Here is a 57,671-nt window from a genome sequence, read left to right as displayed (position 1 = left end):
GTTTATGCAAGACGAGGAGCTTGACGAGGAAGAAAATACAGATGTAATAGACAGCGAAGAACCCGACGTTGAAGCTGACGAGGACGAGCAAGCCGAGACAGTAAAGAAAGCTTCTCCGATAGAGCAAATCAAAAAGATTTGGAATGAGGACGGCAGCTACGCAGACGAGCAGGACGAACAGTCTGATGAGGACGAGGAAGACACAATTGACGCAGATTATGCCGACGAGGAGGAAAAGCCTGTTGTGTCAAGACCTGTGTTAAAGGTGATTGACCCGTCGAAGCCGCAGGAAGAGCCGGAAGAGGAAGAAGCTGAGGTTGACAATGAAGAAACCCAGACAGAAGCAGACACAGAAACCAAGCCTGAGCAAAGCCTTGATGAGAATATTGTCACCGAGGGTCCGGATACGCCGGTTGATGTTGTAATATCGGCAAAGCACAGTAAAAAGAGCCTGCTCGGAAAATTCAAGAGCTTTTGGAATGGCGAAAGCATCAAAGGCAAGAAGGGTAAGCATAGCGATAAGGATAAAAAGGCTGAGGATACGGAAGAAATAAAACCCGAAAGCAAAGAGGCACAAGAAGAATTTGTTGATATATCTGCCGCTGAGCCGATAATTGAAAATAAGCCTGCTAAGACAGAGCCTGTTGTCAATGACAGCATAGCTGAGCCGGTTGCCGAACAAACAACAGCACAGGAGGCGGCGGAAGAGCTTAAGGCTGAGCCTGCAACCTTTGAAGAGGTTGCGCAGGAGGTTAAGATAGACAGCGTTGATGGCAGACAGGTTGTAAACGGTAAGGTTGTTCCAAAATACATACACGAGGATTTAGTTGAAAAAATCAGCCTTACAAATGAAAACATTCCGCTTGTTGTTCGCCGTGAGTATGAGGAATATATAAGACAAGCGAAATACAGACCCAATATGTACAGCGAAGGACCTGAGCTTAATTCGGAGGTTTCAAGGGCTGTCAAAGAGGAAATGAACAACCCCGAAAAATCGGCTGAAAGGCTCAGGCGCAAAAAGGAAAGTGCTCAGGAGCAAAATAATATTGACGCTCAGCGGGAAATACCGCAGGATAAGCAGGAGAGAAGGTCAATTAAGGACGTGCTCTTCGGCAATGTTGAGAACAGCGCTGATTTCTCGGAGTTCCGTGCTCAGACAAACCTGAATCCACAGAATGATCAGGTAATAGAGGACTACGATAAGCCGTCTGATGCAAGGGCGATAAGAGCCGAGATAAATTATGATAACCGCAAGGTTTCGTTCCGCTGTATTACGCTTACAATTTTGTTCTTAATAACATTAGCTTTCTATGTTATTCAACGATATTTTCCGACAGCGCTCACTCAAAATATGCCGAATGCGGATATTATGACCTGCCTTATAAGCCTTATCCTGCTTATAATCGGAGCGGTACTCTGCCACAGCACTGTTATCGGCGGACTTAAGCCGCTGATTGCGTTCAAGGGCAATTCCGATACGGCAGTTGCGGTTGCGGTTGTAGGCTGTCTTGTGCAGGGCATTGTGTCATTCTTTGAGCCGCAGGCGTTTTTCAGCGGCGGAATGCATCTGTATGCAATTCTTGCAATAGTCGCTCTGCTGTTTAATAATCTTGGTAAGCTTTGTATTGTACGCAGAATAAAGGATAACTTCAAGTTTGCTTCTTCGCCGAACAGAAAGTATGCCGCAAGGATTTATGATAACGAGGAAGTATCGCAGCAGATGATAGACGGTACAAACGCTGAAAAGCCTGTTGTTGCTTTGCAGAGTAGAACAAAATTCTTAAAGGGTTTCCTCAGATTCTCATATATGCCCGACCCAAGCGAGCGTGCGGCTTCGTTTATGGCGCCGATTACAACCGTTATAGCAGTGCTTGCCGCTATAATATGCGGTATATCAACAGGAACAGCTTCCGGCGCTGTTTCAGCTTTTGCCGCTGTTTCTTGCATGGGAATTCCAATGTGCTGCCTGCTCGCCGTTAATATTCCAATGAGAAAGCTGTGCGGCGAATCGCTCAAAAACAGGGCGATGATTATAGGCTATCCTGCTGTAAAAACCTTTTCGGAAACGAGTGCGGTTATGGTTGACAGCCGTGAGCTTTACCCAAGGGGCAAGGTTCAGCTTTTGAGCGTTAAAACTTTTAACACATACAATATCGACAAGGCTCTTTTGAATGCCGCAGCGGTTATGAAGGTTGCCAATACACCGATGACCTATATGTTTGAGGACGTTATAAGCGAAAAGGGAGAACAGCTGCCTGAGGTTGAAAGCGTAAAATATGAGGACGGCAAGGGACTTGTAAGCTGGGTTGGCGGCGAAAGACTGCTGCTGGGTAACCGTGACCTTATGAAGAAGTATTCAATCAACCTGCCGAGCCTTGACTTTGAGGAAAGTTCAATTGAAAGCCGAAGTAACTGCATAACCTATCTTGCAAATGCAGGACAGCTTGTTGCCATGCTTGTTACCGAATATCACGCCGACCAAAGGCTTGCCTCTGAGCTTTCTCGCCTTGAGAAAAACGGCGTTACAATTCTTATCAGAACGGCTGACCCGAATGTTTCTCAGCTTAAGGTTGCAAAGGACTTTGGCGTATTTATAAGAAATGTGAAAATACTGCCGACAACGCTCGGAAATATCTGCAAAGATGAAATGTCAAGACGAGATGAAAGCTCAAGAGCGTTTATCTCTACAGAGGGCAAGCTACATTCGCTTGCAAGAGCAATAAGCGGCTGTATAAAAATTAAGGATAATATCTCAATAGCAATTGTAATTCAGGTTTTAGCTGTTGCATTAGGCGTGCTGATTGCTGTTGCTGTTTCGGTGTTCTCAGGACTTAACGGACTAAACGGAATTGATTTGCTGCTTTACGTTTTGTTCTGGGCGGCAGCGTCAATTATTGCACCGCTGATTCAAAAAGCATAGATTTGAAAGGATGATTATGATGAAGATTGCACCGTCAATTTTATCGTGCGATTTTTCGGTGATGGGCGAGGAAACAAAAAGAATGGAAAATGCCGGTGCGGACTATATTCACCTTGACGTTATGGATGGGCATTTTGTGCCGAACATAACCTTTGGTGCACCTGTTATTAAGGCGATAAGACCATATTCGACGCTTCCGTTTGACGTGCATCTTATGATAGACCACCCGTATGATTATATTGATGATTTTGCCGATGCAGGCGCTGATATAATCACGTTCCACGTTGAGAGCAAGTCTGATATTGCAAAAACAATAGCGAAGATTAAAGAAAAGGGCATAAAGCCCGGACTTGTTATCAAGCCGAACACTGCGGCAAGTGAAGTTTTTCCGTATTTAAAGGATATATTTATGGTGCTTGTTATGACGGTTGAACCGGGCTTTGGAGGACAGTCGTTTATGGAGGATATGCTTCCGAAGCTTCAAAAGATAAAGGCGGAAGCTCAACGGCAGGGCGCAGACATACTCCTTGAGCTTGACGGCGGAATAAACGATAAAACCATAGCTAAGGCTGCAGCGGCAGGCGGCGATGTTTGTGTTTCGGGCACAGGAGTGTTTAAAGCTCCCGATGCAAAGAAGGCTATTGAAACACTGAAAGCCTTGTGTGAATAAACGAAAGGCCCGATGCAGCAGTTGCGTCGGGCTTTGGTATTGATATAGTTTAAGAATTGACAGCGAAAACTTCGCCGATTTTCATAACGGGAAAGCCTGCGGCAAGCCTTGCGCCGTGCTCGCGTGTGAGCGATATTTTTATCTCGTTTTCGCAGACATCACTGCTGTATTCTGACATAAGACCAAGAGCACGAGAGGAAAGCTTTAAGGCTTTGGCAATTATAAGATTATATTCTCCGTTATTGCGGTAAGCCTCTCCACGCAGAAGTCGGAAGCCGTTTTTATACAGCTGAGCCATACAGTCGGTGAAATCATCGGCGCAGGCAAAGGAAAGCATTATTTCCCCAACGCCTCTTTTTAATTTATACCGCTTGGCGGCTACTCCGTGCTTCGGCAGAACCGTTATCAGCAATATACATCCGTCGAAGCGCTCAATAGCTTCAACAAGCAGCGCCTTGTTTTGCAGAGGAATTGTAATTCGCTCACGGGCGATTGCGACAAGTCTTTTCAAAACTCTTTGAAAAATCTCGTTTTCAAGGTATATGCTGTTGTAATCAAGTGCAAAGACACCCATATCCTTTTTTGAAAGCACTATTACAAGGCGTGTAGCGCTTAGCTGATCAATTGTCATACGGTGCCTCCTAAAATCCGATAGCGGGTAATACTGTTCTTGTTATTATAATATTGTCAAATACGAAAATGTGCAAGAAAATATTTTTGGAAGTCAAAAATAACCTATTTTAAAATTTTGGAGCTGATATAATGAAGATTATTGATTTTCACACTCATACCTTTCCGGCAAAATTAGCACATGGTGCGATATCTTCACTTGAAAAATCAAGCGGTACAAGGGCGAGCCTTGACGGCACAAACGAGAGCCTTTTAAGCTCAATGAGAAAGTACGGCATAGCGAAAAGCGTGTTGATGCCAATAGCCGTAAAGCCCGGAAACAGTCACACCATAAATACCTGTGCTATTGAAAACAATAAAATCGCAGGATTTGTTTCCTTTGGTTCGGTTCATCCTTATGAAGAAGGCTATATTGAAGAGCTTGAGAGAATTAAAAAGGCGGGGCTAAAGGGTGTTAAGCTTCACCCGGACTTTCAGGGAGTTTTCATTGATGACCCCAAAATGGTTGCTGTAATGCGTGCGGCCGCCGATTTGGGGTTGCTTATAACAATCCATAGCGGCATGGACGTATCTTTTCCAAAACTGCACCGCAGTACACCAAAGCGGCTTGCTTCGGTTCTGCCTGAGCTTAAGGGTGCAAGGATAATTTGTGCACATTCGGGCGGCTACCGCTACAATGATGATGTGCTTGAATACCTTACAGAACATCCTGAAATATATATCGACACCAGCTACTCAATAGGTCAGCCGGGTATGGATACTCACAAGCTTATAGAAATATATAAAAGCTTTGACCCTGCTCATATTCTGTTCGGTACAGATTCGCCTTGGGAGGATCAGCAGGAGTCGGTAAACAAAGTTATGTCATTGCCGATTGAAGAGGACTTAAAGGAAAAAATTATGTATAAAAACGCTGAAACTCTTTTAAAATAAGTATGTATATGGTACAATATTAATATCTATCTTAAGCAGAGTTTTAAAGGAGGAGTTAATATGCCTCAGTGGCTTAAAAACGCAGTGTTTTATGAAATATATCCGCAGTCATTCTATGATTCAAACGGAGATGGAATAGGCGATATTCAGGGCATTATTCAAAAGCTTGACTATGTTAAGGCGCTTGGATGCAACGCAATATGGCTTAACCCTGTTTATGATTCGCCGTTTATGGACGCAGGCTATGATGTACGCAATTACAAAAAGGTTGCGCCGAGATATGGCACGAATGATGATTTAATTGAACTGTTCAGTGTCGCTCATTCAAAGGGCATAAAAATCCTGCTCGACCTTGTTCCGGGTCATACGTCTGACACCTGTCAGTGGTTTATTGACAGCAAGAAGCATAAGAAAAACGAGTATTCAAACCGCTATATATGGACAGACAGCGTGTGGGAAGCTCCGCCGAAGTACAGGCTTATGTGCGGTATCAGCGAGCGTGATGGCAACTACCTTGTTAATTATTTCAGCTCTCAGCCGGCTCTCAACTACGGCTTTGCAAATGTTACTCATCCTGCATGGCAGCTGCCGACAGACCATCCGGACTGCCAAAAGACGGTTGAGGCTATAAAGGACATTATGCGCTTCTGGCTTGATAAGGGCTGCGACGGCTTTCGTGTTGATATGGCGGACAGCCTTGTTAAAAATGATGATGACAAACGCCCAACAGCAAAAATTTGGCGTGGTATAAGAGAAATGCTTGACAAAGACTACCCCGAGGCGGCTTTGGTGTCGGAGTGGTGTAACCCTGAAAGAGCAATCAATGACGGCGGCTTCCACTGTGACTTTTATCTCGACCACAGAGGAAATGGCTACTCGACAATGTTCCGCTATACAAACTATGAAACAGGCAAGGATGAAAGCTACTACTGCAAGGACGGCAACGGTGATATAACCGTGTTCACCGAGGAATATACAAGGTCGCTTGAAAAGACCAAGGGCAACGGATATATCAGCTTTATTACGGGCAACCACGATGTTCCGAGGATGACAAAAACTCTTGATAACCGTGCTATTCGTCTGGCTTACGCTACTATTTTGACAATGCCGGGAGTTCCGTTTGTTTATTACGGCGACGAAATCGGTATGAGATATATTGAAAACCTGCCGAGCAAGGAGGGCGGATTCAGCCGAACAGGCTCAAGAACGCCGATGCAGTGGAACAGCGGCAAAAACCTTGGCTTCTCAACAGCCGACAGCGATAAGCTTTATTTACCTGTTGACAGCAGCGAGGACGCTCCGACGGTTGAAAATCAGACAGGCAAGGAAGGCTCAATATTTGAAACGGTTAAGGCTGTTATCAAGCTCAGACGTGAAAACGAGGATTTGGGTAATGACGGCGGATTTGAGGTTGTTTATGCCGAGAAGGGCGAGTATCCGTTTATCTACAAGAGAGGTTCTTTTGTTATTGCCGTAAACCCGAAGGGCGAGCAGACCGAAGCTGTGTTTGAGTTCAGCGGTGAAAAGGCTTTTGAAATAGGCGATACCGAGATTAAAGACGGCAAGATAACGCTTGGCGCACAGTCAATGGTGATTTTGAAGGTTTGAGTTCAATTAAAACCTTGTATAAAAAAGAATAAAAAAAGAAAAAGCGACTTGTCAAAGCGAGTCGCTTTTTCTGCGAAAGAACAGTATAACGGTGCATAAGTATAGGTAAGAAACGTGAAAAGGTGCGTGTGTTTTCACATTATTCCTATGAAATGCCGCCCTTTTCGCCATAGCATACGAGATGAACGTCATTAATATAGTCAATCAATCGCCACTCTTCCTCTTTTTGCGAGGCTGGTGTAAACTGTTCAAAAACGACACCATTTGAAAAGATAATGACCAGGTCGTTAACAGTAGAAATATGATAATCGGCAACAGTGGCTCCCTGCATTTTGAGGGCAAGTGCTTTTGCCTGCACATCAAAAACACTACTCATTTCATCAGATCTACCGATCAAATCATACTGCCAATCATCGGGAACATTTTCACTGTAGGGCTCACAAATATCTCTGGATGCCAAAAGAATATTCTTATCTTCTCTAAAGCGCCATTGGGTTTGAAAATGAAGCGAGAACTCTGCAACATCATACTGTTTCCCGCGTGTATCTGTGAAAGTGAAGTTCTCTCCCAAGAATAAACAAAGCATATCACATGCACGACTAATACAATTAAATTTCTTCCCAAGCAATCTTGACAACACGGTGAGCACCTCCTTCTTCATTAGTATAACATTATTCAAAAAAGACACCTTTTGTCTGTTAGACAAAAGGTGTTTCTTTTCTGGTGCCGGTGACCGGACTTGAACCGGTACGGATTATTCGTCCGAGGGATTTTAAGTCCCTTGTGTCTGCCTATTCCACCACACCGGCAGATATTACAGACGATATTGTAACACAATTAACACGAAAAATCAAGATTTAGAATTAAAATATATATTTTCTTTTTTTAAAGTCATAAAATCACGTCTTCTTTTTATTGATTATTCTTCCGCTTTGTGGTAACATATAAAAATAGGTAATTTATACACATTGAAACGAAATTTTATTATAAAATTTTTGCACAAAACAACATACATTGAAAGGACTGTATAAAATGGAATATGTTTTTTCTGACAGAGTAAGCAGCCTGAAGCCGTCTGCTATAAGAGAAATCTTTAAATATGCCGCTGACCCCGAGGTTATCTCGCTTTCTGCCGGCAACCCGTCACCGGAGGCTTTTCCGTGCAAGGAGATTGCCGAGATTTCGGCTGACATACTCGGAAAAAACCCGATAGCCTCGCTTCAGTACAGCGTTACAGAGGGGTATACACCGCTGAGGGCAAGGCTAAAAACTTATATGAAAAGCAAGTACAACATAGGTACTGATGATGATTCTATACTTATCACATCGGGTGCCCAGCAGATTATGGACCTTGCGTCAAAGTCGTTGATTAATGAACACGATGTTGTTATCTGCGAAGCACCGAGTTTTATCGGCTCGTTAAACACTTTTCGTTCTTACAACTGCCGCTTAAGAGGAGTTCCCGTTGAGAGCGACGGTATGAACATAGAGCAGCTTGAGCAGGCACTTAAGGAAGAAAAAAATGTAAAATTAATCTACACTATCCCGAATTTCCAGAACCCGTCGGGCGTTACAATGAGCCTTGAAAAAAGGAAGGCTGTATATGAGCTTGCAAAAAAGTACAATGTGCTGATAATTGAGGATAATCCGTACGGCGATTTGCGTTATGTTGGCGAGGATATTCCTGCTATAAAAACCTTTGACACCGAGGGCATAGTTATCTATGCAGGCTCGTTCTCAAAGACAATAGCTCCGGGTTTGCGTGTTGCGTTTGCAGTTGCGCCCACTCCGATTTTTCAGAAGATGGTTGTATGCAAGCAGGGGCAGGATGTTCACACAAATATCTGGTCGCAGATTATTGTTGACGAGTTTATGGACAGATATGATTACGAGGCGCACCTTGAAAAGCTTCGTAGAATTTACAGCAAAAAGGCAAGCTATACGACTTATCTTCTTGACCAATATCTTCCGCAGCAGGTTACCTATAATAAAATTGAAGGCGGCTTGTTCACAGTATGTACACTTCCCGATGGAATTGATATGCAGGCTTTCTGCAAGGAGCTTATCAACCGCAAGGTCTGCGTTGTGCCGGGAAATGCGTTCTTAACCGATGAATCACAGCCGTGCAGCAATTTCAGAATTAACTTTACAACCCCAACAGACAAACAGCTCTGCAAGGGTATTAAAATAATGGGAGAGCTTGCAAAGGAGCTTATTAAATAAGCTGATTGCAGGCTTAGGAGGTATTATTTATGGAACAGCAAACAGCGCAGGAGAGAAAAAAGGTTATTTTCAGCGCAATTCAGCCAAGCGGCACTATAACGCTCGGTAACTATCTGGGTGCGCTAAAAAACTGGGTTAATCTTCAGGATGAGTTCAACTGCATTTTTGCTCTTGCAGATTTGCACACAATAACAGTAAGACAAGAGCCGGCAAAATTCCGTGCAAATATTTACGAGGCTTACGCACTTTTGCTTGCCTGTGGAATAGACGTTGAAAAAAGTCCTTTCTTTATTCAGAGCCATGTTCCAACCCATGCACAGCTCGGCTGGATTCTCGACTGCTACACTCAGTTCGGTGAGCTTTCAAGAATGACGCAGTTTAAGGATAAAAGCGCGAAGCACGCAGATAATGTTAACGCCGGGTTGTTTACATATCCAAGTCTTATGGCGGCTGATATTCTGCTTTATCAGGCTGATTTGGTTCCGGTTGGGGCGGACCAGAAGCAGCATCTTGAGCTTACAAGAAATATTGCAGAGCGCTTTAACGGAATTTATGGCAATGTGTTCAAGGTGCCGGACGGATATATTCCAAAAATCGGCGCAAGGGTGATGTCCTTGCAGGATCCGACAAGGAAAATGAGCAAGTCGGACGAGAACGCTAACGGCTGTGTTGCTGTGCTTGACAAGCCGGAGGTTATTATGAAGAAGTTCAAGCGTGCTATAACAGACAGCGAGGCTAAGGTGCGCTATGCCGATGGTAAGGACGGAATAAATAATCTTATGGGAATTTACTCTGCCGTTACAGGCAAGTCAATGGATGAGATTGAGCATGAGTTTGACGGCAAGGGCTACGGCGATTTCAAAATTGCTGTCGGCGAAGCTGTTGTTGAGCATTTACGCCCAATACAGGAGAGGTTCAATCTATATATCAACGACAAGGCTTACCTCAAGGAATGTTTTGAAAAGAGCGCAGAGTTTGCCTTAAGGCTTTCACAGAGAACACTTAACAAGGCAATGAAGAAGATAGGCTTTGTAGGAAGAGATTAATTTACGTCAGGCAGGGGCAGCCGATGATGCTCCTGTCTGTTTTTTTGAGGAGAGGTGAGTAATATGGCGTTGCTTTCGCTTCAGAATGTCGGTATGGAATTTTCTGAGCGCACACTTTTCAGCGGAATTTCACTTGAGGTTGGTGAGCGTGACAAGATAGGCTTTATTGGCGCAAACGGAATTGGCAAAACCACGCTTTTTAAAATAATATGCGGCGAGCTTGAGCCGACAAGCGGAGGTGTGGCTGTGTCTAAAGCTGCTAAAGTAGGGTATATGGAGCAGCATGCCTGCAAGCATCCTGAGAACACAGTGTATAACGAGCTTTTGTCGGTCTTTCAGCCGATTATGGATATTGAAGAGGAGCTTGACGCTTTGCACCGCCGGATTGAAATTGGCAGCGGAAATTTGCAGGAGCTTACCGAGCGTCAGATGAACCTGCGTGAGCAGCTTGAACGTGACGGAGGTCTGACTTATAAAAGCAGAACAGCAGCAACGCTTAATGGCCTTGGTTTCGGCAATGAATACTTTGATATGCCGATTAAAAAGCTCAGCGGCGGTCAGCTTTCTAAGCTCAGCCTTGCAAAGCTTTTGCTCAGCGGCGCAAAGCTTTTGCTGCTGGACGAGCCGACAAACCACCTTGACATAGCCTCCTGCCGTTGGCTGGAGGGATTTATACGTGACTTTGGCGGTGCTGTTATTGTAATATCACATGACAGATATTTTCTTGACAGCGTAACAAACCGTACAATTGAGCTTGAGCACGGAAAAATAAAATCATACAAAGGCTCGTACAGCGAGTTTATGAAAAAAAAGGAGGCAGCGCAGGAGGCAATACGCAACAAGTACGCTGCCGATATGAAGGAAATCAAGAGAATTGAGGGAATAGTTGAGCAGCAGAAGCGTTGGGGCAGAGAGCGAAACTTTATAACCGCCGCAAGTAAGCAGAAGCAGGCGGACAGGATAAAGGAGCAGCTCGAAATTCCGGAAAGCGAGCTTGAAACTATTCACTTTCGTTTTACTCCAAAGGAGGAATCGGGCAACGATGTTTTAAAATGTGAGGGGCTTTCAAAATCCTTTGGAGAAAAACAGATTTTCGAGAATGTAAATCTTCATATTCGCAAGGGCGAGAGGATTTTCCTGCTCGGCGCAAACGGATGCGGCAAAACAACTCTTTTTAAAACTCTATTAGGGCAGTATCCTGCAAGCTCAGGCTTTGCAACCTTTGGAGCAAATGTACGTGTCGGTTACTTCGACCAGATACAAGAGAACCTGCACTTTGAAAACACTGCTCTTGACGAGGTTTGGAACGATTATCCGCATATGACGCAAACCCAGGTGAGAACGGCTCTCGGTTCGTTCCTGTTCAAGGGTGACGATGTGTTCAAGGAAATAAAGAATTTAAGCGGCGGCGAAAGGGCGAGAATTGCGCTGTTAAAGCTTATGCTTGACGGCGGAAACTTTCTTCTTCTTGACGAGCCGACAAACCACCTTGACACAGCCTCACGTGAGGCGCTTGAAAAAACCTTGCTTGATTACAGCGGAACAATGTTGATAATCAGCCATGACCGATATTTTATCAACCGACTTGCAACCAGGATAATAACCCTGCAGAAAAACGGCACAAAGGAATATATCGGCAATTATGACGATTACCTTGAAAAGAGCGACGAGGAGTCGGGCGTGGTATCGTCAAAATCAAAAAAAGAGCCGACGGCTGCGGCGATGGATTACAAGGCGAAGAAAGAATATGCGTCAAACAAACGCAAGCTTCAAACGGCGGTCAAGCGCTGTGAGGAGGAAATTGCAAGGCTTGAACAGGACAGCGAGAGTGTTCAGGCTAAGCTGTCTGACCCCGAATGTGCGTCTGACTTTGAGCTTTTAACTGAGCTTACGGGAAAGCTTGAGGAGCTGAATACCAGGTCAATAGAAATGATGGAGGAGTGGGAACAGCTCAATACACGGCTTGAAACTGAGTTTGCAGACTAAACTGTACCCTTAAAAAATTAGTAAACTGTGCATTTTAAAGCATACAGAATTTTGCTATTATTACCGTAGTTTACAAAAAGGGGTATATAGAAATGAACAAAACAAACAGTGCTCTCAAGAAAATGGCTATTACCGCTATGTTTGCAGCAATGACCACCGTGCTTACATACTTTGTCAAGATTCCTATGCCGGGCGGCGGCTACATTCACCTTGGCGACAGTGTGATTTATCTTATGGCGTGCTTTCTGCCAACACCTTATGCGATGATTGGCGCAGGAATCGGCGGAAGCCTTGCCGATTTGTTCGGCGGCTATTTTGAGTACGTTATTCCGACCTTTATTATTAAGATGCTTATTGCTATTCCGTTTACCTGCAAGAGCGATAAAATGCTCACCGTTCGCAATGCGCTTATGATTGTTCCGTCAGGCTTAATCACAGTTGCACTCTACTATCTTACAAAGGTTGTATTGCTTGCCGTTGATAAGGCTACGGCATCGGTTGGGTTTGTCGGCTCATTCTTTGACGGCTCAACTTGGGTTGCAGCTCTCAGCAATATTCCGGAAAACACAATTCAGGCTGCCGGCAGTGCGGTAGCATTTATTATCTTTGCGCTTGCCTTTGACAGCGCAAAACTCAAGAAAAGGGTTCTCAGAGTAGGATAAATTTATTACTTTATGCAAATTTGATATTTTTTTCACCGCTGAGGTTTTTTGCCTTGGCGGTATTTTTTTGTAATTGACTATTGACAAGCTGTACATAACTGTATATACTGTATATACACAGTGAAATGGTAATTAAGCTTATATAATCAATTTAATCGGTGATTGGGCGAAGCCTGCCGTAACTTGTCCTGCGGGCAAAATTTCACTGCGGTGTCGCAAAGTGACGGCATTGCACAGCAAGGGGGTGCTTTATTGAATATCTTTATCAGGAATACAAGCGGCGAACCGATATACGAGCAAATTTACAATCAGATTAAGGCGGCGATTGTATCCGGAGAGCTTAAAACTGACGAGGCTATTCCCTCTATACGAAGTCTTGCCAAGGATTTGCGCATAAGCGTTATCACAACGAAACGTGCATACGAGGAGCTTGAGCGTGACGGCTTTATTTACACCGTACCCGGAAGGGGATGTTTTGTTGCAAAGCAGAATATCGCAATGCGGCGTGAGGAGAGCCTGCAAAAAATTGAGGAGCATTTAAAAATTGCATATGAATTGGCGAAGGGGTGTAATGTAAGCAAGGGTGAACTTGTCAAAATGTTTGAACTAATGGGAGAGGAATGGTGTTAATTATGAATAATGCGATTGAGATTATCAATTTGTCAAAGCAATATGAGGGTTTTACCCTCAGCAACATTAGTCTTGACTTGCCCAAAGGCTGTGTTATGGGTCTTATCGGTGAGAACGGTGCAGGAAAAAGCACAATAATAAAGCTTATTTTCAATTCTATAAAACGCAGCGGAGGAAGTATTGAGGTGCTTGGCTGTGATAATATGGATAAGGACTTTGAGAAAATCAAGGAGGATATCGGCGTTGTGCTGGATGAGCCTTGCTTTCCTGAGTGTGTAAAGCTTAAGGACATCAATGCAATGATGAAGAACATCTACAAAAATTGGAGCAGTGAGCAATTTTGGAGCTACTGCGACAGATTCGCACTTCCCGGTAACAAACGCTTTAAGAGCTTTTCAAAAGGTATGAAGATGAAAGCCTCAATAGCCGTTGCAATGTCGCACGGAGCAAGGCTTTTGGTGCTTGACGAGGCAACGTCGGGGCTTGACCCGATTATACGTGATGAAATCCTCGACATTTTCAATGAATTCACGAGAGATGAGGAACATTCAATTTTGGTTTCATCACACATCATAAGCGACCTTGAAAAAATCTGTGACTATATAGCCTTTATCCACAAGGGCAGACTAAAATTCTGTGAGGAAAAGGATGTACTGCTTGAAAAATATCTGCTGATTCACTGCAGTGAAGAGGATTTTAAAAAGTTTACAAGAAGCCGGATTATTGGATATAAGAGAGGTAAATACGAGATTGAGGCGCTTGTCACAAACGGCACTGTGCCGGCAGGAGTTGTCAGCGAGCGACCGGGTATTGAGGAAATAATGCTGTTTATGACAAAGGAGAGTGTATGAGATGAAGGGGATTTTTCTTAAAAATTGGGTGGTGCTTTTGAGCGGGCTCAGGTTTAATCTTGTTGTTTTTACCGCTGGCGGACTATTGATTGCCGTTGCCGGACAGGCTGATTTATACGGTGTGTTGATATGCCCGGTGTTTCTTTGCTCAATGGTTATTGGTATGCTTGAGTATAACGAGAGAAGCAAGTGGGAGCTTTACAGTGACACCCTCCCGGTAGGACGCAAAGGAACAGTACAGGGACTGTATCTTTTTTCGTTGTCATATTTTGCTGCATTCTGTGTGCTTGCGGTTTTGCTGTGCGCCCCGCTCAGAATATTTATGCCGGAGCTGGTCAATACTGCCAGATTTGTATTTCTGCTGATTATTACGCTTTCTGCTCCGATGCTGATATTTTCGCTGACTCTGCCGGTTTTCTTTAAATTCGGCTACAAGGTATTCAGAGTTGTTCAGATTGTTATAATCTTTGTATTGGCTGGAGTAGGCGGAGGTTTCATTGGCGTATTTATGTCTGAACAGGATGAGTATACTGTTGCAACTGATGTTCTGTCACGGCTGATAAATATTGATTTTTATGCAGATTTGCCATGGCTTATTGCAGTTGTGGTTGGAGTTATTGCGGTTTACTTTGTTTCGATGCTGTTGTCATCAAAACTTTATAAAACAGTTGAGTTGTAATTTGGGAGGTAAATATGGACAATAAAAAAATTAATAAAGAAGTACGAAAAATATCAAGCTTCAGTTCTTTGCCGCTGTTGTGCTTCGTTTTAGCTTATATTCTGATGACGCTGGGGTTTAATGCACTTATGGTGTATCTGAATAATAACAGTGTTTCTGTAGATACAGGACTTATGACTCTTATAGCGTATATTATTTTGTATTTGCTGGTTATCCCGACGTCAATGCTTCTGTTTTATAGGACGCGCGGCAGAAAAACAGGACAAACCTTAAAGTCGTGCTTCACAAAACCGAAGAAATCAGCCGGCTGGATAGCAAAATGGCTGTTAATTGCCATTGGCGTTATTTATCTGTCGGGCTTTTTGTCAAATTTACTTTTTACAATTATCGAAGGCTTGACGGGTGTTTCGTTAACAGCAAAAGAGATTGCTTTTGATAATTCGATTTTTGGGGTTATAAACACTTTGGTTGCGCTGCCTATTTTCGCACCAATATTAGAAGAGCTGCTGTTCAGAGGAACTCTTTTCCGCAATACCCAGCCGCTTGGTGAGTGGTTTGCTGTGATTATCACAAGCCTTATGTTTGGGCTTTGGCATATGAATTATACTCAGCTTTTGTTTGCGTCGGTTATGGGTGTTTTCTCCTGCCTTTTACTTATAAAGACAAGGTCAATTATTCCGTCTATGCTCTTGCATTTTATCATTAACTCAATTGGCGCTGTTCAGTCATTGTGTATGATGAATCTTGACGTTAATATGGTGAGCAGCGGTGATATCAATTACATAATAAGCCATATTACCCCGATAATGATAATCGGATTAATAGGATTTATGATAATAGGACTTATTATTGCAGGGCTTGTACTGCTTGTTATTGAGCTTATAAGGCACAGAGGCAGAGCAAACCTTGCAAAGTGCGAGTATCAGATAAAGCCGCTTAAAAAGCTTTCCGTTTATTTTTCAGCGCCGATTACAATTATAGTGTTTGCAATTTTGATATCAGTTACGGTTTTAAATGCGCTGAATATTTTACATCTGTAAGAAAAATATATAATGATTTAGGGGCAGTTTACAATGGCTGCCCCTATAACTATAATATTAAGTATACAAGAGCCATTACAAGGCTTGTGTCGCTGTGTTCACCGAGCAGTAAAAGTATAATGATAAGCACAAGACTCTGGTCTTTGTCGGCTAAAAGCTGCTGAAGACTCAGCGGAAAGGCTGTGGAGTGTTGTTTGACGGTGCTTTGTGTGGCTTTGTTTCCTTGACTTTCTTTATCATCCCTTGCCTGTTCGCTGTTTTCGTTTTGAGGTTTGCTGTCGCCGTTTGAATGTGCGGCTCGGCTGTGCATCTCCTGCATTCTTCTTACTGCATCACGCTGCATTGGGTCATTTATTCCTTGCGCCATATTCTCACCTCGCTGAACCAAGCTTTTGTATCATAGGCAGAAACCGTAGTATATGCAGCATCCTTGCCGCCTCGTCAAGCTTTTTCTGCCTTTCACGGCTTAAAAACGGTCTGAGCGCCGTCAGCAACCTTGTGCCGTCATCCTCCTTGTTGTATTCGGACATAATAGGCATAATGCGGCTAACGGTGTTTAATATATCGGGCGACATCATATTGTTTGAGTTGCTGCTCATTGTCGGCTCAGACTGTGGCTGCGGCTTATTTTCAGCGCCAAACATTCCTGCCATGCTCCTTATTTGCTCCATAGCTTGTGGGTCGCTTAGTATTTTTGAAATCTGGTCTGAAAAATCGTCCACTTAATCAGCTCCCTTATCCTTTTTAAGCCGCTTCATCAGTTCACGAGCCTGCGGTGAGTTGAGAATTCGCTCTGTTTCCTCTCGGTTGCTTAAAACCTTTTGCAGCTTATCGAGCTTTTTCTTGTCAAATCCCTTTAATATATCGCCGAGCGTGCCGTTTTTTGCGGCGTTCTCAAGAGATTGCGGATTTGTGTTCAGACTGCCGCCCATTCTTTTCAGCATCTCGTCAAAGTTGTTGTTGCTATTCAAAGAAACACCACCCGTTTTTATAGTTTGTAAAATGTATATTAATATATTTCAAAAAATAGAACAAAATAAATTACTTGCATTTTTTTAGAATATTTGTAAAATAAATGTGTATAAGATGTTTTACGTTAAAGGGAGCGTTAATATGAGAATTTTGGTTATGTCGGATTCGCACGGCGACTACAACAGAGTAAGACGAGCCGTTATGGCGCAGGACAAGGCGGAGGTTATTATACACTGCGGTGACGGTGAGGATCAGGTTGATAACTTAAAGCGGGACTTCCCAAATAAGGCAATCTATGCTGTAAGAGGAAACTGTGATTGGGGTTCAAGCCTGCCGCTTGAGCAGATTATTACACTTGAGGGCAAGAAGATTATGTTCACGCACGGGCACATATACTCGGTTAAGTCCGGTTATTACAGAATAAAGGAAGAGGCAAGAAGCAACGGTGCTGATATTCTGCTTTTTGGTCATACACATTTAAAAATGACAGAATACGAGGACGGGCTTTATATTATGAATCCCGGCAGTATCGGCTACTACGGTGCAAGCTACGGAATCATCGACATTACTCCACAGGGAATAATGATTAATACGGTAAATATTGATTAAAATTTTCCCTTTGTGCTTGACAAGAAGGCTGGAATATAGTACAATAGCACAGGTGTAAAGAAAAAAACTTTACAGAGGACGGAATGGCAGTGGAAAAGGACTACAAAATTTCGCTTCTGCTTGATTTTTATGGCGAGCTTTTATCGCAAAAGCAAAGGCTGGCTATTGAGGGATATTACAACGAGGACTGCTCACTTGCCGAGATTGCTCAGGAAATGGGAATAACACGTCAGGCAGTGCGTGATATAATTAAGCGCACGGAGCAGACGCTTTTGCAGATGGAGATAAAGCTTGGGCTTTACAGCCGCTTTGAAGAAATGCAAAGGGGACTTGAAAAAATCAAGAGCCTGAGCGGAAATATAATAGGATTAACCGATAATGACGATATAAAGGCAGCGGCGGCTCAAATTACCGATTGTGCCAATGCGCTGCTTGAAAAGCAAGAATGAAAGGATGATTTTCTTGGCATTTGAAGGATTGTCTGAAAAGCTGAGCAATGCGTTTAAAAAGCTGCGCTCAAAGGGCAAGCTCAGCGAGTCGGATGTTAAAGAGGCTATGCGTGAGGTTCGCCTTGCACTTTTAGAGGCAGACGTTAACTACAAGGTTGCCAAGGACTTCACCGCAAAGGTAACTGAGCGAGCAGTAGGCTCTGACGTTATGGAGAGCCTTACTCCTGCGCAGATGGTTGTTAAAATTGTAAATGAGGAACTTACCGAGCTTATGGGCGGTCAGCAGACAAAGCTGCAGATGGCTTCAAAGCCGCCGACGGTTATTATGCTGTGCGGTCTTCAGGGTTCAGGTAAAACAACACACGCCGGAAAGCTTGCGATGATGCTTAAGGGTCAGGGTCACAGACCGCTTCTTGCCGCCTGTGACATTTACCGTCCTGCGGCTATTGAGCAGCTTAAGGTTGTTGGCTCAAAAGCAGGCGCAACTGTCTTTGAAATGGGAACTGAGAACCCTGTTAAAATCGCAAGAGAAGCAATTAAGCACGCCCGTGACTATGGCAATGATATTGTTATACTTGATACAGCAGGCCGACTTCATATTGACGAGACTCTGATGAAGGAGCTTGAAAACATCAAGGAAGAGGTTAACCCAAATGAAATCTTCCTTGTTGTTGACGCAATGACAGGTCAGGATGCCGTAAACGTTGCAAAAAGCTTTAACGATTTGCTTGAAATTTCGGGCGTAATCCTTACTAAGCTTGACGGCGACACAAGAGGCGGTGCGGCGCTGTCGGTAAGAGCCGTTACCGGCAAGCCGATAAAGTACGCCGGAACGGGCGAGAAGCTCGCTGATTTAGAGGTTTTCCATCCGGACAGAATGGCAAGCCGTATCCTTGGAATGGGCGATGTTCTCACGCTTATTGAAGAGGCGGAAAGCAAGCTTGACCAGAAAAAGGCAGAAGAGCTTGCCCAGAAGATGGCTAAAAATAAGTTTGACTACAATGATTTGTTAGATCAGTTTATGCAAATAAAGAAGATGGGCCCGATCAAGGGAATCCTATCAAAACTGCCGGGAATTTCAAATCAGCTTGATGATGTTGAGATTGATGACAGAATTATGGACAGAAACGCCGCAATTATTCTTTCTATGACAAAGGAAGAGCGTGAGAAGCCGGCGCTGATGAATGCCTCACGCAAAAGGAGAATTGCCGCAGGCTGCGGAATGAAGGTTGAGGATGTAAATCGCCTTATCAAGCAGTTTGAGCAGATGCAGAAAATGATGAAGCAGTTCAACGGCAAGATGAAAGGCAAAAAAAGGAGAATGTTTGGCGGCGGTTTGCCGGGGCTTGGCGGCCCGATGGTTCCGCCAAAGAAATGATTTATTAAGTGTTTATAGTATTCATAGTATTCATCCAAAAATTAATTTGGTGAAGATATATTATTAAAGCTGTGGAGGTGAAATACAATGGCAGTTAAAATCAGACTTCGTCGTATGGGCGCTAAGAAGGCACCTTTTTACCGTATTGTAGTTGCTGATTCAAGATACCCGAGAGACGGCCGTTTCATCGAGGAGGTTGGCTACTACAACCCTGTTAAGGAGCCGGTTGAGCTTAAGATTGACGGCGACAAGGTAAAAGAGTGGATTGCTAAGGGCGCACAGCCGACAGATACAGTTAAGGCTCTTTTAAAGAAAAACAGCATTATCTAATTACACACACCGAAAGGAGAAGCTTAAATGCAGGAGTTGCTTAAAGTTATCGCACAGGGTCTTGTTGAGGAGCCGTCACAGGTTAGCGTTGACAAGGACGAGCCGAATGAAGAGGGCGTTATCGTTTATCACATTCACGTTGCTGAGGACGACATGGGCAGAGTCATCGGTAAACAGGGCAGAATAGCAAAGGCTATCCGTACAATTGCCCGCAGTGCGGCAATCAGAAACAACACAAAGGTAATGGTTGAAATCGACTGATAAAATATCAGCAGTGACTTATACTTGCTAAAGCTTGGATGACTTTTGTATGCGTTGAGCATATGAAAGTCATTTTTCGTTTCTATTCGCTTTTGTCAAGAGCTGAACTAACATATGCTGTATTCTTCTTTATACTGTTTTATGAGCGATATATACAAGGGGATTGTGGAGATTGGCGGTTGCGGTATACTTGTCTATGCCCAATTTACAGCAAAAAAGCGTTCCGTACGCAACGCATACGGAACGCCTGAAGGTTTAATTATTAAAATCGATTATTCGTTAATATCCTTCTTTGAAAGAGCAACAAGATGCTCATACTTCTTAGCAGCGCCTTCTTCAGCCTCTGCAAAGAGCTTTTCTGCTCTCTCAGGGAATGAGCGGGTAAGTGAATTGTAACGAACCTCGCCCATGATGAAGTCACGGTAGCTTGCTGATGGAGCTTTGCTGTCGAGAGTGAACGGATTCTTGCCCTCGTCTGCAAGACGTGGGTCAAAGCGGAAGCAGTTCCAATAGCCTGCCTTAACAGCCTTGTCTTCTTCAAGTTGAGCAATGCTCATGCCACCCTTAATGCCGTGGTTGATACACGGAGCATAAGCGATGATGAGTGACGGACCGTTGTAGCTTTCAGCCTCTGTGAATGCCTTGATACACTGGTTGAAGTCAGCACCCATAGCAATCTGAGCAACGTATACATAGCCGTAGCTCATAGCGATTGCTGCAAGGTCTTTCTTCTTAACGCTCTTACCTGCTGCTGCGAACTGAGCAACTGAGCCTACCGGTGTAGCCTTTGAAGCCTGACCGCCCGTATTTGAGTAAACCTCTGTATCGAATACGAGGATGTTTACGTTCTTGCCGGAAGCGATTACATGGTCAAGACCGCCGAAGCCGATGTCATATGCCCAGCCGTCGCCGCCGAAAATCCACATTGACTTCTTAGCAAGGCAATCCTTGTCAGCAAGAGTTTTCTTTGCGAGCTGACCAGCCTCACAGCTGCAGTCTGCAATTGACTCAAGCTTCTCAATAAGAGCGTCTGTTGCTGCTCTGCTTGTCTTGCTGTCCTCTCTTGTGTCGAGGTAGTTTTGGCAAGCTGCCTTGATGTCTTCCTTGTCGGTAAGCTCTGCAATCTTTGTTACATACTCAGCGAGTCTGTCACGGATTGCGTTCTGACCGAGAGCCATACCAAGACCAAACTCGGCGTTATCCTCAAACAGTGAGTTCTGCCATGCCGGACCGTAGCCCTTCTTATTTACTGTATATGGTGTAGCCGGTGCACTGCCGCCCCAAATTGATGAACAACCTGTTGCATTAGCAATGAACATTCTGTCGCCGAACAACTGTGTTGCAAGCTTTGCGTATGGTGTTTCGCCGCAGCCTGCGCAAGCGCCGGAGAACTCAAGCAATGGCTGCTTGAACTGGCTGCCCTTAACTGTTGACTCCTTGAACTTCTCTGCAACAGCCGGCTTCTCGTCTATTGTAAGACCGTAGTTGAATACATCCTGACTTGCACGCTGAGTGTCAAGCGGCTTCATAACAAGAGCCTTTGCACCCTTCTTGCCCGGGCAAACCTGTGCGCATGAGCCACAGCCTGTGCAGTCAAGAGCGGAAATTGTCATTGTGAATTTCAAATCAGGAACGCCAATCATCGGGATAGCGTTTGTTCCCTCCGGTGCGTTTGCAAGCTCTTCATCTGTGAGAGCAACCGGACGGATAACAGCGTGAGGACATACATATGAGCAACGGTTACACTGGATACAGTTGTCAAACTGCCACTCCGGAATGTCAACTGCAATGCCTCTCTTCTCGTATGCTGATGTGCCCTGCGGAACAGTGCCGTCAACATGATCAAGGAAGGTAGAAACAGGGAGCTGATTGCCCTTATATGAGTTTACAGGGTTCAAAATCTTGTTGACATAGTCAACAGCCTCAGGTCTGCCCTCTGTAACAACAACCTTCTCGCTGTCGTCTGTGCAGTCAGCCCAGCTTGCCGGAACGTCAATCTTCTTAACATCCTGAGCGCCTCTCTCGATAGCTGTGTGGTTCATATCAACAATAGCCTGACCCTTTTTGCTGTAAGACTTTGTTGCGGCATCCTTCATAAACTGCTTTGCATCCTCAGCAGGAATGATGTCTGCAATCTTGAAGAATGCTGACTGAAGGATTGTATTAATACGGCCGCCAAGACCGATTTCCTTACCAATCTTGATACCGTCTATTGTGTAGAAGTTAATTTTCTTGTCTGCAATGATTTTCTTCATTTTGCCCGGCAAGCGCTTGTCAAGCTCTTCAACGTCCCATGGGCAGTTGAGGAGGAAGCTGCCGCCCTCTTTAAGGTCGTCAACCATATCATACTTATCAACATATGACGGGTTGTGGCAGGCAACGAAGTCAGCCTTGCTGATGTAGTAGGTTGACTTAATCGGCTGTGAACCAAAGCGCAGGTGAGATACTGTAAGACCGCCTGACTTCTTTGAGTCGTATGCGAAGTAGCCCTGTGCGTACATATCGGTGTGGTCGCCGATGATTTTGATTGAGTTCTTGTTAGCACCAACAGTACCGTCAGCACCAAGGCCCCAGAACTTACATGACTTTGTGCAGGAAGGAGTTGTGTCCGGATTTTCTACAACGTCAAGTGAGAGGTTTGTAACATCGTCAACAATGCCGATTGTGAATCTCTTCTTCGGTGCGTCTGCTTCCATATTGCGGTATACAGCAACAATGTCGCCCGGTGTTGTATCCTTAGAGCTTAAGCCGTAACGGCCTGTAAGAACTGTAACATTTGTGAACTCAGAGCCGTTGATGGCAGCGAGAACATCAAGATAAAGCGGTTCACCGATTGAGCCTGGCTCCTTTGTTCTGTCAAGAACAGAGATGGTCTTAACTGTTTTCGGAAGAACGCTGAGGAGATAATCAGCAACGAACGGTCTGTAAAGTCTAACCTTAACAAGACCAACCTTGTCGCCGGCTGCGTTGAGGTAATCAACAACCTCTTCAATACAGTCGCAAACACTGCCCATTGCAATAATAACTCTCTCTGCGTCAGGTGCGCCGTAGTAGTTAAAAGGCTTGTAGTCTGTGCCGCACTTCTCGTTAACCTTGTTCATATATTCAATAACAACCTCTGGGATTGCATCGTAATACTTGTTGCAGGCCTCTCTTGCCTGGAAGAAGATATCATCGTTCTGTGCGGTACCTCTCATAACCGGATGCTCCGGGTTTAAAGCGCCACGACGGAACTTGTCAACTGCGTCCCAGTCAAGCATATCTGCCAAATCATCATAATCCCATGTTTCAATCTTCTGGATTTCATGTGATGTACGGAAACCGTCGAAGAAGTGAAGGAAAGGAACTCTGCCCTTGATTGCTGAAAGGTGAGCAACAGCGGCAAGGTCCATAACCTCCTGCGGGCTGTTTGAGCAAAGCATTGCATAACCTGTCTGGCGGCAAGCATAAATGTCTGAGTGGTCGCCGAAGATTGAAAGAGCGTGGCTTGCGAGCGCACGTGCTGAAACGTGGATAACGCCAGGAAGAAGCTCACCGGCGATTTTATACATATTCGGGATCATCAAAAGAAGACCCTGAGAAGCTGTGTATGTTGTTGTCAAAGCGCCTGCTGCAAGAGAGCCGTGAACGGCACCTGCTGCACCTGCCTCTGACTGCATCTCGGTTACCTGAACCTCTCTGCCGAATATGTTCTTGCGTCCGGCTGCTGCGTATTTGTCTGATTCATCTGCCATTACTGATGATGGGGTAATTGGGTAAATAGCGGCAACATCTGTAAATGCGTATGACACATGAGCTGCTGCGCTGTTACCGTCCATTGTTTTCATTTTTCTGGACATTGGTATTCCTCCTTAAAAATTTTACTTGCATATGCAAGTAAAGCTACTGACATAGCTACGGCAATATAACCGTACTACTGAAATTTTATCATCTTTTATTACAGATGTAAAGTGTGTATAAAACAATTTTTAAGCGAATTTACTTAAATTTGGCATAAAAGTCTATAATTCAAAGAAAATTAACAAAGGTATAACTAAGCGGTGTTGGGTTAGAAACAGCTAACCTGCGGATATTTCGCTTATGTAAGCTCTTGTTAGAGGATAAAACCGTTTAAGCTATTTTTTCGTTTTGTGCTTTGCTTAAAAAATAAAAATGAATCTTGATTTTGTTACAATAAAGGCATATAATTGCTCAATGAGACATAGCTGTAAGGTTTTTACATCTCAAACGGAGCATTTTTGTGAAAGTACAGATTTTGAGGGTCAAAAGCTTTTAACAGGCGGCTTATATATATTAAAACGAAAGTGAAGATTGATATGCTGACATTAGATAAAATTTATCATGCGTCTTATGTTCTTAAAGATGTAATAAGACCAACACATATAGTAAAGGCTTCCGGAATTTACGATGACTGTGAGGTTTATCTTAAACCTGAAAACCTTCAGATTACCGGTTCGTTCAAGGTAAGGGGTTCGGGCTATAAAATATCTCAGCTTACGGACGAGGAAAAAAAGAGAGGCGTAATTGCCTGTTCGGCAGGCAACCATGCACAGGGCGTTGCACTTGCCGCAACAAAATACGGCATAAAGTCGCTCATTTGTCTGCCTGACGGCGCTCCGATTTCAAAGGTTGAGGCTACCAAAAACTACGGTGCTAAGGTTTGTATGGTACCCGGAGTTTATGATGATGCATACAACGAGGCGTTAAGGCTTCGTGATGAAGAAAATTACACCTTTATTCATCCGTTTGATGATGAAAATGTAATTGCAGGTCAGGGCACAATAGGCATAGAAATTCTTAACGAAATGCCTGATGTTGACGCCGTTATATGTGCAATCGGCGGAGGCGGACTTATCTCCGGCGTTGCCTGTGCAATCAAACATCTTAATCCCAATATAAAGGTTTACGGTGTTCAGGCGGAGGGTGCGCCATCAATGTATGAATCAATCAAGAAGGGTGAGCCTGTTCACCTTAGCAGGGTTACAACAATTGCCGATGGTATTCAGGTTAAAGCTCCGGGAGAAAACACGTTCAACCTTGTTCGGGAGTATGTTGATGATATAGTAACGGTAAGCGATGATGAAATTTCGTCTGCTATATTAAAGCTCATTGAGAGTCAGAAGATGATTGCCGAGGGTGCAGGTGCTGCCCCTGTTGCGGCTGTAATGTTCAACAAGCTGCCGATAAAGGGCAAAAAGGTTGTTTGCATAATTTCGGGCGGTAATATTGATGTTACGATTCTTTCAAGGGTTATCAAGAGAGGTCTGCTCATGACAGGAAGGCAGCAGACAATTTGCATTGAGCTTCAGGATAAGCCCGGTCAGCTGCTTGCAGTATCAGAGATTATTGCAGAAAAGGGCGCAAACGTAATCTCAATTCACCACGAAAGAGCAAGTGAGGGTTCGGACGTTACCGGATGTTACCTGAGAATTGTGCTTGAAACAAGAAACTTTGACCACGTAAAAGAAATTTCAGTTGCGCTAACCAACGCAGGCTTTAAGCTTATATAATATGGAGGAATTTAAAATGAAAAAAATCTACACAAAAAATGCTCCGGACGCTATCGGACCGTATTCACAGGCAGTTAAAGTAAACGGACTTGTTTTCACTTCGGGTCAGATTGCAATTAACCCTGCAAGCGGAAATGTTGAGGCTGTGACAATTGAAGAGCAGACTCAGCAGGTTTGCGAAAACCTCAAAAATGTTCTTGAGGCTTCCGGCAGCTCTCTTGAAAAGGCGGTAAAAACTGTTTGCTTCCTCAAAAATATGGATGACTTCGGCAAATTTAACGAGGTGTACGGCAAATACTTCACTCAGAAGCCGGCACGTTCCTGCGTAGCCGTTAAGCAACTTCCAAAGGATGTTCTTGTTGAGGTTGAGGTTATTGCCGAGGAATAATTTTTAATTTTTGCTCTCACACGGTTCGGCGTGCTCAGTGTTTTATAGTAACAGAGTATGAATCTTGAGAATGGATTAATTATTGCTCTCACACGGTTCGGCTCTATCAATATTTTATTTATCTGCATTTGACAAAACCGTATTATCATCGTAAAATATGATTATTACTTCATTTGTTAATCGAGAGGGGAAATTACCTTATGTCTGATGATGCAGGCGGTAACAGTAGAAAACAGAACGGATTTTTTTCAAGGCTGTTTAAAAATGAGGCGGCTGACGATGTGTCGGAGGAGGATATTCTGTTGACCGTTGAAGCCGGATATAAAAACGGAATTATCGACCAAAGCTCACGTAATATGATTTTTAATATCTTCAGCTTTGACGATACAACTGTCGGCGAGCTTATGACTCACCGCACCGATATTACGGCAGTTGAGGACACCGAAAGCCTTGATAAAGCGGTTTCTCTGCTTACGGAAACAGGATATTCGAGAATTCCAGTTTACCACGAGGATATCGACAATATTACAGGCATACTCTACGGCAAGGATTTGCTTAGGTTTGTGTGCGGTGATGTTCCGAGTGATTTGAAGCTTTCCGGTATTACAAGAAAGCCTATGTTTGTGCCAAAGTCGATTAATTGCAGTAAGGTTTTTACCGAAATGACGGCGAAAAAAACTCAGCTTGCAATTGTTGTTGACGAGTACGGCGGAACAGAGGGAATTATCACTCTGGAGGATTTGCTTGAATCAATAGTCGGAGATATTCAGGATGAGTATGACAACGAGGAAAAAGAAATTCTGAAGCTGTCGGATAATGTGTTCACGGTTGACGGAGGAATTTCTGTTGACGAGCTTAACGAGCTTTCGGGGATGTCTGTTTCAAGTGAGGAGAGCGAAACTGTAGCCGGACTTATGCTTGACCATCTCGGCAGTATTCCTGCTGACAATGAAAGGCCATTTGTTGCGCTTGATGGAATTAAGCTTACAGCCGTTAAGATTGAGGACAGACGAATTGCAAGAGTGCTTGTTGAGCGCATTGATACGGATGCAGAAATTTCAGATAAAGAATAACAGTACATATATTGCAGGGCGGATTTCCGTCCTGTTTTTATATACAAAATTAACGGCTATTGTCGCCGTAATGTTGAAAAGCTGTCAAATTTAGTGTAAAATAACTTTACAGACAGGGTTGTGTGCACTCGGTTTCAGCTTTTCTTTATTAGTATGCAGCTGAATAGCTGTTTTCCGGCAGATGAGATTTACTTTTTGCTTATTATCTGTTTGGCGTGATGTACGGGGAAATAATATATTAGAAGATAAAACATAAAATATAGAATATAAAAATAAAAATAAAAATAAAAATAAAAATATAAAGGCGAAAGCCGAAGGAGTATATATGGCTGGACATAGAATTGACAGAACAACAGAGGATATTCGTCGTGAGCTTACGGCAATTTTCAGAGAACTTAAGGATCCAAGAATCAACAACTCGATGATTAGCATTGTGCGTGTCGAGGTTACAAATGACCTTTCGTACTGCACTGTGTATGTAAGCTCTATGAGCGGAATGGAGAGTGCAAAGCAAGCGCTTAAGGGGCTTAAATCGGCAGGCGGATTTATCCGCCGTGAGCTTGGGCATCGCTTAAAGCTGCGCCATGTGCCGGAGTGTATTTTCAAGGCGACTGACTCAATCGAATACGGCGCCGAAATCTCACGGACATTAAACAGTCTGAATATTCCGCACGACGAGGAGGACGAGCATGGAGATAACGATTGAGCAGGCGGCAAAAATATTAAAGGAAAGAGATAATGTTTTGCTGTTGACGCATATGTCGCCTGACGGCGATACGCTTGGCTGTGCGTTTGCATTGTGCAGAGCCTTACAGCTTTTGGGAAAGAAAGCAAGAGTAAGCACTGAGGGCGAAATTTCGAAAAAGTTTTTGTACCTTTGCGATACAGTTGAGGAAAACAGCTTTGACGAGGAGCTTGTTGTTGCGGTAGATATTGCCGACGAAAAGCTATTCCCGGAAAACTCGCACAAATACAGAGGAAGGGTTGACCTTTGCGTTGACCACCATGTTTCAAACACTCACTATGCAAAGGATTACTGCGTTGAGCCGACAGCCGCAGCATGCGCCGAGGTTACGTTCAAGCTTGTTAAGGCTCTCGGCATTGAAATTGACAGACCGCTTGCAAACTGCATTTTTACGGGTTTGACAACAGATACAGGCTGTTTCCGTTACAGCAACGTGACAAAGCAGACTATGAATACAGCGGCACAGCTTATTGAATCGGGCTGTGACAGCTACATTATAAATAAGCTGATGTTTGAAACAAATTCAAGAGAGAGAATCGCTCTTGAACAGATGTCGCTTTCAACGCTTGAGTATTACGATGACGGTAAAATTGCAGTAATGACTGTTACGCTTGATATGCTTGAAAAAAGCGGAGCGTCCGACAGCGAGCTTGACGGCATTGCCGCAATTCCGAGAACGATTGAGGGGGTGCTTGTCGGTATTCTGATAAAACAGAAAAGCAACAGCCTTTTCAAGGTGTCTGTAAGAAGCGACGAAACCGTATGCAGTGCAAGCGAGCTTTGCTCTAATTTCGGCGGCGGAGGTCATGCGGCGGCAGGCGGCTGTGCCTTTAACGATATGCCGCTTGAGGAAATAAAAAAGCAGCTTGTCGAATATGCAGAAAAACTGCTCGCCATAAGATAAAAAGCAGTGTTTTAAGCTTGATATGCTGGTGTTTCACATACCGCAATGCAAATTTTACTTTGCCGAAAGCAAAATATTTCACTCTAATGTTGTTAGTTTGATAACATTGGAAACTAAGGGGGTGTGCCGAGTGAATGGCGTTTTGGTTATTGATAAGCCGCAGGATTTTACATCATTTGACGTTGTTGCGGTTGTCAGAGGAGTTTGTCAGACAAAAAAAGCCGGACACACCGGCACGCTCGACCCTATGGCAACGGGAGTTCTGCCGGTTTTGCTTGGCAATGCGACCAAGGCGCAGAGTCTTATGCCCGACAGCAACAAAGCGTATGAGGCTGAATTTATGCTCGGACTTCGCACAGATACGCTCGATATTACCGGCAATGTAACCGAAAAGAAAGAAGCGAATTTAAGCCTTGCAGATATAGAGGGGGTTTTGCCTGAGTTCAGAGGAGAGATAATGCAACTGCCGCCTATGTATTCGGCGCTTAGTGTTGACGGACAGCGGTTGTATGACCTTGCAAGACAAGGGATAGAGGTTGAGCGTGAAAAAAGGGCGGTTGTAATTGAACGCCTTGAGATTCTCGGATTTGATAAGAAAACGCAGACAGGGCGAATTTCTGTTGCCTGCTCAAAGGGAACATATATAAGAACGCTCATTGACGATATAGGACAGGCTCTCGGAACGTGCGCAGTTATGACTAAGCTTAGGAGAACGCTTGCCTGCGGTTACAGTATCGACAATGCAATACCTCTTGAGGAGCTTCGCAAGCTTAAGGACAGCGAGGGTATTGAAGCGGTGCAGGCTCTCATAAAGCCGACTGAAACTGTGTTTGCGCCGTATCGCCCTGTTTATGTTACGGCGGCGCAAGCAAAACGGTTTAAAAACGGCGGAGGGTTTGACATAGACAGAACTCAGCTTGCACGGCAGAATAAGGAAAACGGAGAGATTTTCCGAATTTATGAGCGTGGCAGGGAATTTTTGGGGCTTGGAAAAGTAAATCTTGAAAAGGCGGAGCTTGGGTTTTTAAAGCTGTTTTCAGAGGATACTGCATCGGTATCTTAATGATAAATCCGTAGGAACATTTTTATAAATTTTGATTGATATTCCACAGTGGCGAGGCTCTGTATTAAGTGTTCACGCTGCACGGCACAAGGCTGTCGCACATTATGCATTGAGTACGTTGTGCAGTTTATAAAAATTTGTTTTATTATTTTTAATTTGTTCATTTATTTCAACATTTGACAATATATACTTAATTTAGCAGAGTAAAATAAAGTAAGCTGAAACAAATGCTTAATTTGAGGGAGGTACATAAAATGAGTACAGGTAAAATTATGATTGTGGACGATGATTTAAACATCTGCGAGCTTTTGCGGCTTTATATTGAAAAGGAAGGCTTCAGTGTTGTCACAGTCAATGACGGCGAGGCTGCGGTAAAAAGCTTTGAAAAGGAAAATCCGGATTTGATTTTGCTCGACATAATGCTGCCTAAGCTTGACGGCTGGCAGGTGTGCCGAGAGATAAGAAAAACATCGCAGTGCCCTATAATTATGCTCACAGCTAAGGGCGAGGTGTTTGATAAGGTGCTCGGCTTGGAACTTGGTGCAGATGACTATATGGTAAAGCCTTTCGAGGCGAAGGAGGTAATCGCACGAATCCGTGCTGTACTGCGCCGCAGCGGAAAAACCGAGGAGCCGCCTGTTAAGGAGGTAAGATGGGATAAGCTGTCAATTAACCTCACGAATTACGAGCTTAAGGTTAACGGCGTTCAGGTTGATACGCCGCCTAAGGAAATGGAGCTTTTGTATCATCTTGCAAGCAATCCTAACCGTGTGTTTACTCGTGATCAGTTACTTGACGAGGTTTGGGGTTTTGATTACTACGGCGACTCAAGAACGGTTGACGTTCACGTTAAAAGGTTGCGTGAAAAGATTGACGGAGTGTCCGATAAGTGGGAGCTGAAAACCGTTTGGGGCGTTGGCTACAAATTTGAGGTTAAGGAAAATTAAAAAACGATTTTTTGTTTTCGCCGAAGGGCTGACGCTTTTCGGTGAAAATTTTTCATAGAAAAATGAAAAACAAAGGATGAGTCCTTGATGAGTAAAAAGCGGAAACGCACAACGATTTTTGGCAAGTATCTTGCCCTTAGCCTTTCGACTATGCTTATAGGCTTTACGCTTATCGGTGTTATGCTCACGTTTTTTGTTATGCAGTATTCCCAGAACGAAAAACAGTCGCTGCTTGCCGAAAATGCATTGTCAGTTGCCGATATGGTGTCTGACAACTGTAGCGTTGTGGGTAACAAAATTTATCTTACCATACCCGAATATAACCGCTGGCAGTCTGTTATTTCAACAATGTCAAAGAGCCTTAACGCTGAGATTTTTATTACAGACAGCAGCGGTAACACGCAGATATGCTCTGATAACGATAACTGTGTGCATGAGGGAAAAAAAGTCAGCGAAGATATTATGGCGGTTGCTCTGAACCGTGATTATTTTGAAAACGGCAAGCTCGGCGGTATTTACAGCGAACCGCATTTCACGGTAGGCACGCCTATAATAATAACCGAGAATTCGGGTAAAATTGCTGTTGGCGCTGTGTTTATTTCAACTCAGTCCTCGTCAATGTTTTATTTTGTTGGCGAGATTTTGAGAATTTTCTTTATGGCGGCTATCGCAACATTTGCGATTATGTTCTGTATTTCAGGATTTTTTACATATAATATGGCAAAGCCTTTGCGTCAGATGGCAGCCGCAGCTAAGAAATTTGGTGCAGGCGATTTTTCAAGCCGTGTTCCGATTACAACCAATGACGAGGTTGGTCAGCTTGCTGAGGAATTCAACAATATGGCGGATTCGCTTGCTCTTTCTGAAGGTACAAGGCGAAGCTTTATTGCAAATGTGTCACATGAGCTTAAAACACCAATGACAACTATCGGCGGCTTTGTTGACGGCATTCTTGACGGAACTATTCCTTATGAGAGGCAAAGCTACTATCTTAATATTGTGTCTGTCGAGGTTAAGCGATTGTCCCGTCTTGTGCAGTCAATGCTCGCACTGTCAAGAATCGACAGCGGCACGATGAAGCTTAACAAGCGGAAGTTTAACCTTACTGAGATAATTATTGAAACACTGCTTACATTTGAACAGAAGATTGAGCAGAGAAAAATAAATATCTGCGGCCTTGATGATATATCTGAGATAGACGTCGACGGCGATAAGGATATGCTTCATCAGGTTGTTTATAATCTTATGGAAAACGCCGTTAAGTTTACTAACGAAAACGGGTATATAAAAATATCAGCCGAGCTTGAGCCGGACAGAACTGTTATTAGCATTGAAAACAGCGGCGAGGGCATTAAAAGCGAGGAGATACAGCATATATTCGAGCGTTTTTATAAAACTGATAAATCTCGCAGTATGGATAAAAACGGTATGGGACTTGGTCTTTATATTGTCAAGACCATTCTGCGGCTTCACGGCGGCGACATCAGCGCCGACAGCGAGCTTGGCAAGAGTTGCCGGTTCACGTTCTGGCTGCCTGCTGAAAATGCAAAAAAGGGCGATAAGGACAAAACAAACGTGAAGCTTATAGAAAGACAAAAGGGAAAGCAGGGTAATAAGGATGAATGAAGAATTTGATAATATAAATGAACAGGCTGCAAACAACGAGGAAACTCCGGCGCAGAAAAGTGAGCAGCCGATAGCGCAAGAAGCTGAACAGCCAACGGCAGAAGCGTTTGATAACGGCGTTGAACAGGAACAGCCGGATGAAAACGGAGAAGAGCCAAAGCCTGACGTAGCACCAAACACGGATACGCCGTTTATGCCGAATCAAAATCAGCAGTATTCAAATCCTCGGCAGACTCCGTTTGCGCAGGCTCAAAACGGATATCAAACGGGTTGTTATCAGCCGATAAACCAACCGATGAACCAATCGATAAACCAACCGATAAATCAAGGTGTATATATGCCGATGAATCAGGGTGCGTATATGCCGTGTAATCAGCCTTACACCGCTAATACACCGAACATTCCTAATGTTCCGCCGGCACCTGCTGCGGCACCGCAGAACCCGTATGCGCAGCCGGTGCAGAATATGCCTGCACAGCCGCAGTACGGTACGGTGAATTTTGCCCGTCCGCCAAAGGAAAACAGGAGTTTTCCGGCAGGACTTATCATATTTTTGGTGACGGCTGTTGTGGTGTTAACGCTTTGCATATGCCTGACCGTTGTTGCGGTGTCAAAATCGCCGTCAAGCGCTGACGGCTTTGCCGATAAAATATTCGACTACAATTATCAGCAGCCGACCTCAAATGACGATAACGATACACAAAAACCGACAGAGTCGTCAAATGACGATGCGCTCGACAAGAACGAGGTTGTGGACACAACAGACGAAAACGGCCCTCAAATTACGCTGAAAAAACAGCCGAAGGATATTTTTGAAGCCGAAAAATACAATGCAAAATATGCCTATGATAAGGCAAAAACATCGGTTGTCGGCGTTATAGGCTACACTGACAAGGATAAAGATACAATAGGCTCGCAGGGAACAGGAATAATCATAAGCGAAAACGGTTATATTGTGACAAACAGCCATGTTATAGGCGATTCAAAAACGAAGTACAGGGTTGTTGTAATGATTGCCGGACAGGAATATGAGGCACAGGTAACGGGATATGATTCCAGAACCGACATAGCTGTTTTGAAAATTGAAAAAACAGGACTGACTGCGGCTGATTTTGCAGATTCCGCAGAGGTTTCGGTAGGACAGGAGGTTGTTGCAATCGGCAACCCCGGAGGTATCAACTTCTCAAATTCTCTGACACAGGGAATTGTTTCGGCTCTTGACAGAGATGTGTCGCACGGAAACGTAAGCTATATACAAACTGACGCCGCAATAAACCCCGGAAACTCAGGCGGCCCTTTGCTGAATATGAGCGGTCAGGTAATAGGAATAACAACTGTTAAGATTGTAAACACAAGCTATGAGGGTATGGGCTTTGCAATACCGTCACAGCAGGCGGTTAGCATTATTGACAGTATAATCAAGCAGGGCTATGTTGAGGGTAGAGTTAGAATTGGTCTTACAGGAAACGAGATTAACTCGGCATACTCAAGCTATTACAACATGCCTGTTGGAATTTATGTTGTTACGGTTGACGAGAACGGCCCTCTTGCAGGCAGTGACATTCAGCCCGGAGATATAATCACAAAAATTGACGATGTTGACATAACGAGCTTCTCTGTGCTTTACAAGGAGCTTGATAAGCACAAGCCCGGCGATGTTGTTACACTGACATATAAGCACCCGAATGAAAGTGAAACAGATTACACTGAGGAGCATACGCTTGAGGTTACTCTTGCAGCGGATTCCTCAGCACAATGAAAAGCATAACTGTATTAGCTTAAAACAGGTGTGGGCGAAAAATTCCATATAAAAAAATTACCCCGATAGAGCTACGGTTTAACGTTGCTCCTCGGGGTTTTTCTATCCTCGGTTTTATCCGGGATTAAAGACAAAAATTTAAAATTAAAGAAATAGTTTATTGAGCGCAATAATCTTGAGAATAATAATATATTTTTAGGTTTCCTTTCGGTTACTCGGCGTACAGGCGTTGGCATTGGCAGACTCTGCTGCGCTGCGCCCTTGCCGTGGTATGATGTTTTGTTAAAAAAACAAGCAAAAAATTCACCGTCGTAAAAGCAGCGGCATAGTCAGTAGTTTTCTTTGATAAATTCGTGCAGCTTTTCCATCAGGTTTTCACGGTCCTGCGGATTTAGTCTGCGGTAATACAGCACAAGCTGCTGCTCTTCCTTGGGCAGTTCGTAAATAGCGGTTTTGTCGAGCATAATTCTGTTGTGCTTTTCGCTTAATTTTCTCTTTTGATTCTTGTCGGCGGTCGGGTCTTTTAGCCTTTCGGCAACGAGAGCCGCACCGGAATCGAAGCACTTCAAAAGCTCGTCATACGGTATATTAAACAAATTCTTGAGTATAAGAATTGTGCTGAGGCTGGGCGTTGATTTGCCGGTTTCGTAGTAGGTGTAGGTTGAACGGTCAATGTTAAGGGTGTTTGCCACCATCTGCTGAGAATAACCGCAGTTAAGCCTGTATCTCTTAAGCAAATAGGCAATAGAGTCGTTCATAACAAGCTCTCCTTTTCAAAGTTTGTAAAAAGACAGCAGTACAAACGGCTGTCAAAAAGGAATATAAACTTATTATAGAGCAATATTAATTTTATAAGCATTTTTGTGAAAAGTTATCACTCAACATTGGTTGGTGTTACAACAAAGGGCGGTGAGTGATGGCTTCTGTTTTGCTGAAAAATTATAGTTGACTTAAGTGCGTTGTAGATGTTATAATATTTTGCGGAATGCTGGAATAGCTCAGACGGTAGAGCGACGCTCTCGTAAAGCGTAGGTCGAGGGTTCAAGTCCCTTTTCCAGCTCCAGATTTGCACCCCTGAGGTGCCGGGTGAATGGTGAACACGGGCAATGCTGTTTTGTTGCTGTTTGCCGTTCACCTCGTTTTATATTAAATAGAATATGCGGACATAGTTCATCGGTAGAACATCAGCTTCCCAAGCTGAGGAGGCGGGTTCGATTCCCGTTGTCCGCTCCATTTTACACGAAACGGCTGTTAATGCAAATTTGCAGAACAGCTGTTTTTATTTGCTCCAAATGGGTAAGCTAATTGTGGGGTGATTAAAATGGCAAAGCAAGGGATGAAGCGCATTGAGCGTACCCACACACAGCCGAGAAATGATGCAGCGGCTGTTCCTGAAATTCAGGGCAAGGCAAAGCACGGTAAGGAGCAGGCACGTCCGATTATAGCCGGCACACATGCACCGCAGCTTAAGGTTTTCCATACCAATCCATATGCGCACAAGCGTAATACGGACAGAACGATACCAAGCAATATTTACCCGGAAATTGACACTGACTTGGCAAGGGATAACCTTGAAAATGATATTACCGCCGCCGATTTGCAGGACCTGTAACCTTAATACTACTTTATACTATCTTAGGCGAATAGTCAATACAGCTTAGTATATTATAGTATTGTATGCTTGAGGTGATAAAGATGAAACCTTTAAAGCGAAAAGTGAGCATAACGCTGGATGAGGACATTATAGAAAAACTTAAGGTTGTTGCAGAGGACTGTGACCGTTCTCTATCGCAGTATATTAATTTGGTGATGAGAGAACATCTAAAAGAACTTGAAGAGGAATCTGATGATTCTAAGAAGAACGGAGCGTTCAGGAATGTTCGTTACAGACCTTAATGGCCTAATCTTGTGTTAAAATAATGGTAAATATGAAATTTACAAAAACTAATCCCCATATATCCTGCAATCAGGATATATGGGGATTGAGCTTTGTGTTATTTCAAATAACAAATCCGCCGTTTACGCCGATAATCTGTCCTGTTATAAATGAGGATTTTTCGCCCGAAAGAAAAACTGCGGCGTCTGCAATGTCCTGTGGGGTTCCAAGACGGTTAAGCGGTGTGTCATCTTTAAGTGCGTTTAAATCGTCCTTGGTGTATTCATCGAGCATTTCCGTACTTATTACACCCGGTGCAATGGCATTGACGCGGATTCCGCTTAAGCCTACCTCCTTAGCCAAAGCCTTTGTGAGTCCAATGATGCCTGCCTTTGATGCGGAGTATGCGACCTCGCAGCTTGCACCAACCTGACCCCACATTGAACTTATGTTTATAATGCTGCCGCTGTGCCGTCTTATCATATGCGGCAAAACAGCGTGACAGAAATTGTAGCATCCGGTGAGATTTGTGCCGATTATTTCATTCCATTCGTCAAAGCTTAAATCTGTAAAAAGCGAGCTTGAAGCTATGCCGGCGTTGTTTACCAAAACGTCAATCTGCCCGAACTCTTTTATAGCTGCATCTGCGATTTCGTGTGCACGTGCAAAGCTTTTTACATCAGCTTTAAATGCTGTTGCCTTTACACCAAATTGCCTTGCTTGCTGTATTACGTTTTCGGCACTGTCCGAGCGTTCCTTATATGTTACGGCGATGTCATAACCCTCTTTTGCGAGCGACACGGCTATTGCTGCGCCGATTCCCCGTGAGCCTCCTGTTATTAATGCACTCTTAGCCATAATTATTCTTTAACTAACACTTTGACAATTTCGCCAATGAACATTTTATGGTAGTCCTTTGCGGCGTAGTTTGCATTGTCAAGCGATTCGTCAGTAAAACATTCAGGTGCAAAATTCTGCTTGTAGAGCTTTTTGCAGACGAGAACGATTTTTGCCTCGTCAAAATAAGGTGCATTTTCGTCAAAGTTTGGTGTTAAGCCTGTTTCCTTAGCCTTGTCAACATCTCTGCCCGACTTTGCACCGCAAAAAGCAAGCTCTTTACGAAAGTCCTTGCCGAATCCGCTTAACGTGAAATAATCCTCTTTTTCAACAAATCCGAGTGTGTATCGCTGAGGTCTTATAAAAGTAAAAACAACATTTTTGTTCCACAGTACGCCAACGCCGCCCCAGCTTACGGTCATTGTGTTAAAGCTCTCCTTGTTGCCTGCGCTGAGCAGAAGCCAGTCCTTGCCTATCATCTCAAACGGACTTTGTGTTATTTCCGTTGGGTTTATCTCTTTGAATTTGCTCATGGGTAACTCCTCCTGTTTTTCTGTGCTTTAGAAAGGCTATGCCTTCCGGTAACAAAATTATAACACTCGAATGTATAATATACAACATCTGCTGAATATTATGCATAAAATTTCATCTGCAATACTCCTTGATATATGCGGGCGGAACATAATAATGCTAAATACATCGTACATATACCGGCTGTTGTTGTGGCGTTTTACAAAAAGTGCAGACAAACTAAGTTGATATATGTAACACTATACAAAAATTGCCAACGCTGAATAAATATGCAGAAAACACTTGATTTTTTGCATAATGGGTGTATAATTAGAGTCACAAAAGAAATTAAGCTTTAGATATGAAGTTTTAAAAATTGTATTACATAACGGAGGATATTAAAATGGCTAAGGATCAGAAGATTAAAAAGGTAGTTTTGGCTTATTCGGGCGGACTTGATACTTCTATTATCATTCCGTGGCTTAAGGAAAATTATGACAACTGCGAGGTTATCGCTGTGTCCGGTGACGTAGGACAGGGCACTGAGCTTGACGGTCTTGAGGAAAAGGCAATCAAGACAGGTGCATCAAAGCTCTATGTTGAGGATCTCAATAAGGAATTTATCGAGGACTATGTATGGCCGACCCTTAAGGCTGACGCAGTTTACGAGGGAAAATATCTTCTTGGTACTTCCTTTGCAAGACCTATCATTGCAAAGAGAATTGTTGAAATTGCACTTGCTGAGGGTGCAGACGCAATCTGCCATGGCTGCACAGGTAAGGGTAATGACCAGGTTCGTTTTGAGCTTGCAATAAAGGCTTACGCACCTGACATGAAGATTATAGCTCCGTGGAGAACATGGGAGTTTAAGTCAAGAGAAGAAGAGATTGAGTATGCTGAGAAGAAGGGTATTCCTCTTAAGATAAACAGAGAAACAAACTATTCAAAGGATAAAAATATCTGGCACCTTTCTCATGAGGGTCTTGACCTTGAGGACCCTGCAAACGAGCCGAAGTATAACGAGCCGGGCTTCTTGGAGCTTGGCGTTTCACCTGAGCAGGCTCCCGATAAGCCGGAGTATGTTACAATCCACTTTGAAAAGGGCGTTCCTACTGCAATAAACGGCGAGGAGCTTGACGCTGTTTCAATAGTTAAAACTCTTAACGAGATGGGCGGCAGAAACGGTATCGGTATTACAGATATGGTTGAAAACCGTCTTGTCGGTATGAAGGCAAGAGGCGTTTATGAAACACCGGGCGGCACAATCCTTTATGCCGCACACAAAAAGCTTGAAGAAATCTGCCTTGACCGTGACACCTTCCATTACAAAGAGGGCGTTGCAATCCGTTTTGCAGAGCTTGTTTATTACGGTCAGTGGTACACACCGCTTAGAGAGGCTCTTTCAGCCTTTGTTGACAGCACACAGGAAACCGTAACAGGCGACGTTAAGCTCAAGCTTTACAAGGGCAACATCATTGACGCAGGCGTAACATCTCCGTATTCACTCTATGACGAGGAGATTGCAACATTTGACGAGGACGAGGTTTACGACCAGAACGACAGCGCAGGCTTTATAAACCTGTTTGGTCTTCCGATTAAGGTTCGTGCAAAAAAGGGCCTTATCAAATAATTAGAATTTAATAGCATATTTGCAAGGTTAATCAAGGGACTGTGGCAAGATGATGTTTGGTTGTGACCAACTTGTTTTGCCATAGTCCCATAAACTGATTTTATGAGGTGAATTAAATGAAGCTGTGGGCAGGACGCTTTCAAAAGGAGATAAGCAAAACAACTAACGATTTTAACTCATCAATTTCTTTTGACAGCAAAATGTATAAGCAGGATATAAGGGGCAGCATAGCGCACGCAACAATGCTTGGCAAATGCGGAATAATTGACGAGGGCGAAGCAGAAAAAATATGCGACGGCTTAGAGGAAATCTTAAATGATATTGAAAGCGGCAAGCTCCAGATTGATATGGAGGCTGAGGATATCCACACCTTCATTGAGGGCGAGCTTACACGCCGTTTAGGCGACACAGGCAAGCGACTGCACACCGCAAGAAGCAGAAACGATCAGGTTGCGCTTGACATAAAAATGTATCTGCGTGACGAATGTGACGAGGTTGAAACGCTTTTGAAGGACCTTTTAGAGGTGCTTTGCAATAAGGCGGAGCAGTATGCTGACACAGTTATGCCCGGCTATACGCATCTTCAGAGAGCACAGCCTATTACCTTCGGTCATCATCTTATGGCTTATGCTCAGATGCTTCTGCGTGATTTGTCAAGACTTCACGACGCAAAAAAGAGAATGAACATTATGCCGCTCGGCAGCTGTGCCCTTGCAGGGACTACATACCCTATTGACCGCAGCATAACAGCGCAGCTTTTAGGTTTTGACGGTGCAACGGAAAACAGTCTTGACGGCGTTTCGGACAGAGATTTCTGCATTGAGCTTGCGTCTGTTTTATCAATAATAATGGTTCACCTCTCACGCTTCAGCGAGGAGATAATCGCTTGGTGCTCTTGGGAGTTCAAGTTTGTGGAGCTTGACGATGCGTTTTCAACAGGCTCAAGCATAATGCCACAGAAGAAAAATCCCGATATAGCAGAGCTTGTAAGAGGTAAATCGGGCAGAGTATTCGGCGATTTGACAACTCTCTTAACCATAATGAAGGGTATTGCGCTTGCATACAACAAGGATATGCAGGAGGACAAGGAGGCAATATTTGACGCATTTGATACAGTTAAAATGTGCCTTACTGCCTTTACTCCGATGATTGACACTATGACGGTTCTGACCGATAATATGAGAAAGGCGGCTGCAGGCGGATTTATTAATGCAACCGACTGCGCTGACTACCTTGTTAAAAAGGGACTTCCGTTCCGTGACGCTTACAAGGCAACAGGCACTCTTGTTGCAAAATGCATTGAGCTTAAAACGGATTTGGAGCAGCTGCCGCTTGATGAATACAAGGCAATATGCGATGTGTTTGACGAGGGTGTTTACGAGGCTATCTCTTTAGAGAAGTGTGTAAACGACAGAAAGGCTTTCGGCGGCCCTGCAAAGGAAAATGTTTTGGCGGCTGTTAAGAATGTGAGAAGTAAGCTTAATTGATATAAAGGGGATATATACAATGATTAAAGCGGGTATAATCGGAGCAACAGGCTATGCCGGAGCAGAGCTTGTGCGTATTTTAACAACTCACCCTGAGGCTGAAATTGCGGCAATAAGCTCCGTAAGCTTTGAGGGAAAGGCAATAAGCGAGGTTTATCCTGCGTTTTATAAGCTCAACGATATGGTCTGTGAGGATGCGGACAGCGTTGTTGAAAAGAGCGACGTTATATTTGCGGCTTTACCGCACGGACTTTCACAGGAGCTTGCGCAGAAATGCTTTGATAAAAACAAGATTTTTATAGATTTGGGTGCTGACTTCCGCCTTGAAAGCGAGGAGGAATATAAGCAGTGGTACGGCGGCGAGTATATCAACAAGGAGCTTCACGCAAACTCAGTTTATGCTTTGCCGGAGCTTTTCCGTAAAAACATAAAGGGCAAAAAAACAATAGCAAATCCTGGCTGTTATACAACGGGAGTGCCGCTTGCACTTGCACCTGCCGTTGTAAACGGTCTTATTGAAACAAAGGGTATTATTGCCGACTGTAAATCAGGCGTTACAGGGGCCGGCAGAGGACTGTCACAAAACACACACTACCCGGATTTAAACGAGGGCTTCTACCCGTATAAGGTTGCTTCTCACCGCCATACTCCGGAGATTGAGCAGACATTATCTCACCTTGCGGGTAAGAGCGTTAAGGTGACGTTTGTTCCGCATCTTCTGCCGATAAACAGAGGAATTCTCTCAACCTGCTACGCCGGGCTTAAAAGCGGCGTTACAAAGGAGCAGCTCAGAGCGGCTTATGAGGAATTTTATAAGGACGAATACTTTGTAAGGCTTTTGCCGGACGGCGCAGTCGCCAATATTCACAATATTAAATGCTCCAACTTCTGCGATATTTCAATTCACGTAGATGAGAGAACAGGAACATTCATTGCAGTTTCTGCAATAGACAATATGGTAAAGGGCGCCGCAGGACAGGCGGTTCAGAATATGAATATTCTCTTTGACCTTGACGAAAAAACCGGTCTTGAATTTATTCCACCGGCATTTTAAATTCACATTTGTGAAGATAGAGGTGAAAAATGATGGATATTAATTTTTTAGACAACGGCACGGTTACAACTCCGCAGGGCTTTACTGCGGGCGGTATCTGCGCCTCTATAAAACCAACTAATACAACAAAAAAGGATTTAGCGCTTATTTACTGCGATGTTCCCTGCTCAGCAGCGGCAATTTTTACGCAGAATCTTGTTAAATCCTCAACGATAGAGGTAACAAAAAAGCACCTTGAAAACGGCACTGCAAGAGCCGTTATTGCAAACAGCGGCAACGCAAACACCTGTAATTTTGACGGCGTTGAAAAGGCTGAAAAAATGTGCAGTCTTGCCGCTGAAGCTCTCGGTATTGACAAAAATGACGTTATTGTGGCGTCAACAGGTGTAATCGGTCAGGTTTTGCCGATTGAGCCTATTGAGAATAATATAGCAGAGCTTGTAAATAAGCTTTCTAAGGATGGCGGTACTGATGCCGCTGAGGCAATAATGACAACCGATACAGTGAAAAAAGAGGCGGCTGTTGCTTTTACGCTTGGCGGAAAAACTGTTACAATAGGCGGCATTGCAAAGGGCAGCGGTATGATTCACATAAATATGGGAACAATGCTCAGCTTTGTTACAACCGATGCTGCAATTTCTGCCGAGATGCTTAAGGAGGCTTTGCTGGAAGCGGCTGACGTAAGCTATAACATGGTTAGCGTTGACGGCGACACCTCAACAAACGACACGCTTGCGCTAATGGCAAACGGCCTTGCAGGCAACGATGAAATTACCGAGAAAAACGAAGATTATAAGACTTTTGTGGAAGCCTTAACATTGCTGTGCAAAACTCTTGCAAAAAAGCTTGCCGGCGACGGAGAGGGTGCGACAAAGCTTTTGATATGCACCGTTTCAAACGCTAAGACGGAAAAGGACGCAAAGGGCGTTGCAAAGTCAGTTATCTGCTCAAGCCTTTTGAAGGCGGCTATGTTTGGAGAGGACGCTAACTGGGGCAGAGTGCTGTGTGCAATAGGATATTCCGGTATGGATGTTGATATAAACAAGGTCAACCTATCATTTGTATCAAGTGCAGGCGAGTTGCCTGTGTGCGAAAACGGTTCAGGCATTGACTTTAGCGAGGATAAGGCTAAGGAAATTCTCAGTGAAAAAGAAATAACAATAAAGATTAATTTGCAGGACGGCACAGCATACGCCGAGGCTTACGGCTGTGATTTGACTTATGACTATGTTAAGATAAACGGCGATTACAGAACTTGATGGATATTTTGTACGGCTGCATTTAAGGTGTGGCTTAAGAAATAATACAAAAAGGAAGAAATAAAATGGATTTGAAAAACGAAAACCGCGCGCAGGTGCTTGTGCAGGCTCTGCCGTATATACAAAAATACGCAGGACAGACAATAGTTGTAAAATACGGCGGCAACGCTATGATAAGCCCTGAGCTTAAAGGTGCGGTTATGAGCGATATCGTGCTTATGCAGCTTGTAGGAATTAATGTTGTTCTGGTACATGGCGGTGGCCCTGAGATAAGCGCAATGCTCAATAAAATCGGCAAGAAAAGCGAGTTTGTCGGCGGTATGAGAGTAACCGACGGAGAAACGATTGATATAGTTCAGCAGGTGCTTGCAGGAAAGGTTAACAAGAGCCTTGTTCAGCACCTTGAAATGCAGGGCGGCAAGGCTATGGGTCTTTGCGGACTTGACGGCAGAATGTTGATGGCTGAAAAGCTTATTACCGCCGAGGACTTAGGCTTTGTCGGAGAGATAACAGAGGTAAACACTAAGCCTATTGAGGACCTTATTAACACGGGTTATGTGCCGATTATCTCAACAATAGCAGGCGGCTACAAGGGCGAGGTGTTCAATATTAACGCCGACATAGCGGCTGCTGAAATAGCCGCAAAGCTTGGCGCCTGCAAGCTTATTCTGATGACGGACATAAGAGGCCTTTTGAGGAATAAGGACGACGAGAGTACGCTGATTCCCGTTGTAAATGTCAGTGATGTACCAAGCCTTAAAAAGGACGGAATAATCAGCGGCGGTATGATACCGAAAATCAGCTGCTGTGTTGAAGCTGTACGTCAGGGTGTTAAGCGTGCGCATATTATAGACGGCAGAATAAAGCACTCGATACTTATCGAGATGTTCTCTGACGAGGGTATAGGAACAATGTTCTATTAATGGTGGTTTTATGGAAATAACTCAGATGAAAGCGGAGCACTATGACGAGGTTTACGCACTCTGGCAAATTACCTCAAAAAGAGCGTTGAGAAATGATGACAGCAAAGAGGGAATAACCGCCTTTTTAAAGCGCAACGAGGGACTTAGCCAAATTGCCGTTATGGACGGCAAAATAGTTGGCACGGTGCTGGCAGGCCATGACGGAAGACGAGGCTTTTTGTATCATGTTGCCGTGCTGCCCGAATACAGACGTCACGGTATAGCCGCAAGTATGGTAAAGAGAGCTATAAGTCAGCTTGAAAATGACGGAATAAAAAAGACCAATATTTTTGTGTTTAAGGATAATCCCCTTGGTCAGGCGTTCTGGCCGACAATCGGATGGGGAAAAAGAGATGACCTCTCGGTTTATCAATTTGAAGTAAAGGGTGAGAGCAATGAGCATTGAACAGATAGTTCAGGATGAAAAAAAGTATATGATGCACACCTACGGCAGGTTCAATACTGCGGTTGAAAGCGGTAAGGGTGCTGTTGCAACAGATGTTGACGGCAAGAAATACATAGATTTTACCACAGGAATAGGCGTGAATGCTTTAGGCTATTGTGATGACGGCTGGGTCAAGGCTGTGACCGAGCAGCTTAATAAGGTTCAGCACATTTCAAACCTGTATTACAGCCCTGTTCAGGTTGAGTGTGCAAAACAGCTTTGTGAGAGAACAGGCTTTGACAAGGTGTTTTTCGGCAACTCCGGCGCAGAGGTTAACGAGTGCGCAATAAAGCTTGCAAGAAAATACAGCTTTGATAAATACGGCGATGGCAGGAACGAGATTATAGCGCTGAACAACTCCTTTCACGGCAGAACAGTGACAACACTTTCAGCCACAGGACAGGACGTTTTTCACCAATATTTTTTCCCGTTTACAGAAGGCTTTGTGTTCGCTGATGCTAATGATATTGACAGCGTAAAGTCCCTTGTAAACGACAAAGTTTGTGCCGTTATGATAGAGCTTATACAAGGCGAGGGCGGCGTTATGCCGCTTGAGCGTGATTTTGTTCTCGGCATAGAAAAGCTTTGCCACGAGAATGATTTAACGCTTATTATTGATGAGGTACAAACAGGTGTTGGCAGAACAGGCAAGCTCTACTGCTATGAAAATTACGGTATCTCGCCTGATATTATCACCTCGGCTAAGGGCTTGGGCGGCGGCTTGCCATTTGGCGCCTGCCTTTGCAATAAGAAACTTTCCAATGTTCTCGGTGCAGGCACACACGGAACAACCTTTGGAGGAAATCCGGTAGCCTGTGCAGGCGCACTTGAAATATTGAAGAGGGTTGATAACCCCGATTTTTTAGCGCAGGTTAACGAAAAGGGCGAATACATAAGGAACAAGCTCCTTAATATGAACGGCGTAGCTCAGGTGCGTGGTATGGGTATGATGATAGGCGTTGTGCTTGAAAAAGACAACGCAAAAGAGGTTGCCGCACGCTGTGTAGAAAACGGACTGCTGATTTTAACGGCAAAAAATCTTCTGCGTATGCTGCCGCCGCTTAATATCTCATATGAGGATATTGACAAGGGACTTGAAATTTTAGAGAAATCGCTTTGACTTGTTAAAATAAAAATTACCGAAAGGATGATACAAATGAAGCATTTATTAAAGCTGCTCGACTTAAGCGGAGAGGAAATTATCGGTATTTTAAACCTTGCAGACCAGCTTAAATATGAGCAAAAGCACAATATTCCGCACAAGCATCTTGATGGCAAGAGCCTTGGTATGATATTCCAGAAGGCGTCCACAAGAACAAGAGTTTCTTTTGAGGTTGGTATGTATCAGCTCGGCGGCAATCCGCTGTTTTTGTCAGCAAGCGATATGCAAATTGGCAGAGGCGAGCCTGTTCAGGACACAGCAAGAGTTTTGTCACGCTTCCTTGACGGAATAATGATAAGAACCTTTGAACAGAAAGAGGTTGAGGACCTTGCAAAATATGGTTCAATTCCTGTTATTAACGGTCTTACAGACTTCTGCCATCCGTGTCAGGTGCTTGCAGACCTTATGACAATACGTGAATTTAAAGGTTCTCTTGAGGGTCACAAAATGTGCTTTATCGGCGACGGCAACAATATGATGAATTCTTTGATTGTCGGTGGACTTAAAACCGGTATGTCCGTATCAGTTGCCTGCCCTGAGGGCTATGAACCTCCACAGGAAATTCTTGACTTTGCAGGAGCTTATGACTGCTTTGAGCTTCACCGCAAGCCGATTGACGCCGCAGTAAACGCAGATGTTCTTATCACAGACGTTTGGGCGTCAATGGGTCAGGAGGGCGAAGCTGCAAAGAGAAGAAAAGCCTTTGAGGGCTACCAGATTAATGACGAGCTTATGGCTGCCGCTCATGAGGATTGTATGGTTCAGCATTGTCTGCCTGCTCACCGTGAGGAGGAAATCACAGAGAAGGTGTTTGAAGCTCACGCTAAGGAGATTTTTGAAGAGGCAGAAAACCGCCTGCACGCACAGAAGGCTGTCCTTGTAAAAACGATGGGCAAGGGTTGATTTGCGAATATTTAATTAAAAATATTAAAACTAATTCCGCACCCGATAGGGATTTTCCCTATCGGGTAATGCTGTAAATTAGAGGTTAAGCATATGAACAATAAAGTAATGGTGGCTATGAGCGGCGGCGTTGACAGCTCTGTGACGGTGGCTATGCTTTTGGAGCAGGGCTATGATGTTTGCGGCGCAACGCTTCGGCTTTATACAAACGAGGATATAGGTCTTAAAGAAAAAACCTGCTGTTCACTGGACGATGTGGACGACGCCCGACGTGTAGCCTATAAGCTTGGTATTGAGCACTATGTGTTCAATTTCAGCGATACCTTCAAGGAAAAGGTTATCGGAAAGTTCGCCGATGATTACATCAAGGGTCTTACGCCTAACCCCTGCATTGAGTGCAACAGGCACATAAAGTTTTCAAAACTTATTCAGCGTGCCGGGCTGCTCGGCTACGATATGATAGCTACGGGGCATTATGTGAAAAGAGAATATGACAGCGCAAGCGGACGGTATCTTATAAAAAAAGCTGAGGACAGCAAGAAGGACCAGACCTATGTGCTTTATGTTTTGTCGCAGTATGAGCTTGAGCATACTTTGTTTCCTATGGGTGAAATAACAAAAGAGCAGGCACGTGAAATTGCACTTCAAAAGGAACTTATTAATGCAAAAAAGCACGACAGTCAGGACATATGCTTTGTGCCGGACGGCGATTATGCAGGCTTCCTTGAAAATACACTCGGAGTAAAATCGAAGCAGGGCGATTTTATCTATAAGGACGGCACCGTTTTAGGTTCTCACAAGGGAATAATTCATTACACAATAGGGCAGAGAAAGGGGCTTGGCATAAGCTATGCTCACCCGATTTTCGTGCTTGACAAGAATCCCGAAACCGGCGTTGTCACACTCGGCGAAAATGAGGATTTGTTCACGAACAGGCTCTATGCAGATAATGTTAATTTCATTGCAATAGATAAATTAACCGCACCAATGCGTGTAACGGCAAAGGCTCGTTACAGCCAAAAGGAGGCGAGCGCAACGGTTCATCCGATTGACGAAAGCAGTGTAATGGTCGAGTTTGACGAAAAGCAAAGGGCAATAACCCCCGGACAGGCAGTTGTTATGTATGACGGTGATGTTGTTGTAGGCGGCGGCACGATTGTTTCTAAAAAGTGAAAATGAATTGACAAGCGGCTGCCACCCCCCTTGACAAGGGAGGCTGACAACCCTCAGTCAGCTCCGGTTAGTTAGGGAGCTGAATACTAACAAACGGCTTTACTTAAACATTGCGGAAACTCCGCTTATAAAGTCGCCCATTGCGTTCATAGCCTTGCCTGCGTTTTTCTTCATATGCTTTGGGTTTTTCTTCATCATCTTGCTGCCTGCGTACCCAACAATAACTCCTGTTGCTACGCCTGCTACAACTCCCTTTGCAATATTCATTGTTGCCTTGCTCAAGCTGTAACACCTCCATATGTCACCAAAGATTATTAACGCTTTGCGCGTTGTCATTATAATTCCCTCCCAAGTGTGGTTTTATGGCTTACGGATAAAAATTTTTGTTAAAAAGGAAATGATAATTATGCCCGAATTGAACATAGTATTGGTTGAGCCGGAAATTCCGCAAAACACCGGCAACATTGCCCGAACCTGCGCCGCAACGGGCGCAAGGCTTCACCTTGTAAAGCCGTTGGGGTTTGATATAAGCGAAAAGTCTGTCAAGCGTGCCGGACTTGATTACTGGCATCTTGTTGATATAACTGTTTACGAGGGTATAGACGATTTTTTCGCAAAAAACTCCGGTCCCTATTATTATTTTTCCACAAAGGCACAGCATATTCATTCCGACATAAGCTATCCTAACGGAGCATATATCGTGTTCGGCAAGGAAACAAAGGGATTGCCCGAGGAGCTTCTGCATGAAAATCCCGACACAACGGTGCGAATCCCAATGATAGACGAGGCAAGAAGCCTTAATCTTTCAAACTCAGTTGCAGTTGGCGTTTATGAGGTGTTAAGGCAGTGGGGTTATCCTGCTCTGAAGTGTGAGGGTGAGCTTACAAAGGTAAAGTGGGGAGAAGAACTATGATTAAATTGTATAATGAATAATTATAGTTGTCACAGCTTCACTGCCCTAAAAAACAACGTACACATTTCAGTGACATTAAACGGAATTGCAAAACGGAATATATGCAGTTGCGGCAAGTTGAAGGCGATAAATCTTTTGGAATAAGGCACAGATGCTGCTGCTAATTTACCTTGAATAAGGCAGAATGTAAGAGAGCAATAAAGTAAATTATTAAAAAAAGGTAAATTTCTGAAAAAATCATTCGAGAGATACTTGCGAAATGGTAGATTATGTTATAAAATTAAATAGTAAATGTTAATTTATTCACAAGCATAGCTGCGGATAAATAAAGCAAAAAGAAAGGAAGAACTAAAATGAATTTTTTAAGCAAAGTAACTGTTGATGACATCAACGTAAACGGCAAAAAAGTACTTGTTCGCTGTGACTTCAACGTACCTCTTAAGGACGGTGTTATCACAAACGACAACAGAATTCAGGCTGCACTCCCGACAATCAAGAAGCTTATCGCTGACGGCGGCAAGGTTATTCTCTGCTCACACCTTGGCAAACCTAAGAACGGTCCGGAAGAGAAGTTCTCACTTGCACCTGTTGCAGTAAGACTTTCAGAGCTTTTGGGACAGGATGTTGTTTTTGCTAATGACGACGAGGTTGTCGGCGAAAACGCAAAGGCAGCAGTTGATGCTATGAACAACGGCGATGTTGTTCTTCTTCAAAATACACGTTTCAGAAAAGAGGAAACAAAGAACCTTGAGCCGTTCAGCTCAGAACTTGCTTCTCTTGCAGATGTATATGTTATGGACGCATTCGGCAGCGCGCACAGAGCACACTGCTCAACAGCCGGCGTTACAGACCATATTAAGGATACAGCAGTTGGCTACCTTATGCAGAAGGAAATCAACTACCTCGGCAACGCTGTTGAGTCACCGGTTAGACCGTTTGTTGCTATCCTCGGCGGCGCTAAGGTTGCAGACAAGCTCAACGTTATTTCAAACCTCCTTGAGAAGTGCGACACACTCATCATCGGCGGCGGTATGGCTTATACCTTCTTAAAGGCTAAGGGCTGCGAAACAGGCACATCACTTGTTGACGACACAAAGGTTGACTACTGTAAGGAAATGATTGCAAAGGCAGAGAGTCTTGGCAAGAAGCTTCTTCTTCCTGTTGACACAACAATTGCTGCAAGCTTCCCTGACCCGATTGACGCTGAAATTGAGGTTGAGAATGTTCCGTCAGACGCAATCCCTGCTGATAAGATGGGTCTTGACATCGGCTCTGAAACAGCTAAGCTTTATGCTGATGCAGTTAAGTCGGCTAAGACAGTTGTTTGGAACGGCCCTATGGGTGTGTTTGAGAACCCGATTCTTGCAAAGGGCACAATCGCGGTTGCTCAGGCTCTTGCTGACACAGACGCAACAACAATCATCGGCGGCGGCGACAGCGCAGCAGCTGTTATTCAGCTTGGCTTTGCCGACAAGATGAGCCACATTTCAACAGGCGGCGGCGCTTCTCTTGAGTATCTTGAGGGTAAGGTATTGCCGGGTATTGCTTGCATCGCTGACAAGAACTAATTAATATGAAAACATCGGGCGAACAACATATTGAATATGACTGTTCGCCCGATTTAATATGATTGATTTATTTGATTATTGTATAGCAGAAAGGAAGAACAAAAATGAATAAGGCTATAAGAAAGGCAGTTATTGCCGGAAACTGGAAAATGAACAAGACACCTGCTGAGGCTAAGGAGCTTTTAGAGGCAGTTGCACCGCTTGTTAAGGACGCAGACTGCGAGGTTATCGCTTGCGTACCGTTTGTTGATTTGCAGACAGCTCTTGACGCTACACAGGGTACAAACGTAAAAATCGGCGCAGAGAACTGCCACTGGGAAAAGAGCGGCGCTTTCACAGGCGAAATATCAGCTCCGATGCTCGCTTCAATGGGTGTTGAGTATGTAGTACTCGGCCACAGCGAGAGAAGACAGTACTTTGGTGAAACAGACGAAACTGTAAACAAGAGAACAAAGGCTGCTCTTGCATCAGGTTTAAAGCCAATCGTTTGCGTTGGCGAGCTTCTGTGGGAGCGTGAGTGCAACATTACCGAGGAGGTTATCGCAAGACAGATTAAGCTTGATTTGTGGGATGTTACAGAGGACGAGCTTAAGAATGTTATCATCGCTTACGAGCCGGTTTGGGCTATCGGCACAGGTAAAACCGCAACAGCTGAGCAGGCTGAGGAGGTTTGTGCATTTATCCGTGCAACAGTTGCAAAGCTTTACAATCAGGCAGCAGCAGACGCTCTTACAATTCAGTACGGCGGTTCAATGAATGACGGCAATGCTGACGAGCTTCTCAGCAAAGTTAACGTTGACGGCGGACTTATCGGCGGTGCGTCACTTGTAGCAGAGAAGTTTGCTGCAATTGTTAAGGCTGCAAGCAAGTAATTAAAGAAAACGGAGATAATAATTATGACAAAAGAGCAAGTAGCAAAGAAAATATATGAGCTTTCACATATCACAGGCGAGTTTTTGCTTCGTTCGGGTCAGATTTCAAATGAGTACTTTGATAAGTACCTGTTTGAGGCAAACCCGGAGGTATTAAACGAGATTGCAAAAATTATGTCCGACCTTATTCCGGAGGGAACAGAGGTTATCGCAGGTCTTGAGATGGGCGGAATACCGGTTGTTACAGCAATTTCACTTAACACAGGTATGCAGGCAGCTTTCGTAAGAAAGAAGGCTAAGGAGTATGGCACATGCAAACTTGCCGAGGGCGCAGACGTTGAGGGCAAGAAGGTTCTTATTATTGAGGATGTTGTAACAACAGGCGGCGCTATTATTGATGGCGTAAGAGAGCTTAGAAAGAAGGGCGCTATTGTTGAGAACGTGCTTTGCGTTATCCAGAGAGCAGACAAGGCAACAGATATTCTTGCTGCAGAGGGCTTAAAGCTTATTCCTGCATTTACTATGGACTATATCAAAGCACAAGTATAATACTAAACTAAAATTAAGAACGGATGTCTTTTAGGCATATTTGCGCCGTATTTAACACCCGGGATTCAAAAGGCGACAGACTTTCTGCGGTATGGAATTTGTCCGGCACAAAATTTGCTCAAAAGCTTACTTCGTTTTAAATCAGGGCTTAGTATGAGGAGAGAAAGAAGTTTGAAAGGAGTTTATATATGAAAAAACCCGTAGCATTGATTATTATGGACGGTTTCGGCAACGGCGAGAAAAACAAAGGCAATGCAATTTATGACGCTAAAAAGCCGAATCTCGACAGACTGTTTGCTGAAAATCCGCTTACCGAAATAGGCGCAAGCGGACTTGACGTAGGTCTTCCGGACGGTCAGATGGGCAACAGCGAGGTAGGTCACACAAACATCGGCGCAGGCCGCATTGTTTATCAGGAGCTTACAAGAATAACAAAGGCTGTTGAGGAAGGTACCTTCTTTGAAAACGAGGCTTTCTTAAAGGCAATAGCCAATGTTAAGGAAAACGGCACAGCACTTCACCTGTTCGGATTGCTTTCCGACGGCGGTGTTCACAGCCACAACACACATCTGTATGCGCTTTTGGAGCTTGCTAAAAAGCAGGGTATTGAAAAGGTTTATGTTCACGCATTTCTTGACGGACGTGACGTACCGCCCAGCAGCGGCGCTGCATTTGTTGAGGCTTGCCAAAATAAGATGAACGAAATCGGCGTTGGCACAATTGCAACTGTCATGGGTCGTTACTATGCAATGGACAGAGATAACCGTTGGGAAAGAGTTGAAAAGGCTTATGCCGCAATGGTTTACGGCGAAGGCAATAAGGCTGATGACGCAGTTGAAGCTGTAAAGGCTTCATATGCAGACGAGGTAACAGACGAATTCGTTGTTCCGACTGTTTGCGCAGAGAATGTAACAATCAGCGCTAATGACTCTGTAATTTTCTTCAATTTCCGCCCTGACAGAGCAAGAGAGATTACCCGTTGCTTTGTTGATCCGGAATTCAGCGGCTTTGAGAGAAGAAACGGCTTCTTCCCGCTGACATACGTTTGTCTTACTCAGTATGACGCAACTATGCCGAATGTTGAGGTAGCGTTCAAGCCGCAGTCGCTTAAGAACACAATGGGCGAGTATATTTCAAATCAGGGAATGACTCAGCTCAGAATTGCAGAAACAGAGAAGTACGCTCATGTAACCTTCTTTTACAACGGCGGTGTTGAAAAAACATATCCCGGAGAGGACAGAGTGCTTGTAAAGTCGCCGAAGGTTGCTACCTATGACTTGCAGCCTGAGATGAGTGCATACGAGGTTGCCGATAAATGTGTTGAGCGCATTGAAAGCGGCGAGTATGATATGATTATTTTAAACTTCGCTAACTGCGATATGGTAGGACACACAGGAGTTATTGATGCGGCTGTTAAGGCTGTTGAGGCTGTTGACGAGTGCGTTGGCAAGGTAACTGACGCTGTTGCAAAAATGGGCGGCGTATCTCTTATCACAGCCGACCACGGTAATGCTGACAAGATGATTGACGCAGACGGAGAGCCGTTTACAGCTCACACTACAAATCTTGTTCCGTTCTGCGTTGTAGGATATCCGTGCACACTGCGCAGCGGCGGTGTTCTGGCTGACATTGCACCGACAATGCTCAAGATTATGGGTCTTCCTCAGCCTGAAGAAATGACAGGCAAGAGCATTATTGAATAATAATAAAGAGATTGTGTTTCTATTATAATAGGTAAAATGATTTATTGGTTGTAAAAGCAAAAACGGAAAATAACGTGTAAACAATGCCTTGGTTCTATCGTAAGACGGAGCCAAGGCTCGTTTCAATATTAAACGAACCAAAAATATCAAGAAGTTATACGATAACAGAATTAATTACAAAACAGAGGCGAAAAATGGAACAGCTTAGCTTACTTCATCCGCAAAAAAGCAGCGCAATTTACCGTACCCTTAACAAAGAGGCAATCAATGATTTGTCGATAGACTTCCTTTGTGAAGCTCTTACAAAGGACGATTACGAACGCAACAGCATTAAACAGCTGCTGATAAATATTACCGATGATGAGCAGGTGATAAAATACAGGTGTGACGTGTTTGATGATTTTCTGCGTTTCCCTCAGCTAAGAGCAGACCTCAGCGCACTGCTTGAAAAGCTCAACGATTTGCGTGAAATTGAGCGCTTTCAAAAAGACACTGAGGCGTCATCAATGTGGCAGCTTGTGAACCGTCTGCGTGAAATGGGCGGATATGTTGACTGTATTACACAGATAAAAACCACACTGGAGAGCATTGAAATAAAATCAGAGGGACTTATACAGCTGAAAAGCAAAGTTCAGGCGGTTTATAACGGCAGTGGCTTTCCTGAGCTGAAGAAGGATATTGAGGAAACGCTTGCAAAGGCGAGAAAACTTAAAAGCATAACCTTAGGGGTGAATCTTGACGAGCTTTTGCGTCCGAAATATGTTGGTGTAATTTCATTAAATGACAAGGAATTTACTGACAGCGGAATTTTAAAGCGCTTTATGAATTTTGCCAGTCACGACAGTGAGCTGCATCACGGAAATGATGTATCTGGATTTATAAGCTTTCACCCTGCAAATCCCTCCTCCTCAAGCGGTGTGCTTAGCAAAATTGTTTCGGGCGCTCAGGACAATGCAAATCAGGGATTCAGAGGCGAAGCGACCGGAGCCGACCCTCTTTCAGATGCGCTTAAAAAGGTTGTAACAGATATTCTCCGAAGAACGGTAATTGATATAAAGTCAATGCTCAATAAATATGTCAATATAGACGGCTATTCCTTTGTATCGCTAATGCCTGAAATTATTTTTTATATCAGATTTGCTGAGCTTTGCGACAAAATACGGGAAAAGAATCTGCCGCTGTGTAAAGCTCAGATTACGTCAAAGGACGAGCGCAGATGTGTTATCAACGATATTTATAATATCAAGCTTGCAATTAAGGCAGTAAAAGGTGAGGAGATAGATATTGTAACAAACGAGTTTGTCTTTGATGACGAAAAGCGTATTTATATTCTCACAGGCCCAAACAGAGGAGGAAAAACAACAGTTACTCAGGCGGTAGGTTTGGCATTTTTGCTTGCGCAAAATGGAATTTATGTTCCCGCTTCTTCAATGACCTTTAGCCCATGTGATAATATTTTCTCACATTTCCCTGCTGATGAAAACGACACAGTCGACTTGGGCAGGCTCGGAGAGGAAAGCAAACGCCTTTCCGAAATATTCAGCGAGGCAACAAGATACAGCCTTATACTTCTAAACGAGAGTCTTGCCACAACCAATGTTGCAGAGGGTTTGTATATAGCCAAAGATGTGGTTAAGGCTATGCGTTATATCGGTGTGCGTGCTGTGTTTAATACCCATATGCATGACCTTGCACGAAATCTTGACGAGGTAAACAAAAGTGTTGATGGCGAAAGTATGATAGCGAGTATGGTAACGGGAGTTGAAAACGGCAGACGCTCATTTAAGGTGTTTATTGCTCCTCCGCAGGGTGTGAGCTACGCCAAGGATATTGCTGAGAAATACGGTGTTACCTTTGAAAAAATCAAAGCCGGTATAGACTCAAGAAACTGATACAGTTAAGTTATAAGCACCATTATAGTTAACCGTATAAAGGTTAATGTGTTGCAGCAGAATAAAATATGGCTGTTTGAGTATTTTGGGGACACCGGGATTGTCCGAACAGTTTATATTTATGTGGTGCGAAATCAGATTATATATTTAGCAGTGAACTTTTGCGTGGATTTGTTCTATGTTGGCAAACTCGGCGCAGCGACCAAGCTTGTTGATTTATCAAGGAAGAAAAACAAGAATATCACAATATTTAGTTTGAATAGCTTGTAACTTAATTTTAAGAAAAAATTGACTTTTTTCGCCATTACCCTTTATATTTTTAAAATAATAATGTATAATAGAGAAGTAAATCCCTGTGGGGAATAAGAATTTAAAAAACGGAGTGATAAAAATGGCATTGGTAAACGCAAAGGAAATGCTCACCAAAGCAAAGGAAGGCCACTATGCAGTTGGTCAGTTCAACATCAACAATCTTGAATGGACAAAGGCTATTCTTCTTACAGCGCAGGAATTAAACTCACCTGTAATTCTAGGCGTATCTGAGGGTGCAGGCAAATATATGTGCGGTTACAAGACTGTTGTAGGTATGGTAAACGGTATGCTTGAGGAGCTTAACATCACAGTTCCTGTTGCTCTTCACCTTGACCACGGCTCATACGAAGGCGCAAAGGCTTGCATTGCAGCAGGTTTTAGCTCAATAATGTTCGATGGCTCACATTATCCGATTGAGGAGAATGTTGAAAAGACTAAGGAGCTTGTTTCTATTTGTGAGGAAAAGGGCCTTTCAATTGAAGCTGAGGTTGGCTCAATTGGCGGCGAAGAGGACGGCGTTATCGGCGCAGGCGAATGTGCAGATCCGCAGGAGTGCAAGATGATTGCAGATCTCGGTGTTACAATGCTTGCAGCAGGTATTGGTAATATTCACGGCAAATACCCGGAAAACTGGGCAGGACTCAGCTTTGAAACACTTGACGCTGTTCAGCAGCTCACAGGCAAAATGCCTCTCGTTCTCCACGGCGGTACAGGTATTCCGGCAGATATGATTAAGAAAGCTATCAGCCTTGGTGTTTCTAAAATCAATGTTAACACAGAGTGCCAGCTTGCTTTTGCTGCTGCTACAAGAGAGTATATTGAAGCAGGTAAGGATCAGCAGGGCAAGGGCTTTGACCCGAGAAAGCTTTTGGCACCGGGTTTTGAGGCTATTAAGGCAACTGTTAAAGAGAAAATGGAGCTTTTCGGCTCAGTTGGCAAGGCTTAATCTTCGGCGTAATTCGGCGTAATATATTGTATAATTTTCAACGGCGTTTCCACGGTGGAAACGCCGTTTTTGCGTCTTGATTGTTATCAAAAGCACTGAGCCTACGATATATAGACCTTGAATAAATTTGAAATAATAAAAATAGAAGGTTTGCATAAAAAAATGAAGAAAATTTGTAAGTTAATGCCCTCTTGAATTTACCTAAGACGTGTTATATAATATAGTAGAATAGAGGTAAAGTGGATAAGTGACTAAAAATATTGGCTTTACCAATCTTTTATTCGTGTTTTATATGCGATTTATTCCAAGAGGTGTTTCCAATGGGTATATCTTCTGTCGGCGGTTGTACAAGCCAATATGCTTAACTGAGCTGCCGAAAATATTACTTAGGTTATAAAAAACGGTTTACAAATCAAATTGCAGCAAGGCTTTGCTTTTGCTCAGTTGTTTTGCAAATTCGGATTTTGTAATAATACATTTATCAAATGCTATTTTGGCATGAAATTTTGAAGGAGGATTTTACGATGTACAAAAAACACAGTAGAATTATCAGTGTTATTCTTGCGTTAATGCTGGTACTTTCAATGTGTTGCCTGTCAGTTAACGCTGCAGGCGAGACAGCTACAATCAAAACCCCGAGCGGTACAGTTGTAGCAAATGTCGGTGACGAAGTTACAGTTAATTACTGGTTCTACTTCCCAACGACATTGGATGGCAATGGAAAAGCAATGAAATCAAACGGATTCGAAGCATACATGCACTATGACAGCAAAATGCTTAAGGTTGCTCAGAGCACAATTGATGCTGCTGGTGGCATTAATTATGATAAGTTTGATTCTTCTGTTGCTGGGTATAATCCAACGTCGGTTTTCCCGATTGCTTATACCTATGATGCAGACAACGAAGAATATACTTCGAGAGGAACAGCAATATTCAACCTTGATTCACAGAAAACAAGGCTTGAGGGTGTAGTCGAAGGCAACTATGATACATCTGCTTTGCTTGTTTGTGGTAATGGCATTGGTATTTATAACATAAGTAAGGACGGCGGCGTTCAGCTTATGAGCATCACATTTACTGTTCTCGCTGCAGGAGAGACATCAGTTGGATGTATTCTTCCTGAGGGTCAGTTCTATGATCCCACTGATGGTGCAGCAGCAATTATGCTTTGGGATCAGGAAGGTGCTGCAAGTTCCACAACAACTTCTGACGTTCTTGTAAATGGTGTAGAGGTTGTTTCACACACAAACGGTAAGGGTGTTTACAACTTTACACAGGATTCATTTGGTCCGACAGATCCTGAAACAGAGACAGAGACAGAAACTGAGACTGAAACAGAAACTGAGACTGAAACAGAGACTGAAACAGAGACAGAGACAGAGACTGAGACAACTCCGGTTGACACAGACTGGTATGTTGCAGGTGTTCAGGAGCTTTGCAACGGCGAGCACTGGGTACCGGGCGCAGAAGTTAACAAGATGACATACAACCCTGAGACAGGTCTTTATGAGATCACATTCTCACAGGTTGGCGAAGGCGCATCTGAGACTAACCCGTTCTCATTCGAGTTCAAGGTAACATCAGCTACACTTCCTGACTGGTCAGACGGCGTATCATATCCGGCAGACGGTAACGTAAGCGGTGCAATCAGCGCACAGGATGACGTTAAGGTAACATTCAACGCTGCAACAGGCGAAGTTAAGTGGGAGAGTAACTCAGCATTTGA

Annotated in this window: 55 protein-coding genes and 3 tRNA genes (1 of these 58 running past the window's edge); 47 read left to right on the top strand and 11 right to left on the bottom strand. The window is 43.9% G+C overall.

All coding sequences use genetic code 11. The annotated features are described in order from the left end of the window. Positions 1–2,920, top strand: the 3' portion of a protein-coding gene (locus GMA13_RS08555; protein WP_255910998.1) for a hypothetical protein. It extends 1,349 nt beyond the left edge of the window; only the last 2,920 of its 4,269 coding nucleotides appear in the window; its start codon lies beyond the left edge, outside the window; its stop codon occupies positions 2,918–2,920. Between the two features lie 16 nt (positions 2,921–2,936). Next, positions 2,937–3,590, top strand: a complete 654-nt coding sequence (rpe, locus tag GMA13_RS08550; RefSeq protein WP_370687074.1) for a ribulose-phosphate 3-epimerase — start codon at positions 2,937–2,939, stop codon at positions 3,588–3,590. 49 nt (positions 3,591–3,639) lie between these two features. Here the strand turns inward: rpe and GMA13_RS08545 are convergent, their stop codons facing one another. Beyond that, positions 3,640–4,221 (bottom strand): hypothetical protein, encoded by a 582-nt coding sequence (locus GMA13_RS08545; RefSeq protein ID WP_255884069.1) that lies wholly within the window; start codon positions 4,219–4,221, stop codon positions 3,640–3,642. A gap of 131 nt (positions 4,222–4,352) precedes the next feature. Here GMA13_RS08545 and GMA13_RS08540 point away from each other — a divergent pair, with 131 nt between their 5' ends. Next, positions 4,353–5,153 (top strand): amidohydrolase family protein, encoded by an 801-nt coding sequence (locus tag GMA13_RS08540; protein WP_255884067.1) that lies wholly within the window; start codon positions 4,353–4,355, stop codon positions 5,151–5,153. A gap of 60 nt (positions 5,154–5,213) precedes the next feature. Beyond that, positions 5,214–6,761 carry an alpha-amylase family glycosyl hydrolase gene (locus tag GMA13_RS08535; RefSeq protein ID WP_255884066.1) on the top strand — a complete coding sequence of 516 codons (1,548 nt, stop codon included), beginning with the start codon at positions 5,214–5,216 and terminating at the stop codon, positions 6,759–6,761. Between the two features lie 145 nt (positions 6,762–6,906). Here GMA13_RS08535 and GMA13_RS08530 read toward each other — a convergent pair whose 3' ends face one another. Both GMA13_RS08530 and GMA13_RS08525 read right to left on the bottom strand, forming a co-directional pair. After that, positions 6,907–7,398: a hypothetical protein gene (locus GMA13_RS08530; RefSeq protein WP_255884064.1), complete on the bottom strand. Its 492-nt coding sequence runs from the start codon at positions 7,396–7,398 to the stop codon at positions 6,907–6,909. Between the two features lie 84 nt (positions 7,399–7,482). Further along, positions 7,483–7,570, bottom strand: a tRNA-Leu gene (locus tag GMA13_RS08525). Between the two features lie 223 nt (positions 7,571–7,793). On the opposite strand from GMA13_RS08525, the gene GMA13_RS08520 reads away from it, so the two are divergent. The 8 genes from GMA13_RS08520 (at position 7,794) to GMA13_RS08485 (ending at position 15,878) form a co-directional block, all read left to right on the top strand. Then, entirely contained in the window at positions 7,794–8,984 is a 1,191-nt protein-coding gene (locus GMA13_RS08520) for a PLP-dependent aminotransferase family protein (RefSeq protein WP_255884063.1), read from the top strand. Between the two features lie 29 nt (positions 8,985–9,013). Further along, the gene (trpS, locus tag GMA13_RS08515) at positions 9,014–10,030 is read left to right on the top strand and encodes a tryptophan--tRNA ligase (RefSeq protein ID WP_255884062.1); all 1,017 of its coding nucleotides are present in this window, start codon (positions 9,014–9,016) and stop codon (positions 10,028–10,030) included. Positions 10,031–10,093: 63 nt separating this feature from the next. Next, complete coding sequence (locus GMA13_RS08510; RefSeq protein ID WP_255884060.1) at positions 10,094–12,016, top strand: ABC-F family ATP-binding cassette domain-containing protein; 1,923 nt, start codon at positions 10,094–10,096, stop codon at positions 12,014–12,016. Positions 12,017–12,108: 92 nt separating this feature from the next. Continuing rightward, complete coding sequence (locus GMA13_RS08505; protein WP_255884058.1) at positions 12,109–12,678, top strand: TIGR04002 family protein; 570 nt, start codon at positions 12,109–12,111, stop codon at positions 12,676–12,678. A 252-nt stretch (positions 12,679–12,930) separates the two neighbouring features. Further along, positions 12,931–13,308 (top strand): GntR family transcriptional regulator, encoded by a 378-nt coding sequence (locus GMA13_RS08500; protein WP_255884056.1) that lies wholly within the window; start codon positions 12,931–12,933, stop codon positions 13,306–13,308. Positions 13,309–13,310: 2 nt separating this feature from the next. Continuing rightward, a complete protein-coding gene (locus GMA13_RS08495) occupies positions 13,311–14,159 on the top strand; it encodes an ABC transporter ATP-binding protein (RefSeq protein ID WP_255884054.1) in 849 nt (282 codons plus the stop codon). A gap of 1 nt (position 14,160) precedes the next feature. Continuing rightward, a complete protein-coding gene (locus GMA13_RS08490) occupies positions 14,161–14,838 on the top strand; it encodes an ABC-2 transporter permease (protein ID WP_255884052.1) in 678 nt (225 codons plus the stop codon). Positions 14,839–14,852: 14 nt separating this feature from the next. Beyond that, the gene (locus tag GMA13_RS08485) at positions 14,853–15,878 is read left to right on the top strand and encodes a CPBP family intramembrane glutamic endopeptidase (protein ID WP_255884050.1); all 1,026 of its coding nucleotides are present in this window, start codon (positions 14,853–14,855) and stop codon (positions 15,876–15,878) included. A gap of 49 nt (positions 15,879–15,927) precedes the next feature. On the opposite strand, the gene GMA13_RS08480 is transcribed toward GMA13_RS08485, so the two are convergent. From GMA13_RS08480 to GMA13_RS08470, 3 genes are read right to left on the bottom strand one after another with little or no spacing between them, the layout of a single operon-like run. Beyond that, positions 15,928–16,245, bottom strand: a complete 318-nt coding sequence (locus tag GMA13_RS08480; protein WP_255884049.1) for a hypothetical protein — start codon at positions 16,243–16,245, stop codon at positions 15,928–15,930. A 4-nt stretch (positions 16,246–16,249) separates the two neighbouring features. Then, positions 16,250–16,600 (bottom strand): hypothetical protein, encoded by a 351-nt coding sequence (locus GMA13_RS08475; RefSeq protein WP_255884047.1) that lies wholly within the window; start codon positions 16,598–16,600, stop codon positions 16,250–16,252. Next, positions 16,601–16,849: a hypothetical protein gene (locus GMA13_RS08470; RefSeq protein ID WP_255884045.1), complete on the bottom strand. Its 249-nt coding sequence runs from the start codon at positions 16,847–16,849 to the stop codon at positions 16,601–16,603. A gap of 142 nt (positions 16,850–16,991) precedes the next feature. On the opposite strand from GMA13_RS08470, the gene GMA13_RS08465 reads away from it, so the two are divergent. The 5 genes from GMA13_RS08465 (at position 16,992) to GMA13_RS08445 (ending at position 19,877) form a co-directional block, all read left to right on the top strand. Then, positions 16,992–17,459, top strand: coding sequence for a metallophosphoesterase (locus GMA13_RS08465; RefSeq protein WP_255884043.1), 468 nt, complete (start codon positions 16,992–16,994; stop codon positions 17,457–17,459). A gap of 83 nt (positions 17,460–17,542) precedes the next feature. Then, positions 17,543–17,908: a YlxM family DNA-binding protein gene (gene ylxM / locus GMA13_RS08460; RefSeq protein WP_255884041.1), complete on the top strand. Its 366-nt coding sequence runs from the start codon at positions 17,543–17,545 to the stop codon at positions 17,906–17,908. Positions 17,909–17,921: 13 nt separating this feature from the next. Continuing rightward, entirely contained in the window at positions 17,922–19,286 is a 1,365-nt protein-coding gene (ffh, locus tag GMA13_RS08455; protein WP_255884040.1) for a signal recognition particle protein, read from the top strand. Positions 19,287–19,373: 87 nt separating this feature from the next. Further along, on the top strand, positions 19,374–19,616 hold the full coding sequence (gene rpsP / locus GMA13_RS08450; protein ID WP_255884039.1) for a 30S ribosomal protein S16: 243 nt from the start codon (positions 19,374–19,376) through the stop codon (positions 19,614–19,616). A 27-nt stretch (positions 19,617–19,643) separates the two neighbouring features. Beyond that, positions 19,644–19,877, top strand: coding sequence for a KH domain-containing protein (locus GMA13_RS08445; protein ID WP_255884038.1), 234 nt, complete (start codon positions 19,644–19,646; stop codon positions 19,875–19,877). Between the two features lie 272 nt (positions 19,878–20,149). On the opposite strand, the gene nifJ is transcribed toward GMA13_RS08445, so the two are convergent. Next, entirely contained in the window at positions 20,150–23,716 is a 3,567-nt protein-coding gene (gene nifJ, locus GMA13_RS08440; RefSeq protein ID WP_255884037.1) for a pyruvate:ferredoxin (flavodoxin) oxidoreductase, read from the bottom strand. Positions 23,717–24,193: 477 nt separating this feature from the next. On the opposite strand from nifJ, the gene ilvA reads away from it, so the two are divergent. From ilvA to GMA13_RS08395, 9 genes are all read left to right on the top strand, one after another. Continuing rightward, positions 24,194–25,387: a threonine ammonia-lyase gene (gene ilvA, locus GMA13_RS08435; protein WP_255884036.1), complete on the top strand. Its 1,194-nt coding sequence runs from the start codon at positions 24,194–24,196 to the stop codon at positions 25,385–25,387. 16 nt (positions 25,388–25,403) lie between these two features. Further along, positions 25,404–25,775: a RidA family protein gene (locus GMA13_RS08430; RefSeq protein ID WP_255884034.1), complete on the top strand. Its 372-nt coding sequence runs from the start codon at positions 25,404–25,406 to the stop codon at positions 25,773–25,775. Positions 25,776–25,975: 200 nt separating this feature from the next. Beyond that, positions 25,976–26,848, top strand: a complete 873-nt coding sequence (locus GMA13_RS08425) for a hemolysin family protein (protein ID WP_255884033.1) — start codon at positions 25,976–25,978, stop codon at positions 26,846–26,848. Between the two features lie 325 nt (positions 26,849–27,173). After that, on the top strand, positions 27,174–27,554 hold the full coding sequence (gene rbfA / locus GMA13_RS08420) for a 30S ribosome-binding factor RbfA (protein WP_255884031.1): 381 nt from the start codon (positions 27,174–27,176) through the stop codon (positions 27,552–27,554). Beyond that, entirely contained in the window at positions 27,538–28,497 is a 960-nt protein-coding gene (locus GMA13_RS08415) for a bifunctional oligoribonuclease/PAP phosphatase NrnA (RefSeq protein ID WP_255884029.1), read from the top strand. Before rbfA ends, GMA13_RS08415 begins: the two co-directional genes overlap by 17 nt. Before the next feature lie 130 nt (positions 28,498–28,627). Beyond that, positions 28,628–29,560, top strand: coding sequence for a tRNA pseudouridine(55) synthase TruB (gene truB, locus GMA13_RS08410; RefSeq protein WP_255884027.1), 933 nt, complete (start codon positions 28,628–28,630; stop codon positions 29,558–29,560). Positions 29,561–29,814: 254 nt separating this feature from the next. Next, positions 29,815–30,507 (top strand): response regulator transcription factor, encoded by a 693-nt coding sequence (locus GMA13_RS08405; protein ID WP_255884025.1) that lies wholly within the window; start codon positions 29,815–29,817, stop codon positions 30,505–30,507. Positions 30,508–30,594: 87 nt separating this feature from the next. Continuing rightward, complete coding sequence (locus GMA13_RS08400) at positions 30,595–32,133, top strand: HAMP domain-containing sensor histidine kinase (RefSeq protein WP_255884023.1); 1,539 nt, start codon at positions 30,595–30,597, stop codon at positions 32,131–32,133. After that, the gene (locus GMA13_RS08395) at positions 32,126–33,892 is read left to right on the top strand and encodes a S1C family serine protease (RefSeq protein WP_255884021.1); all 1,767 of its coding nucleotides are present in this window, start codon (positions 32,126–32,128) and stop codon (positions 33,890–33,892) included. The genes GMA13_RS08400 and GMA13_RS08395 overlap by 8 nt, the downstream gene beginning before the upstream one ends. Positions 33,893–34,221: 329 nt before the next feature. Here the strand turns inward: GMA13_RS08395 and GMA13_RS08390 are convergent, their stop codons facing one another. Continuing rightward, a complete protein-coding gene (locus GMA13_RS08390) occupies positions 34,222–34,650 on the bottom strand; it encodes a helix-turn-helix transcriptional regulator (RefSeq protein ID WP_255884020.1) in 429 nt (142 codons plus the stop codon). 229 nt (positions 34,651–34,879) lie between these two features. Here GMA13_RS08390 and GMA13_RS08385 point away from each other — a divergent pair. The 4 genes from GMA13_RS08385 to GMA13_RS08370 all read left to right on the top strand — a co-directional run bounded on the left by GMA13_RS08385 (position 34,880) and on the right by GMA13_RS08370 (position 35,788). Next, positions 34,880–34,955, top strand: a tRNA-Thr gene (locus GMA13_RS08385). A 96-nt stretch (positions 34,956–35,051) separates the two neighbouring features. After that, positions 35,052–35,125, top strand: a tRNA-Gly gene (locus GMA13_RS08380). 88 nt (positions 35,126–35,213) lie between these two features. Beyond that, positions 35,214–35,504, top strand: coding sequence for a hypothetical protein (locus GMA13_RS08375; RefSeq protein WP_255884018.1), 291 nt, complete (start codon positions 35,214–35,216; stop codon positions 35,502–35,504). Positions 35,505–35,587: 83 nt separating this feature from the next. After that, positions 35,588–35,788 (top strand): DUF6364 family protein, encoded by a 201-nt coding sequence (locus GMA13_RS08370; protein WP_255884017.1) that lies wholly within the window; start codon positions 35,588–35,590, stop codon positions 35,786–35,788. Between the two features lie 103 nt (positions 35,789–35,891). Here GMA13_RS08370 and ymfI read toward each other — a convergent pair whose 3' ends face one another. Together ymfI and GMA13_RS08360 are read right to left on the bottom strand one after the other, a co-directional pair. After that, entirely contained in the window at positions 35,892–36,626 is a 735-nt protein-coding gene (ymfI, locus tag GMA13_RS08365) for an elongation factor P 5-aminopentanone reductase (protein ID WP_255884015.1), read from the bottom strand. A gap of 2 nt (positions 36,627–36,628) precedes the next feature. Continuing rightward, positions 36,629–37,138: a flavin reductase gene (locus tag GMA13_RS08360; protein WP_255884013.1), complete on the bottom strand. Its 510-nt coding sequence runs from the start codon at positions 37,136–37,138 to the stop codon at positions 36,629–36,631. 380 nt (positions 37,139–37,518) lie between these two features. On the opposite strand from GMA13_RS08360, the gene GMA13_RS08355 reads away from it, so the two are divergent. The 9 genes from GMA13_RS08355 (at position 37,519) to mnmA (ending at position 47,190) form a co-directional block, all read left to right on the top strand. Then, entirely contained in the window at positions 37,519–38,745 is a 1,227-nt protein-coding gene (locus GMA13_RS08355; protein WP_255884012.1) for an argininosuccinate synthase, read from the top strand. Positions 38,746–38,861: 116 nt separating this feature from the next. Then, positions 38,862–40,232, top strand: coding sequence for an argininosuccinate lyase (argH, locus tag GMA13_RS08350; RefSeq protein WP_255884011.1), 1,371 nt, complete (start codon positions 38,862–38,864; stop codon positions 40,230–40,232). A 19-nt stretch (positions 40,233–40,251) separates the two neighbouring features. Next, a complete protein-coding gene (gene argC / locus GMA13_RS08345; RefSeq protein ID WP_255884010.1) occupies positions 40,252–41,286 on the top strand; it encodes an N-acetyl-gamma-glutamyl-phosphate reductase in 1,035 nt (344 codons plus the stop codon). A gap of 32 nt (positions 41,287–41,318) precedes the next feature. Continuing rightward, positions 41,319–42,545: a bifunctional glutamate N-acetyltransferase/amino-acid acetyltransferase ArgJ gene (gene argJ / locus GMA13_RS08340; protein ID WP_370687075.1), complete on the top strand. Its 1,227-nt coding sequence runs from the start codon at positions 41,319–41,321 to the stop codon at positions 42,543–42,545. 65 nt (positions 42,546–42,610) lie between these two features. Continuing rightward, positions 42,611–43,468: an acetylglutamate kinase gene (gene argB, locus GMA13_RS08335; RefSeq protein WP_255884008.1), complete on the top strand. Its 858-nt coding sequence runs from the start codon at positions 42,611–42,613 to the stop codon at positions 43,466–43,468. Between the two features lie 10 nt (positions 43,469–43,478). Then, positions 43,479–43,913, top strand: a complete 435-nt coding sequence (locus GMA13_RS08330) for a GNAT family N-acetyltransferase (protein WP_255884006.1) — start codon at positions 43,479–43,481, stop codon at positions 43,911–43,913. After that, complete coding sequence (locus tag GMA13_RS08325) at positions 43,903–45,072, top strand: aspartate aminotransferase family protein (protein WP_255884004.1); 1,170 nt, start codon at positions 43,903–43,905, stop codon at positions 45,070–45,072. The genes GMA13_RS08330 and GMA13_RS08325 overlap by 11 nt, the downstream gene beginning before the upstream one ends. Before the next feature lie 36 nt (positions 45,073–45,108). Beyond that, complete coding sequence (gene argF / locus GMA13_RS08320) at positions 45,109–46,017, top strand: ornithine carbamoyltransferase (RefSeq protein ID WP_255884002.1); 909 nt, start codon at positions 45,109–45,111, stop codon at positions 46,015–46,017. 93 nt (positions 46,018–46,110) lie between these two features. After that, the gene (gene mnmA / locus GMA13_RS08315; protein ID WP_255884000.1) at positions 46,111–47,190 is read left to right on the top strand and encodes a tRNA 2-thiouridine(34) synthase MnmA; all 1,080 of its coding nucleotides are present in this window, start codon (positions 46,111–46,113) and stop codon (positions 47,188–47,190) included. A gap of 99 nt (positions 47,191–47,289) precedes the next feature. Here the strand turns inward: mnmA and GMA13_RS08310 are convergent, their stop codons facing one another. Further along, the gene (locus GMA13_RS08310; protein WP_255883998.1) at positions 47,290–47,526 is read right to left on the bottom strand and encodes a hypothetical protein; all 237 of its coding nucleotides are present in this window, start codon (positions 47,524–47,526) and stop codon (positions 47,290–47,292) included. 70 nt (positions 47,527–47,596) lie between these two features. On the opposite strand from GMA13_RS08310, the gene GMA13_RS08305 reads away from it, so the two are divergent. The 8 genes from GMA13_RS08305 to GMA13_RS08270 all read left to right on the top strand — a co-directional run. Further along, positions 47,597–48,103 carry a tRNA (cytidine(34)-2'-O)-methyltransferase gene (locus tag GMA13_RS08305; protein WP_255883996.1) on the top strand — a complete coding sequence of 169 codons (507 nt, stop codon included), beginning with the start codon at positions 47,597–47,599 and terminating at the stop codon, positions 48,101–48,103. A gap of 353 nt (positions 48,104–48,456) precedes the next feature. Beyond that, positions 48,457–49,671 carry a phosphoglycerate kinase gene (pgk, locus tag GMA13_RS08300; RefSeq protein WP_255883995.1) on the top strand — a complete coding sequence of 405 codons (1,215 nt, stop codon included), beginning with the start codon at positions 48,457–48,459 and terminating at the stop codon, positions 49,669–49,671. Positions 49,672–49,775: 104 nt separating this feature from the next. Then, positions 49,776–50,543: a triose-phosphate isomerase gene (gene tpiA, locus GMA13_RS08295; protein WP_255883993.1), complete on the top strand. Its 768-nt coding sequence runs from the start codon at positions 49,776–49,778 to the stop codon at positions 50,541–50,543. Between the two features lie 24 nt (positions 50,544–50,567). Then, positions 50,568–51,092 (top strand): orotate phosphoribosyltransferase, encoded by a 525-nt coding sequence (gene pyrE, locus GMA13_RS08290; protein ID WP_255883992.1) that lies wholly within the window; start codon positions 50,568–50,570, stop codon positions 51,090–51,092. 188 nt (positions 51,093–51,280) lie between these two features. Next, the gene (gene gpmI / locus GMA13_RS08285) at positions 51,281–52,795 is read left to right on the top strand and encodes a 2,3-bisphosphoglycerate-independent phosphoglycerate mutase (RefSeq protein ID WP_255883991.1); all 1,515 of its coding nucleotides are present in this window, start codon (positions 51,281–51,283) and stop codon (positions 52,793–52,795) included. Between the two features lie 194 nt (positions 52,796–52,989). Next, positions 52,990–54,687, top strand: a complete 1,698-nt coding sequence (locus GMA13_RS08280) for a hypothetical protein (protein WP_255883989.1) — start codon at positions 52,990–52,992, stop codon at positions 54,685–54,687. Positions 54,688–55,078: 391 nt separating this feature from the next. Continuing rightward, entirely contained in the window at positions 55,079–55,945 is an 867-nt protein-coding gene (gene fba / locus GMA13_RS08275; RefSeq protein ID WP_255883988.1) for a class II fructose-1,6-bisphosphate aldolase, read from the top strand. A 524-nt stretch (positions 55,946–56,469) separates the two neighbouring features. Then, positions 56,470–57,671, top strand: a 1,202-nt coding sequence (locus GMA13_RS08270) for a hypothetical protein (RefSeq protein ID WP_255910970.1), incomplete at its 3' end; no start/stop codon positions are given.

The sequence above is a fragment of the Ruminococcus sp. zg-924 genome (genome assembly GCF_024433635.1).
In the GTDB taxonomy this organism is placed as follows: Bacteria; Bacillota; Clostridia; order Oscillospirales; family Acutalibacteraceae; genus UBA7067.
This window is presented reverse-complemented; position numbering and strand designations above follow the sequence as displayed.

Coding starts and splice junctions, on each gene's coding strand:
- GMA13_RS08330 (WP_255884006.1), top strand. CDS start 43,479: ATGGAAATAACTCAGATGAAAGCGGAGCACTATGACGAGGTTTACGCA.
- GMA13_RS08400 (WP_255884023.1), top strand. CDS start 30,595: ATGAGTAAAAAGCGGAAACGCACAACGATTTTTGGCAAGTATCTTGCC.
- GMA13_RS08495 (WP_255884054.1), top strand. CDS start 13,311: ATGAATAATGCGATTGAGATTATCAATTTGTCAAAGCAATATGAGGGT.
- GMA13_RS08375 (WP_255884018.1), top strand. CDS start 35,214: ATGGCAAAGCAAGGGATGAAGCGCATTGAGCGTACCCACACACAGCCG.
- GMA13_RS08425 (WP_255884033.1), top strand. CDS start 25,976: ATGTCTGATGATGCAGGCGGTAACAGTAGAAAACAGAACGGATTTTTT.
- argB (WP_255884008.1), top strand. CDS start 42,611: ATGGATTTGAAAAACGAAAACCGCGCGCAGGTGCTTGTGCAGGCTCTG.
- ilvA (WP_255884036.1), top strand. CDS start 24,194: ATGCTGACATTAGATAAAATTTATCATGCGTCTTATGTTCTTAAAGAT.
- argJ (WP_370687075.1), top strand. CDS start 41,319: ATGGATATTAATTTTTTAGACAACGGCACGGTTACAACTCCGCAGGGC.
- GMA13_RS08305 (WP_255883996.1), top strand. CDS start 47,597: ATGCCCGAATTGAACATAGTATTGGTTGAGCCGGAAATTCCGCAAAAC.
- rpsP (WP_255884039.1), top strand. CDS start 19,374: ATGGCAGTTAAAATCAGACTTCGTCGTATGGGCGCTAAGAAGGCACCT.
- GMA13_RS08360 (WP_255884013.1), bottom strand. CDS start 37,138: ATGAGCAAATTCAAAGAGATAAACCCAACGGAAATAACACAAAGTCCG.
- mnmA (WP_255884000.1), top strand. CDS start 46,111: ATGAACAATAAAGTAATGGTGGCTATGAGCGGCGGCGTTGACAGCTCT.
- GMA13_RS08325 (WP_255884004.1), top strand. CDS start 43,903: ATGAGCATTGAACAGATAGTTCAGGATGAAAAAAAGTATATGATGCAC.
- argH (WP_255884011.1), top strand. CDS start 38,862: ATGAAGCTGTGGGCAGGACGCTTTCAAAAGGAGATAAGCAAAACAACT.
- ymfI (WP_255884015.1), bottom strand. CDS start 36,626: ATGGCTAAGAGTGCATTAATAACAGGAGGCTCACGGGGAATCGGCGCA.
- GMA13_RS08485 (WP_255884050.1), top strand. CDS start 14,853: ATGGACAATAAAAAAATTAATAAAGAAGTACGAAAAATATCAAGCTTC.
- GMA13_RS08395 (WP_255884021.1), top strand. CDS start 32,126: ATGAATGAAGAATTTGATAATATAAATGAACAGGCTGCAAACAACGAG.
- GMA13_RS08540 (WP_255884067.1), top strand. CDS start 4,353: ATGAAGATTATTGATTTTCACACTCATACCTTTCCGGCAAAATTAGCA.
- GMA13_RS08310 (WP_255883998.1), bottom strand. CDS start 47,526: ATGACAACGCGCAAAGCGTTAATAATCTTTGGTGACATATGGAGGTGT.
- argC (WP_255884010.1), top strand. CDS start 40,252: ATGATTAAAGCGGGTATAATCGGAGCAACAGGCTATGCCGGAGCAGAG.
- GMA13_RS08465 (WP_255884043.1), top strand. CDS start 16,992: ATGAGAATTTTGGTTATGTCGGATTCGCACGGCGACTACAACAGAGTA.
- GMA13_RS08480 (WP_255884049.1), bottom strand. CDS start 16,245: ATGGCGCAAGGAATAAATGACCCAATGCAGCGTGATGCAGTAAGAAGA.
- GMA13_RS08520 (WP_255884063.1), top strand. CDS start 7,794: ATGGAATATGTTTTTTCTGACAGAGTAAGCAGCCTGAAGCCGTCTGCT.
- gpmI (WP_255883991.1), top strand. CDS start 51,281: ATGAAAAAACCCGTAGCATTGATTATTATGGACGGTTTCGGCAACGGC.
- GMA13_RS08415 (WP_255884029.1), top strand. CDS start 27,538: ATGGAGATAACGATTGAGCAGGCGGCAAAAATATTAAAGGAAAGAGAT.
- rpe (WP_370687074.1), top strand. CDS start 2,937: ATGATGAAGATTGCACCGTCAATTTTATCGTGCGATTTTTCGGTGATG.
- GMA13_RS08510 (WP_255884060.1), top strand. CDS start 10,094: ATGGCGTTGCTTTCGCTTCAGAATGTCGGTATGGAATTTTCTGAGCGC.
- argF (WP_255884002.1), top strand. CDS start 45,109: ATGAAGCATTTATTAAAGCTGCTCGACTTAAGCGGAGAGGAAATTATC.
- GMA13_RS08445 (WP_255884038.1), top strand. CDS start 19,644: ATGCAGGAGTTGCTTAAAGTTATCGCACAGGGTCTTGTTGAGGAGCCG.
- GMA13_RS08280 (WP_255883989.1), top strand. CDS start 52,990: ATGGAACAGCTTAGCTTACTTCATCCGCAAAAAAGCAGCGCAATTTAC.
- ylxM (WP_255884041.1), top strand. CDS start 17,543: ATGGCAGTGGAAAAGGACTACAAAATTTCGCTTCTGCTTGATTTTTAT.
- GMA13_RS08390 (WP_255884020.1), bottom strand. CDS start 34,650: ATGAACGACTCTATTGCCTATTTGCTTAAGAGATACAGGCTTAACTGC.
- GMA13_RS08370 (WP_255884017.1), top strand. CDS start 35,588: ATGAAACCTTTAAAGCGAAAAGTGAGCATAACGCTGGATGAGGACATT.
- GMA13_RS08545 (WP_255884069.1), bottom strand. CDS start 4,221: ATGACAATTGATCAGCTAAGCGCTACACGCCTTGTAATAGTGCTTTCA.
- GMA13_RS08505 (WP_255884058.1), top strand. CDS start 12,109: ATGAACAAAACAAACAGTGCTCTCAAGAAAATGGCTATTACCGCTATG.
- tpiA (WP_255883993.1), top strand. CDS start 49,776: ATGAATAAGGCTATAAGAAAGGCAGTTATTGCCGGAAACTGGAAAATG.
- rbfA (WP_255884031.1), top strand. CDS start 27,174: ATGGCTGGACATAGAATTGACAGAACAACAGAGGATATTCGTCGTGAG.
- trpS (WP_255884062.1), top strand. CDS start 9,014: ATGGAACAGCAAACAGCGCAGGAGAGAAAAAAGGTTATTTTCAGCGCA.
- GMA13_RS08355 (WP_255884012.1), top strand. CDS start 37,519: ATGGCTAAGGATCAGAAGATTAAAAAGGTAGTTTTGGCTTATTCGGGC.
- GMA13_RS08405 (WP_255884025.1), top strand. CDS start 29,815: ATGAGTACAGGTAAAATTATGATTGTGGACGATGATTTAAACATCTGC.
- pgk (WP_255883995.1), top strand. CDS start 48,457: ATGAATTTTTTAAGCAAAGTAACTGTTGATGACATCAACGTAAACGGC.
- nifJ (WP_255884037.1), bottom strand. CDS start 23,716: ATGTCCAGAAAAATGAAAACAATGGACGGTAACAGCGCAGCAGCTCAT.
- pyrE (WP_255883992.1), top strand. CDS start 50,568: ATGACAAAAGAGCAAGTAGCAAAGAAAATATATGAGCTTTCACATATC.
- fba (WP_255883988.1), top strand. CDS start 55,079: ATGGCATTGGTAAACGCAAAGGAAATGCTCACCAAAGCAAAGGAAGGC.
- GMA13_RS08430 (WP_255884034.1), top strand. CDS start 25,404: ATGAAAAAAATCTACACAAAAAATGCTCCGGACGCTATCGGACCGTAT.
- GMA13_RS08490 (WP_255884052.1), top strand. CDS start 14,161: ATGAAGGGGATTTTTCTTAAAAATTGGGTGGTGCTTTTGAGCGGGCTC.
- GMA13_RS08535 (WP_255884066.1), top strand. CDS start 5,214: ATGCCTCAGTGGCTTAAAAACGCAGTGTTTTATGAAATATATCCGCAG.